At 33.0% G+C, this 41,379-nt stretch carries 36 protein-coding genes and 3 pseudogenes (1 of these 39 cut by a window edge); 30 read left to right on the top strand and 9 right to left on the bottom strand.

What is annotated here, in order from left to right; genetic code table 11:
- Nucleotides 1–786, top strand: partial view of an SH3 domain-containing protein gene (locus tag AC1Q8M_RS08585; RefSeq protein WP_001060761.1) — the 3' portion only. 42 nt of this gene lie to the left of the window's left edge; only the last 786 of its 828 coding nucleotides appear in the window; the start codon falls outside the window, past its left edge; the stop codon is at nucleotides 784–786.
- Nucleotides 787–797: 11 nt separating this feature from the next.
- On the opposite strand, the gene AC1Q8M_RS08590 is transcribed toward AC1Q8M_RS08585, so the two are convergent.
- On the bottom strand, nucleotides 798–2,558 hold the full coding sequence (locus AC1Q8M_RS08590; protein ID WP_098855374.1) for a peptidoglycan D,D-transpeptidase FtsI family protein: 1,761 nt from the start codon (nucleotides 2,556–2,558) through the stop codon (nucleotides 798–800).
- Between the two features lie 383 nt (nucleotides 2,559–2,941).
- Here AC1Q8M_RS08590 and AC1Q8M_RS08595 point away from each other — a divergent pair, with 383 nt between their 5' ends.
- From AC1Q8M_RS08595 to AC1Q8M_RS08635, 9 genes and pseudogenes are all read left to right on the top strand, one after another.
- On the top strand, nucleotides 2,942–5,074 hold the full coding sequence (locus AC1Q8M_RS08595) for a peptidoglycan D,D-transpeptidase FtsI family protein (protein ID WP_098855373.1): 2,133 nt from the start codon (nucleotides 2,942–2,944) through the stop codon (nucleotides 5,072–5,074).
- Between the two features lie 217 nt (nucleotides 5,075–5,291).
- Nucleotides 5,292–6,218 carry a class A beta-lactamase Bla1 gene (gene bla / locus AC1Q8M_RS08600; RefSeq protein WP_002152885.1) on the top strand — a complete coding sequence of 309 codons (927 nt, stop codon included), beginning with the start codon at nucleotides 5,292–5,294 and terminating at the stop codon, nucleotides 6,216–6,218.
- A 155-nt stretch (nucleotides 6,219–6,373) separates the two neighbouring features.
- Nucleotides 6,374–6,934: a GNAT family N-acetyltransferase gene (locus AC1Q8M_RS08605; RefSeq protein ID WP_098855372.1), complete on the top strand. Its 561-nt coding sequence runs from the start codon at nucleotides 6,374–6,376 to the stop codon at nucleotides 6,932–6,934.
- A gap of 18 nt (nucleotides 6,935–6,952) precedes the next feature.
- A pseudogene (locus AC1Q8M_RS08610) lies at nucleotides 6,953–7,054 on the top strand (DUF2179 domain-containing protein); the annotation flags it as partial.
- Nucleotides 7,055–7,450: 396 nt separating this feature from the next.
- A complete protein-coding gene (locus tag AC1Q8M_RS08615) occupies nucleotides 7,451–8,293 on the top strand; it encodes a metallophosphoesterase (RefSeq protein WP_098662224.1) in 843 nt (280 codons plus the stop codon).
- A gap of 214 nt (nucleotides 8,294–8,507) precedes the next feature.
- Nucleotides 8,508–8,759, top strand: coding sequence for a hypothetical protein (locus AC1Q8M_RS08620; protein ID WP_000548621.1), 252 nt, complete (start codon nucleotides 8,508–8,510; stop codon nucleotides 8,757–8,759).
- Nucleotides 8,760–8,947: 188 nt separating this feature from the next.
- Nucleotides 8,948–9,673 carry an ABC transporter ATP-binding protein gene (locus tag AC1Q8M_RS08625; RefSeq protein ID WP_001187075.1) on the top strand — a complete coding sequence of 242 codons (726 nt, stop codon included), beginning with the start codon at nucleotides 8,948–8,950 and terminating at the stop codon, nucleotides 9,671–9,673.
- Complete coding sequence (locus AC1Q8M_RS08630) at nucleotides 9,670–10,689, top strand: ABC transporter permease (RefSeq protein ID WP_097997831.1); 1,020 nt, start codon at nucleotides 9,670–9,672, stop codon at nucleotides 10,687–10,689. The genes AC1Q8M_RS08625 and AC1Q8M_RS08630 overlap by 4 nt, the downstream gene beginning before the upstream one ends.
- Before the next feature lie 24 nt (nucleotides 10,690–10,713).
- Nucleotides 10,714–11,367, top strand: coding sequence for a TetR/AcrR family transcriptional regulator (locus tag AC1Q8M_RS08635; RefSeq protein ID WP_098662225.1), 654 nt, complete (start codon nucleotides 10,714–10,716; stop codon nucleotides 11,365–11,367).
- Between the two features lie 121 nt (nucleotides 11,368–11,488).
- On the opposite strand, the gene AC1Q8M_RS08640 is transcribed toward AC1Q8M_RS08635, so the two are convergent.
- Nucleotides 11,489–11,788, bottom strand: a complete 300-nt coding sequence (locus AC1Q8M_RS08640; protein ID WP_098662226.1) for a WGxxGxxG family protein — start codon at nucleotides 11,786–11,788, stop codon at nucleotides 11,489–11,491.
- Between the two features lie 233 nt (nucleotides 11,789–12,021).
- Here AC1Q8M_RS08640 and AC1Q8M_RS08645 point away from each other — a divergent pair, with 233 nt between their 5' ends.
- The 8 genes from AC1Q8M_RS08645 (at nucleotide 12,022) to AC1Q8M_RS08680 (ending at nucleotide 21,207) form a co-directional block, all read left to right on the top strand.
- Nucleotides 12,022–12,990 (top strand): YbgA family protein, encoded by a 969-nt coding sequence (locus AC1Q8M_RS08645; protein WP_001248644.1) that lies wholly within the window; start codon nucleotides 12,022–12,024, stop codon nucleotides 12,988–12,990.
- Nucleotides 12,991–13,206: 216 nt separating this feature from the next.
- Complete coding sequence (locus AC1Q8M_RS08650) at nucleotides 13,207–14,352, top strand: acyl-CoA dehydrogenase (RefSeq protein WP_000397279.1); 1,146 nt, start codon at nucleotides 13,207–13,209, stop codon at nucleotides 14,350–14,352.
- Between the two features lie 15 nt (nucleotides 14,353–14,367).
- Complete coding sequence (locus tag AC1Q8M_RS08655) at nucleotides 14,368–15,705, top strand: acetyl-CoA carboxylase biotin carboxylase subunit (RefSeq protein WP_086422377.1); 1,338 nt, start codon at nucleotides 14,368–14,370, stop codon at nucleotides 15,703–15,705.
- Between the two features lie 26 nt (nucleotides 15,706–15,731).
- A complete protein-coding gene (locus AC1Q8M_RS08660; RefSeq protein ID WP_001987345.1) occupies nucleotides 15,732–15,947 on the top strand; it encodes an acetyl-CoA carboxylase biotin carboxyl carrier protein subunit in 216 nt (71 codons plus the stop codon).
- 21 nt (nucleotides 15,948–15,968) lie between these two features.
- Nucleotides 15,969–16,880 carry a hydroxymethylglutaryl-CoA lyase gene (gene mvaB, locus AC1Q8M_RS08665; protein ID WP_000775435.1) on the top strand — a complete coding sequence of 304 codons (912 nt, stop codon included), beginning with the start codon at nucleotides 15,969–15,971 and terminating at the stop codon, nucleotides 16,878–16,880.
- Nucleotides 16,881–16,884: 4 nt separating this feature from the next.
- A complete protein-coding gene (locus AC1Q8M_RS08670; RefSeq protein ID WP_000939814.1) occupies nucleotides 16,885–17,673 on the top strand; it encodes an enoyl-CoA hydratase in 789 nt (262 codons plus the stop codon).
- Between the two features lie 2 nt (nucleotides 17,674–17,675).
- Nucleotides 17,676–19,217 carry an acyl-CoA carboxylase subunit beta gene (locus AC1Q8M_RS08675; protein ID WP_000886744.1) on the top strand — a complete coding sequence of 514 codons (1,542 nt, stop codon included), beginning with the start codon at nucleotides 17,676–17,678 and terminating at the stop codon, nucleotides 19,215–19,217.
- Between the two features lie 49 nt (nucleotides 19,218–19,266).
- Nucleotides 19,267–21,207, top strand: a complete 1,941-nt coding sequence (locus AC1Q8M_RS08680) for an AMP-binding protein (protein ID WP_065228864.1) — start codon at nucleotides 19,267–19,269, stop codon at nucleotides 21,205–21,207.
- A gap of 276 nt (nucleotides 21,208–21,483) precedes the next feature.
- On the opposite strand, the gene AC1Q8M_RS08685 is transcribed toward AC1Q8M_RS08680, so the two are convergent.
- Nucleotides 21,484–21,921, bottom strand: a complete 438-nt coding sequence (locus AC1Q8M_RS08685) for a hypothetical protein (protein WP_218012775.1) — start codon at nucleotides 21,919–21,921, stop codon at nucleotides 21,484–21,486.
- A 562-nt stretch (nucleotides 21,922–22,483) separates the two neighbouring features.
- On the opposite strand from AC1Q8M_RS08685, the gene AC1Q8M_RS08690 reads away from it, so the two are divergent.
- Nucleotides 22,484–22,840 (top strand): hypothetical protein, encoded by a 357-nt coding sequence (locus AC1Q8M_RS08690; protein ID WP_000535577.1) that lies wholly within the window; start codon nucleotides 22,484–22,486, stop codon nucleotides 22,838–22,840.
- 105 nt (nucleotides 22,841–22,945) lie between these two features.
- A complete protein-coding gene (locus AC1Q8M_RS08695; RefSeq protein ID WP_000990089.1) occupies nucleotides 22,946–23,479 on the top strand; it encodes a GNAT family N-acetyltransferase in 534 nt (177 codons plus the stop codon).
- 270 nt (nucleotides 23,480–23,749) lie between these two features.
- Here the strand turns inward: AC1Q8M_RS08695 and AC1Q8M_RS08700 are convergent, their stop codons facing one another.
- Nucleotides 23,750–24,358 carry a hypothetical protein gene (locus AC1Q8M_RS08700; RefSeq protein ID WP_000136053.1) on the bottom strand — a complete coding sequence of 203 codons (609 nt, stop codon included), beginning with the start codon at nucleotides 24,356–24,358 and terminating at the stop codon, nucleotides 23,750–23,752.
- A 706-nt stretch (nucleotides 24,359–25,064) separates the two neighbouring features.
- Nucleotides 25,065–25,202 carry a DUF3956 domain-containing protein gene (locus AC1Q8M_RS08705; RefSeq protein WP_000376554.1) on the bottom strand — a complete coding sequence of 46 codons (138 nt, stop codon included), beginning with the start codon at nucleotides 25,200–25,202 and terminating at the stop codon, nucleotides 25,065–25,067.
- Between the two features lie 165 nt (nucleotides 25,203–25,367).
- Here AC1Q8M_RS08705 and AC1Q8M_RS08710 point away from each other — a divergent pair.
- Nucleotides 25,368–25,478 (top strand): annotated as a pseudogene (locus AC1Q8M_RS08710) (DinB family protein); the annotation flags it as partial.
- Nucleotides 25,479–25,539: 61 nt separating this feature from the next.
- Here the strand turns inward: AC1Q8M_RS08710 and AC1Q8M_RS08715 are convergent.
- The 3 genes from AC1Q8M_RS08715 to AC1Q8M_RS08725 all read right to left on the bottom strand — a co-directional run bounded on the left by AC1Q8M_RS08715 (nucleotide 25,540) and on the right by AC1Q8M_RS08725 (nucleotide 28,574).
- A complete protein-coding gene (locus tag AC1Q8M_RS08715) occupies nucleotides 25,540–26,556 on the bottom strand; it encodes a D-alanyl-D-alanine carboxypeptidase family protein (RefSeq protein ID WP_098366200.1) in 1,017 nt (338 codons plus the stop codon).
- Nucleotides 26,557–26,731: 175 nt separating this feature from the next.
- Nucleotides 26,732–27,889, bottom strand: coding sequence for a sensor histidine kinase (locus AC1Q8M_RS08720; RefSeq protein WP_098400626.1), 1,158 nt, complete (start codon nucleotides 27,887–27,889; stop codon nucleotides 26,732–26,734).
- Complete coding sequence (locus tag AC1Q8M_RS08725; RefSeq protein ID WP_098366213.1) at nucleotides 27,879–28,574, bottom strand: response regulator transcription factor; 696 nt, start codon at nucleotides 28,572–28,574, stop codon at nucleotides 27,879–27,881. Before AC1Q8M_RS08725 ends, AC1Q8M_RS08720 begins: the two co-directional genes overlap by 11 nt.
- A gap of 192 nt (nucleotides 28,575–28,766) precedes the next feature.
- Between AC1Q8M_RS08725 and yqeK the strand changes: the two genes are divergently transcribed.
- The 6 genes and pseudogenes from yqeK to AC1Q8M_RS08755 all read left to right on the top strand — a co-directional run bounded on the left by yqeK (nucleotide 28,767) and on the right by AC1Q8M_RS08755 (nucleotide 35,211).
- Entirely contained in the window at nucleotides 28,767–29,375 is a 609-nt protein-coding gene (gene yqeK, locus AC1Q8M_RS08730; RefSeq protein ID WP_097996858.1) for a bis(5'-nucleosyl)-tetraphosphatase (symmetrical) YqeK, read from the top strand.
- Between the two features lie 13 nt (nucleotides 29,376–29,388).
- Nucleotides 29,389–30,063, top strand: a pseudogene (locus tag AC1Q8M_RS08735) (DUF3885 domain-containing protein).
- Nucleotides 30,060–30,797 (top strand): 5'-methylthioadenosine/S-adenosylhomocysteine nucleosidase, encoded by a 738-nt coding sequence (mtnN, locus tag AC1Q8M_RS08740; protein WP_141533131.1) that lies wholly within the window; start codon nucleotides 30,060–30,062, stop codon nucleotides 30,795–30,797. Before AC1Q8M_RS08735 ends, mtnN begins: the two are co-directional and overlap by 4 nt.
- A gap of 143 nt (nucleotides 30,798–30,940) precedes the next feature.
- Nucleotides 30,941–31,789 carry a GNAT family N-acetyltransferase gene (locus tag AC1Q8M_RS08745; RefSeq protein ID WP_000617067.1) on the top strand — a complete coding sequence of 283 codons (849 nt, stop codon included), beginning with the start codon at nucleotides 30,941–30,943 and terminating at the stop codon, nucleotides 31,787–31,789.
- A gap of 191 nt (nucleotides 31,790–31,980) precedes the next feature.
- On the top strand, nucleotides 31,981–32,355 hold the full coding sequence (locus tag AC1Q8M_RS08750) for a hypothetical protein (RefSeq protein WP_001059026.1): 375 nt from the start codon (nucleotides 31,981–31,983) through the stop codon (nucleotides 32,353–32,355).
- Nucleotides 32,356–32,529: 174 nt separating this feature from the next.
- On the top strand, nucleotides 32,530–35,211 hold the full coding sequence (locus AC1Q8M_RS08755; protein WP_098361370.1) for a M4 family metallopeptidase: 2,682 nt from the start codon (nucleotides 32,530–32,532) through the stop codon (nucleotides 35,209–35,211).
- 332 nt (nucleotides 35,212–35,543) lie between these two features.
- On the opposite strand, the gene AC1Q8M_RS08760 is transcribed toward AC1Q8M_RS08755, so the two are convergent.
- Nucleotides 35,544–36,770, bottom strand: a complete 1,227-nt coding sequence (locus AC1Q8M_RS08760) for a helix-turn-helix domain-containing protein (protein ID WP_061660874.1) — start codon at nucleotides 36,768–36,770, stop codon at nucleotides 35,544–35,546.
- A gap of 592 nt (nucleotides 36,771–37,362) precedes the next feature.
- Between AC1Q8M_RS08760 and AC1Q8M_RS08765 the strand changes: the two genes are divergently transcribed.
- The 3 genes from AC1Q8M_RS08765 to AC1Q8M_RS08775 form a co-directional block, all read left to right on the top strand.
- Nucleotides 37,363–39,024, top strand: coding sequence for a SpaA isopeptide-forming pilin-related protein (locus AC1Q8M_RS08765; RefSeq protein ID WP_097822289.1), 1,662 nt, complete (start codon nucleotides 37,363–37,365; stop codon nucleotides 39,022–39,024).
- 87 nt (nucleotides 39,025–39,111) lie between these two features.
- Nucleotides 39,112–39,915 carry a class C sortase gene (locus tag AC1Q8M_RS08770; protein ID WP_003270597.1) on the top strand — a complete coding sequence of 268 codons (804 nt, stop codon included), beginning with the start codon at nucleotides 39,112–39,114 and terminating at the stop codon, nucleotides 39,913–39,915.
- 162 nt (nucleotides 39,916–40,077) lie between these two features.
- A partial coding sequence (locus AC1Q8M_RS08775; RefSeq protein ID WP_492334133.1) for a collagen-binding domain-containing protein occupies nucleotides 40,078–41,379 on the top strand: 1,302 nt, incomplete at its 3' end.

The following is a 41,379-nucleotide window of genomic DNA, read 5'->3' on the forward strand; positions in this document are numbered from 1 at the left end:
AAAGGGCCAATGGAGAATCGTAAAGATGAAGAAGAATTTATTTCTAAAATAAAGCAGTCTATATATGAAAATAATGAAGTGGATTTTGTAAAACATAAAAGACCATTTCGTAAAAAAGCATTACCTATTGTAGTTGTTTTGGTTTGTACAATGTTATTTTTCATTGTTCAACAACCTTGGCTTGATGATAATAAATCACCAGTACAAAGTAGTACTCAAATTAAGCCTAAAACAAAAGATGAGTCTGCTCAAGATCCATCATTAAAACAATTTATGAATGAACTATATCAAAGTACGAACTCAAAAAATGAAAATGACTTGTACAAAGCGTTAAATGATGAAGTTCTATTTAAAGGGAAGAGTTATAAGAAGGATGAACTGAAGTTTGATGAAGATATTTTTCATGAGTTGCAAGTCGCTCTTACAATGGGGGGAGAGTTTGCAAATGATACAAAAAAAGTATACAAAGTACCAAGTGGATTGACAGAAAGTAACCAACCAAAGCAAGCGCATTTTATATATGCAACGGTTACTGGAAATAAAACGAAAATTTTAGCTGAACCAAAACGAGAATCACAAGTGTTATATGAAGTATCTAATGAAATGGTAAAAGCTTGGATTCCAGAAAAAGTGCAAAATGATGGATATATAAAAATATCGACAATTAATGGCAATACTGGATACGTACAAAAAGAGTATGTTTTAACTGATATTAAGTATTCATTTATGTTCGAAAAAAATGATAATGGTGAATGGAAAATAATAAATATAGATTCTATTTGGTAAAAGAGGAAGGTTCACTTTAATGAACCTTCCTCTTTGTTTTTATTCTCTTTTTGAAGTGTATGCCAAGACTCTAAAATTTCTGATGTAACGAGAGCAGCGATGTTTTTTTCTGAATTACTACCAGGAATAACGACAGAAACGGCAATTTGTGGATCTTCGGTAGGAGCATATGCAATGAAAAGAGAATGATTTATCATTCTTTCTTGCTCATTCGGAAAACCTGTAATACCTGTTTTACCTGCGACGTCAAAGGGCAACTTTTTAATTTCCTCTATATTTTGACTCATTCCACCTTGCACGACACTCCAAAAGTTCATCGGGTAACGATTTGAACTTTCTAAAATTGGTTTAAACTTTTTTGTTTCCTTACCGTCCGGACTAATAATTGCACTTACAGTTTGAGGTTTATATTTATCACCTTTACTTGCCAAAGTTGCTGCATATTGAGCGAGTTGAAGAGGGGTATGCACTTCATTTCCTCCCCAAGAGGCGTTTAATAAAGCGGAGATTCCATTTTCAAACTTATTAGATGGATGGAATTCATATTGTCCGTCTTCTTCAAAGGGTAAATCAATCCCGGTTTTAGAACGTAGGCCGAATTGCATTAAATAATCTGTCCATATATGTGCCACTTTTTCTATATTCCCATTATTTTGGTTGAATAGGGGCAGAGCTACTTTTGCTGTCATAAATGTGTTAGATGAATTAATGATAGCCTGCCTCGGTGTAATCTCCCCTGTTGGTGTTCCAGGCGCATTCGTAATGTTATTTTGATTATCATACTGAAAAGTACCTTTATCTAAATAAGTATCTTCGGGTTGGAAAAGCTTTTCATTTAATCCAATTAAAATAGTAAGTGGTTTTATAGTAGAAGCCATATTTACATAAGATTCACCATACTTTAATTTTTGAATTGCTTTATTTTGCGAAAGAGATTTAATGTTTTCTTTTCTAGAAGATACATGTGTATTTAATATATTTGGATCAAAAACTACCGAGTTGGCCATAGTTAAAATTGCGCCAGTTTTCGCATCGCTCACTACAGCATAACCAGCTTTAGCATCAGGTGTTTTCTTAATTTGAGATTTTAATGCTTCTTCTGCCTTTTGCTGCAACTCAAAGTCTAAAGCTAGCCGTACATCTTTTCCTTTTTGTACTTTTTGAATGTTCCATAAGAACTTTTTATTATTCAATTTAAAAATAAGAGTTTTACCTGGTTTTCCTTTTAAATCATTTTCATATTGCAGCTCAATCCCGCTTTTTCCAACAGCCATATGCTTTGAATTAAGGTCATTTTCTACATACCCAATTACTTGTGAACCAATTTCATGTTTAGGATAATACCGAATCCATTCATCTTTAATTATTACATTATTGGGTTTGTTTTTGTTTATGAATGCAAGTTCATTCTCAGTTATATCAGAGTATAACGGTATATCATTCATAGTCTGTTTTTTACAAGATTGTTGTAATTGAGATTTTATGTTCTCTGTAGAAATATCATGTTGAAACTCGCTTGAAAATTGATTAAAAAAAGCTAATGTGTTTGATGTATCTTGTTTCGATAACTTTTCATCATTAGAAGTGCAATATAGAGACTTAACTTTCTTATTTGTAGCTAGTATTACACCATTTTGATCAAAAATCTTTCCTCTTTCAGCTGAAGAAGTTGCGATAGTAATTGAAATGAAGTTGATTTTTAATAAAATTAGTAAAATCAAACCTACAATAGAAAGAACCGCAAAAAATCTCCATCTTTTTGTATGTAACATATAACCCTCCCTTATGTAGCCTATTTCATCTTATATTTAATTATTTTTTTTGTAAATGTGGAACAACTTTATTGTTTAGGTTGTCTATTAAGTATTAAAGCATGAAGAAAGGAATAATTAGCATGAAAATTTACTAGCAAGTCTATATGTAAGTTTAATAAGAGTCATTATACAGTTTAGCACTTCTAATGCAAGCGGCAAAAAAATAGAGAGAAAACAAGAAGGGAGAGTTATTAATGCCGTAGCTAAACGAAAAGGAATGGTTGCTTACAAGGATTAAGCAAAAAATTGAGGCGATATTTATAACCGATTATCGGTATCTAATATATAAGGAATGCTTTTAGTATTTGTAGCAATTCCTGAAAGAATTAAATGGAGGATTTATGAAAGAACAAAAAGGCAACAAGCAGAAGACATATATATCTATTCGATTAAATATAATGTTCCTTTGCATATTTGTACTATTCTCAGCTATTATTATGCAGCTAGGAAAGGTACAAATCGTTGAGGGAGAGGCTTATAAGAACCAAGTGGAAAGTAGTCAAAATGCAATAACTAGTATTCCAGTTCCACGTGGACAAATTTTAGATCGAGAAGGGAAAACAGTTGTTAATAATAAATCTCTTCGCACAATTACGTATACAAGGGTGAAGGGAATTACGAGTGAAGATATTTTAAAAACAGCAAAAGACTTGGCGAAATTACTTGAAATGCCTGAACAAGATATAAATAAATTAACAGCTATCGATAAAAAAGATTTTTGGATGCAGTTGAATTCGAAACGTGCGGAGACAAAGATTACTAAGAAAGATATAGAAAAGTTTAAAGAAAAGGGTATAGAGGGAAAAGAGTTAGATAAAAAAATAGAAGACTTAAGACGAGGTCGTGTTACAGAGGTAGAATTAGCAGAATTAACAGCACAAGATTTAAAGGTGTTAGCTATTAAAAGTAAAATGAGTTCAGGTTATCAACTAACACCACAAATCATTAAAAAAGATGTAACAGATGAAGAGTATGCGCGGATAAGCGAAAATCTTGCGAATTTTCCAGGAGTAGATGCAACTGTTGATTGGGAACGTAATTATGTAAACGGTAATTTATTTCGTTCTGTATTAGGAAATATTACGAGTAGTGAAGAAGGATTACCGAAAGAAAATTTAGATTCTTATTTAGTACGTGGATATAACCGTAATGATCGTGTTGGAAAAAGTTATATTGAACAACGATATGAAGATGTATTACACGGCACAAAAGAAGAAGTGAAAAATATTACTGATAAATCAGGAAACATTGTTAGCACAGAAATAATCTCTAAAGGAAAAAGTGGTAATAGTTTAACATTAACGATTGATATGGAATTACAAAAGAAAGTGGAAGAAAGTATAGAGAAAAACTTGAGAGCTTTTAAGAGTTCAGAGCCACTGCTCGATCGAGCTTTTGTTGTCATGACGAATCCAAATAACGGACAAATTTTATCAATGGCAGGCAAAAAGATTGTAGAAAAAGAAGGGAAAATAGAAGTTGAGGATTTGGCATTAGGAAACATGACAACTTCGTATGAGCTAGGGTCAGCTGTAAAAGGTGCTACTTTATTAACTGGATATGAGACAGGTGCAATACATCCAGGAGATCAATTTTATGACGCGCCGATGAAATTTAAAGGTACACAAGCTAAGAAATCGTGGAATGTATCCGGATTTGGTAATATTAATGATTTACGGGCTTTACAAGTATCTTCGAATGTATACATGTTCCAGACAGCTTTAAAAATTGCGGGAGTTAATTACGTACCAAATGGCTCATTGGATATTAAACAAGGAGCATTTGATACGATGCGCTATTATTTCAAGCAATTTGGTTTAGGTGTCCCAACAGGTATTGATTTACCGAATGAAATAATTGGACAAACGAGAAAAGTAGATAGTCAACCTGGGTTTTTACTAGATTTTTCTATCGGTCAGTATGATACGTATACGCCGTTGCAATTAGCGCAATATATTTCAACGATTGCGAATGGTGGTTATAGAATGCAACCTCAAATTGTACAAGAAATACGAGAACAATCAATAAAAGAAGAGGTTGGCAAAGTTATACGTTCCATAGAGCCTGTCGTATTAAATCGAATTGATATGAAGAAAGAACATATTGATCGGATAAAAGAAGGGTTTAGATGGGTATTCCAAGAAGGTGATGGAACTGGCGTGAAATATTTCAAAAACGCGCCATATAAACCAGCAGGAAAGACAGGAACAGCCCAAACTGTATATGGTGGAGATGACCCGATTGGTAGAAATGCAAAAGGAGAACGTATGGAATGTTACAACTTAACGTTAGTTGGATATGCTCCATATGATAATCCAGAAGTAGCATTTTCCGTAGTAGTTCCATGGCTTCACGATGATAAAAATGGAATTAATTCTATAATCGGAAAGGAAGTATTAGATGTATACTTTGATTTAAAACAGCAACGTATACATGGTGAAGCTACTAGTACAGGTAGTTCTAAGCAAAATTAGAGTACTTTTCTCAGGGAAAGAACCTGTTCATATAAAGCCATTTATAAGTAAAAAAATGAAATATGAAATAGGAGATAGAGGCGTCGTAGCTACTATCTCTTATTTTGTTAATAACTCTCATACTAGCTATAATTTTTTTAGTTTATGGAACAAATTTGGTTCGGTGATTGTCTATTATGTGTACGTATAAAAAGGTGCTAAAAATTTGGAAGGAATGATGATTTTGAAAAATAAGAGGATGCTAAAAATAGGAATATGCGTTGGTATATTAGGTTTAAGTATTACAAGCCTAGAAGCTTTTACAGGAGGGGCACTGCAAGTTGAAGCGAAAGAAAAGACTGGACAAGTGAAACATAAAAATCAGGCGACGCATAAAGAGTTCTCTCAACTTGAGAAAAAATTTGATGCTCGAGTAGGTGTATATGCGATTGATACTGGTACAAATCAAACAATTTCTTATCGATCTAACGAAAGATTTGCCTTCGCATCAACCTACAAGGCTTTAGCAGCAGGAGTATTACTACAGCAAAACTCAATTGATACATTAAATGAAGTAATCACATTTACGAAAGAAGACTTAGTGGATTATTCACCTGTTACAGAGAAACATGTAGATACTGGAATGAAACTAGGAGAAATTGCTGAGGCTGCTGTTCGTTCAAGTGATAATACTGCAGGGAACATTTTATTTAATAAAATAGGCGGACCTAAAGGATATGAAAAAGCGCTTAGAAAGATGGGGGATCGGGTTACTATGTCTGATCGCTTTGAAACAGAATTAAACGAAGCTATTCCAGGAGACATTCGTGACACTAGTACAGCGAAAGCAATTGCTACGAATCTTAAAGCTTTTACGGTCGGAAATGCACTTCCAGCTGAAAAACGTAAAATTCTTACAGAGTGGATGAAAGGAAATGCTACAGGGGACAAACTTATTCGTGCAGGCGTACCAACTGACTGGGTAGTTGGAGATAAATCAGGTGCTGGCAGTTACGGAACAAGAAATGATATTGCTATCGTTTGGCCTCCGAATAGAGCACCAATTATCATCGCAATTTTATCTAGTAAAGATGAGAAAGAGGCTAGCTATGATAATCAACTCATTGCAGAGGCAACGGAAGTTATAGTTAAGGCTCTTAAGTAATAATCTTTCAATTCTTTATGTAATATAATTAAAAATAAGAACTTGGAAAGCGATTCTTTTTAATGTGAAAAGAATCGCTTTTTTATAAGCATGTAAACTATTTATACCTATGTATTATAAAGATATAATTAATGTAGAAAAGAGGGTGAATAGTTATGGAGAATGACAATCAAGTCTTTTGGAGAACAGATTGTCTTGTTTTGAGAAGGTTTAGTATGGATGACACTAACTACTTTCATTTTTATCGTTCTAATCCAGAAGTGGCTAAATTTCAGTCATGGGTTAATTATCAATATCATGAGGCTAAAACGTTTGTAAATGAACAAGTTAAAAATAATCCTAATCTACCAGGTACTTGGTTCCAGTTCGCAATTGCTTTGGCTGAAAATAACAAAATAATTGGAGATTGTGCACGTCACACACTTGTAAATGAACCTCGCATCGTAGAAATTGGATTTACTCTTTCTCCAGAATATCAGGGGAAAGGCTATGCAACTGAAGCTGTTTGTGCCTTACTGAATTACATATTTCATTCATTACGGAAACATAAAGTGATTGCATTTTCGGACGTTCGAAATAATAAGTCTATTTCTGTACTAGAACGAGTGGGGTTGAGGAGAGAAGGTCATTTATTACAGAATTACATGCTAAAAGGGCAGTGGATTGATGAATATCAATATTCAATATTGAAGTCTGAATGGAATGACGCTACATAATTTTAAAATTTAGAAACAATGAAGGAACTTATTCATGAAATTGATGAAAATGCCTTTGTCACTGTATATGATGTTGCGGAAGTACAAGGCGGAAACTTTAAAAAGCATGATATTCATTAAGGGTATTAACTAAGTTAAATGTTTTATACATAGTTGATTATTGAAAAAGATAAAAAACTCACCACATATAGAGAGACAACTGGTATGTACTATGATGTACAACGGCAAGATACATAGAACTAAAACTAAGATATTCATACGAACTCAAAAAGCTGAAATTCCTTAACTTGGGAATTTCGGCTTTAATGTTATATGATAGAGTTACGATTAGAACAGAACCGGGCATGTTTACTTCAACAGAGTGATATAAGTTCTTCAGTTCCTAAAATTAGAAACTTGTACTTGATTATCGTAGTTAAATCGATTTCACTTTAAAAGAGAACCGTTAGATAAAAAGAATAATCTATTGAAATGTTTTTGAGAATTGTAGTATTGATGAAGATTTTAGGAGGGAATATGAGCAAGAAGATTAAAAGAAGTATATTACTTATTGCTACATTAGTAGGTTGTAGTATCTTTTTATATTTACAGAACAATTTAATAAGTATAACTGAGGTTAAAATAACCTCTAGTAAAATACCATCCTCTTTTAAAGGGTATAAAATTCTACAAATTTCAGACTTACACAATGAAAAATTTGGCGATAATCAAGATGTGTTAATTCAAAAAATAAAAAGTATAGACCCAGATATTATTGCGATTACGGGTGATTTAATTGACAGTAAATCATACGATGCAGAAGTTAGTATGCAATTAATACGAGAAATTGTAAAGAAATATCCTGTATATTTTGTGACAGGAAACCATGAACAATGGTCTGGAAAGTATAACAATTTAGAAAAAGAGTTGAAGAAATATGATGTCAATGTTTTAAGGAATGAACATGTAGGCATTCGAAAGGGTGAGCAAGAAATAAACTTGCTCGGTATTGATGATCCAGAGTTTGTTACTGGAAACCGTGATGAAGGAAATATTATAATAGATGAAATTAAAAAAGCGAAAATTGAAATGCAGCCAGATAAATATAATGTATTATTATCCCATCGGCCTGAATTTATAAAGGAATATACGAATGAGAGGTTGGATTTGGTTTTATCGGGACATGCTCATGGAGGGCAAGTTAGATTGCCATTTATCGGAGGATTAGTTGCGCCAAATCAAGGTGTTTTACCTAAATATACAGCGGGTTTATATGTAGAACAAAATACATCAATGGTAGTGAGTAGAGGATTAGGAAATAGTATCATTCCGCAAAGGATTTTGAATAGGCCAGAAATTGTAGTCGTACAGCTAAATTAAGCTGTACGATTTTTTTATACAAAAATGAGTAAAGGGGCTTTCTGTATTTTGCAGGAGTAAACATTACAATTTTGTTAAAAATTTTCTACGTTACATAAAGTAACAAAATTTGACCCTCAGTGTTTGTTATAGTGTAAATAATCAAAAAACTTAAAATTTGTCGAGTGAAAATTGTGATAAGTAATTCATATAAAAAACTTAAAGGGGTGTACACATGCATAAAGAATATGAAATTGAAGAATACACGGCGATTGAGGAACAAATCCATTATTATTGTAAATGTTTATTAGTAAGTCATCCTGATCAAATAATAAAGTATTTAGAAAAAAGGTTAGAAAAATATGCAGAAACATTACAATATGCACATTTATATCCTGACACAGTTATTTTACCGTTACAGCAATTAGTTATCGAATATTCTTTAGACGTTGCTAGAATTCGGAAGTATATGAATTTAAAAACGTAAAGTGAAATTTATAGTTTAAATGAAACAGAGTCGACTTTAGGAAATGAAATTCTAATGTCGACTCTGTTTCATTTTTTAATATCGGTGATTGAACATACATACTAATCAACGAAGTTTGACATATAATTAAGCAAGAGTAAAATAAAAGTGAGTACTCACTCATTTTTATTGGAAAAGGAGGATGAAACGTGCAACAACCTTCAATTATTTTACGGACTGTATCAAAAAGTTTTGGAAAAAAAGAAGTGTTACACAATCTTTCATTGCAAGTTGAAAAAGCAGAGATTTTTGGTTTTGTTGGACCTTCTGGATCGGGGAAAACAACGCTCATTAAAATGATTGCAGGTATTAATGAGGCAACGAAAGGTGAAGTACTTGTTAATAATACTAATATGCCTAATTTAAATGAAATGAAACGAATTGGTTATATGGCCCAGGCGGATGCATTATATGAAGAATTGTCAGCATATGAAAATGCAGATTTTATAGCAACGATGTATGGATTAAAGGGAAAAAGTAAAAAGACAAGAATTGCAGAGGTTTTTGAACTTGTACAATTGTCACAGTATATGAAAAAGCAAGTACAACAATTTTCAGGTGGAATGAAAAAACGCTTATCATTAGCAATAGCACTCCTCCATGAACCAGAAATATTAATTTTAGATGAGCCTACAGTGGGGATAGATCCGCTTCTTAGGAAAACGATTTGGGAAAAATTTTATGATCTTAAAAAGAAAGGCACAACGATTATTGTAACGACGCACATTATGGATGAAGCTGAATTTTGTGAGCGTCTAGGATTAATTAGAGAAGGGAAACTAGTTGCGGTTGGAACAACTGAAGAATTGAAAAAACGCGTGTCATCTGGACGGATTGAAGATGTCTTTTTGTTGGAAGAGGTGGTGTCATCATGAGAGTTACTGGTGTAATCATTCGTATTATTCGCCAATTTTTTCGAGATAAGCGTTCGTTAGCGATGATGTTTGGGGCACCAATGTTATTACTTTGGCTATTATCGCTAGTGTTTACACAAAAAGACTATATACCGCAAATTGCTGTTGTTGATATGCCCGCTCAAATAGTAAAAGTGATGAGAAATCAAGAAGCGTCAATTTATGAATACAGTAAAGAAAACGCGATTTCTGAGTTAGAAAAACAAAAGGTAGATGCAATACTTCGAATAGAGAATGGAAAAATGAAACTTCTGTTGGAAGGTAGTGATTCGTCAAAAAATCGTGCTGTACTTCAAGTATTGCAAAAAAGCACAGAGAAGAATGATGTATCGATTATGAAACCTGAAGTAAATTTTTTACATGGCTCTAAAGACTTTACGATGTTTGATGGGCTTGGTCCTGTATTAATTGGTTTCTTTACATTTTTCTTTGTATTTATATTATCAGGTGTATCCTTCGTAAGAGAACGTTTAAGTGGTACGCTAGAAAGGTTATTATCCACCCCAATAAGAAGATGGGAAATAGTCGCAGGTTATATTATTGGTTTTGGAATCTTTGCCTTTATACAATCCATTATTATCGTAAGTTTTTCCGTTTATATTTTAGATTTATACGTAGCTGGCTCTATATGGCTAACGCTACTTATTACATGTATGCTCTCTTTAACTGCACTAACATTAGGTACGTTTTTATCGGCATACGCAAATAATGAATTTCAAATGATTCAATTTATACCGCTTGTTATTGTGCCACAAATCTTCTTTTCTGGATTGTTTCCAATGGAATCTATGAACAAGTGGCTACAAATGTTAGGGAAAGTATTTCCACTCACATACGGCGCTGACGCAATGAGACAAGTGATGATTCGGAATCAAGGGTTTACAGAGATTGCATTAGATCTTACTGTATTATTACTTTTTTCAATATTATTTGCAGTAGGAAATGTATTTGCTTTAAAGAAACATCGCAAAATATAATAATGACAAAAAGGAGCTTTATAAATGCAGAAGGATTGGCTGGAGGAATTAATAGCTGCAACTAATACGGATAAAAGAAATGAACGTCAAATGCGAATATTAGAGGCGGCTGTTGATATGTTTGGAAAAAAAGGATACGCTTCAACTTCAACAAGTGAAATTGCAAAACGGGCTGGTGTAGCGGAAGGAACAATCTTCCGCTACTATAAGACGAAAAAAGATTTATTACTAGCGGTCGTAATGCCAACTTTAACTAAGTTCGCTGCACCATTTTTCGTACAAACCTTTGCAAAAGAAATATTTAAATCGGAGTATGAATCATATGAAAGACTTTTAAGGGTTGTAATTCATAATAGGTTTAAATTTGCTCAAAAACACTTTCCTATGATAAAAATATTAATTCAAGAGGTGCCATTCCAACCAGAACTGAAAAATGAAATACAGCAATTAGTAGAAACAGAACTGTTTTCACATTTCAAAAAGTTGATTGTGAAATTTCAAGAAGAAGGGGAAATTATTGAGATACCACCATCTTCCGTACTACGTCTTACTTTATCAGCTGTATTAGGTTTATTATTAACACGATTTTTATTATTGCCTGAAGAAAAATGGAATGATGAAGCGGAAATTGAAAATACGATTCAATTTATATTGTATGGATTAACTCCACGATTTTAATCGTTGAAGTGTGAATTACATACATTACTTTTAAGTAAAAATAAATCGCCTTTAAAAAGGCGATTTATTTTCATTATATATTTTTGATAAATAAGTGCTTGTTTACTAAAAACATTCTAAATCAGCGTGTTTCTTTGTCTCTTCTTCTAAGACCTAATAATCCTGCTAGTCCTAATAAACCAAGCCAAGCCCAATTATTATTTTTATCACGATTATCATTTAAATCATTTGTTGTATTTACATTTCGAGTTCTTACATCATTATTAACTCTGTCTAAGTTATTGTCATTTACTCGAGTTGAAATATCAGTGTTATTAACTCTATTCATATTATTTCCATCGTATTCAGCATGCGTAGATGTACCTAAAAACATAATAGATAGTGTTAAAACACTCAAAATAGATGATAATTTCTTTTTCATAACAATCCCTCCTTTCTTAATCATTAATTTCTCCGAAGCATGTGTGTATTATTCATTTCACAATATCTAAACCCTCATTAATAGGGCGCACATTTATAGAAAATAGAGTTGAATGATTGTTAATGTATCATTGGATTTATATTTCTCATAAAAATAACTGAATCAAACTTTGCTTAAAATGTTAATCTTAGTACAATTTATATTATACGGACTAGTAATAAGGAGGTAATAAGATGCGACAATTTGCAAAACCTACAATCGTCGTAAGTAAATGTTTAGAATTTGATGCTTGTCGTTATAATGGAGAGATGATTCCAGATGTAACAATACGAAATTTGCAGCCATTTGTTACATTTATCCCTGTTTGTCCAGAAGTCGAGATTGGATTGGGGACTCCTCGTGAAACGATACGAATTGTAGAAGAAAATGGTGAGAATAGACTTGTGCAACCGTCGACACGAGAAGATGTAACTGAAAAAATGGAGCAGTTTTCAAATGACTTTTTACAAACGATATCGGATGTGGATGGTTTTATTTTAAAGAATCGTTCACCAAGTTGTGGTACGCGTGATGTGAAAATTTATTCTGGTTTTGAAAAAGCGCCAGCAAAGGGAAAAGGAGCTGGCTTATTTGGCGGAGCAGTAGTAAAAAATTTTTCGTATCTTCCTATTGAAGAGGAAGGTAGATTGTCGAATTTTATTATTAGAGAGCATTTCTTTACAAGGCTATTTACAATCGCATATTACAAAATGATTAAACACAATAAAAATATGAAAGAACTTGTATCGTTTCAGTCGGATAATAAATATTTATTTATGGCATATAATCAGGTGAAACAAAAGGAATTAGGTCGTATAATTGCAAATCAAAAAAATGAAAAGATTGAAGTGGTATTTGAAAACTATGAGAAGACTTTATATGAATTATTTATGCGTGCGCCCCGTTATACATCGAATGTAAATGTATGCGAGCACATTTTTGGATATTTTAAAACAAAGTTAAAAAAACAAGAAAAAGATCATTTTATAGAACTGTTACAAAAGTATGCAGAAAAGAAAATACCACTTAGTAGTTTACTTACAATTTTAAAATCATGGGCTATTCGATTTGATGAAAAGTATTTATTAAGACAAACATATTTCGAACCATATCCTGAAGCATTAGTAGAAATTTCTGATTCCGGAAAAGGTAGAGATTATTAAACAATAAATTACATAATTCGACACAAAACCTCCTATGTTGTTGTAGAACAATGTAGGAATTTTTTTGTGCATTAGTACAGAATCTGTTTTAAAATTAAGTTATGACAGAATTATAGCAATTGTCTAACTAATATTCTTGTCTTTTAAGTTGTTATGTTTGTAGTAGAAACTCGCACGCTGTCGAAACTCAATATTCGATAAGGGGTGTGTAGCGGAATGGAATTTACTCTAACTCGCGAAAAACAAATGATTAAAGAAATGGTACGTGACTTTGCTGAAAAGGAAATCGCACCGAAAGCTGTATATTATGACAAAACTGCAGAGTTTCCATATGAAACATTTCAAAAAATGGGCGAACTAGGATTACTAGGCATCCCATTCCCAGAAGAGTATGGAGGTTCAGGTGGCGATACAGTATCGTATGCTTTAGCAGTTGAAGAAATTGGTCGCGCTTGTGGTGGCACCGGTTTAAGCTATGCTGCAACAATTTCATTAGGTGCTTCTCCAATTTATTATTTCGGTACAGAAGAACAAAAACAAAAGTATTTAGTTCCAATGGCGTCAGGTAAAACATTAGGTGCCTTCGGATTAACGGAGCCGAATGCTGGATCAGATGCAGGTGGTACTCAAACGAAAGCGGTATTAGATGGTGATGAGTATGTAATCAGTGGTGAGAAGTGTTGGATTACAAACGCAGAGTATGCAAATACAATTATTGTAACCGCTGTCAACGGTATTGAAGAGAATGGTAGAAAACGTATTTCTGCATTTATCGTGCCTACTACGAGTGAAGGATTAACGATTTCAAGTCCTTACGATAAGATGGGTGTTCGCGCTTCTAATACTTGTGAAATTGTACTTGATGGTGTTCGTGTACCGAAAGAAAATATTCTTGGTGATGTAAATAAAGGCTTTAAACAATTTTTATATACACTTGATGGAGGGCGTATTTCAATCGCTGCATTGGCAGTTGGTATTGCGCAATCAGCCTTTGAACGTGCATTACAATATGCGAAAGAACGTCAACAATTTGGAAAGTCAATCTCTAATTTCCAAGCGATTCAATTTAAATTAGCTGATATGGCGACTGAAGTAGAGCTAGCACGCAATTTAGTACATAAAGCAGCTTGGTTAAAAGATAACGATAAACCTTTCGGCAAAGAAGCGGCAATGGCAAAACTATTTGCATCGGAAGCAGCAAGCCGTATTGCGAATCAAGCAGTACAGATTCATGGTGGATATGGTTATATGCGTGAATATGAAGTTGAACGACATATTCGTGATGCGAAACTATTAGAAATTGGTGAAGGAACTTCTGAAATTCAACGTCTCGTAATTGCTAGACATTTAGGATGTAGATAAAAGGGAGGAATCACTATGTTTCAAAAAATATTAATTGCGAATCGCGGGGAAATTGCTGTTCGTATTATGAAAACTTGTCAAAAACTTGGCATACGCACTGTTGCTATTTATTCTGAAGCAGATGAAAATGCCCTTCATGTGAAGATGGCAAATGAAGCTTACTTAGTAGGTGGACCGCGTGTTCAAGAAAGTTATTTAAACCTTGAAAAAATTATTGAAATAGCTAAGAAGACAAATGCAGAAGCGATTCATCCGGGTTATGGTTTATTATCAGAGAATCCGTCTTTTCCGGTTCGTTGCAAAGAAGAAGGAATCGTATTTATCGGTCCTTCAGCAGAAATCATTACGAAGATGGGAAGTAAAATCGAATCACGTATCGCAATGCAAGCAGCAGATGTCCCAGTAGTCCCAGGTATTACTACAAATATTGAAACTGCTGAAGAAGCAATTGAAATTGCAAAACAAATTGGTTATCCCTTAATGCTTAAGGCATCCGCAGGCGGCGGAGGCATTGGTATGCAGTTGATGGAAACTGAGCAAACGCTCACCAAAGCGTTTGAAAGTAATAAAACAAGAGCGCAAAACTTCTTTGGTAACGGAGAAATGTATTTAGAGCGATATATAGCAGATGCGCATCATATTGAAATTCAGCTTTTAGCAGATACACATGGTAACACAGTGTATTTATGGGAGCGTGAATGTTCGGTACAGCGCCGAAATCAAAAAGTAATCGAAGAAGCACCTTCACCATTTTTAGATGAAGGTACACGAAAGGCGATGGGAGAAGTTGCTGTACAAGCTGCCAAAGCACTTGGCTATACAAATGCAGGTACAGTTGAGTTTCTTGTAGATGATCAGAAGAACTTCTATTTCTTAGAGATGAATACGAGATTACAAGTAGAGCATCCAGTGACAGAAGAAATTACGGGATTAGACCTTGTAGAACAGCAACTCCTTATCGCAAGTGGAGAGAAACTATCATTTACTCAGGATGATGTAAAACGTAGTGGTCATGCCATTGAAGCTCGTATTTATGCAGAGGATCCGAAAACATTCTTCCCATCACCTGGGAAAATTACAGATTTAACATTACCGTCAAATGTACGGATTGATCACTTCTTAGAAAATCATGTAACGATTACACCTTTCTATGATCCAATGATTGCGAAAGTCATTGCACATGGCGAGACTCGTGAAGAAGCAATTTCGAAATTACATGATGCTCTAGAAGAATTAAAAGTAGAAGGTATTAAAACGAACACGCCAATGCTACTGCAAGTTTTGGAAGACGAAGTGTTCAAAGAGGGTATTTATACAACGGGGTTTGTAACGAAACAACTCGTTAAAAAATAAGATTTAACAATATTAAGGGGGAAAAAATGATGACGAAAGTATACGCATCGATGGCAGGAAACGTTTGGAAGATTGTTGTAGGAGTAGGAGATACAGTAGAGGAAGAGCAGGATGTCGTCATTTTGGAATCTATGAAAATGGAAATTCCAATCATTTCAGAAGAAGCTGGCACAGTTATGAAAATTAATGTGCAAGAAGGCGATTTTGTAAATGAAGGAGATGTATTATTAGAAATTGAATAGGGAGATATAGGGGGAAGCGAATTGAAACTACCTAATTTTGCTGTCATTAAAGAAGTCGGGCCACGTGATGGCTTACAAAATGAAAAAAAGATTGTTGGCACAAAAGATAAAGTAAAATGGATTCAACTACTTACAGAAGCAGGATTGTCGTATGTTGAAGTTTCCTCATTCGTTCACCCAAAATGGGTCCCTGCATTAGCAGATGCAAATGATGTATTTTCTGAGCTGAAAAGGGACCCAAATGTTACATATGCTGCGCTTGTTCCGAATCAAAATGGTTTGGAACGAGCTTTTTTGCAAAATGTAGATGAGGTGAATGTTTTTTTATCAGCAAGTGAATCTCATAATAAAAGTAATATTAATAAATCGATTAAAGAAGCATTAGTTGTAATTGAAGATATAACAAAACAGGCATTATTCGAAGGGAAAAAGGTAAGAGGCTATGTTTCTACTGTATTTGGATGTCCTTATGAAGGGGATATAAGTGTCACAGCAGTTGACGAATTATGTAATCAACTATTTTCATACGGCATTTATGAAGTTTCTCTTGGGGATACAATCGGTGTAGCGAATCCATTACAAGTAGAACAAGTATTAGAACATCTATTAAAGAAGTATGATGCTTCGCAGTTTGCAATGCATTTTCATAATACGTATGGAATGGCTCTAGCGAATGTAGTTAAATCATTAGAATACGGTATTAAAACGTTTGATAGTTCTTGTGGTGGACTCGGGGGCTGCCCTTATGCACCAGGAGCATCAGGTAATGTTGCTACTGATGACCTAGTACATATGCTCCATAAGTTAGGAGTCCAAACGAATATTGATGAAGAGAAGTTATTGAGAGCAAGTCAATTTATTCAAAGTAAATTAAATATCCAATTACCGAGTCATGTGTATAGAGCGCTTCAACATAAAACGATAAGTAGGTGAGAAGATGCTACAATTACAAAACATTTCAGTTGATTATGTAACACCTCACGTTGTAAAGATTTCGTTATATCGTGAAAGACAAGCAAACTCATTATCTTTAGCATTATTAGATGAATTACAAACTATATTAACTCAAATAAGTGAAGATTCAAACGTGCGTGTAGTTATTTTGACTGGTGCTGGTGAAAAAGCATTTTGTGCTGGTGCAGATTTAAAAGAGCGTGCCGATATGAACGAAGAACAAGTTCGCCATGCTGTTAGTATGATTCGCACTACTATGGAGATGGTTGAACAATTACCACAGCCAGTTATTGCTGCTATAAATGGAATTGCACTTGGTGGTGGTACGGAATTAAGTTTAGCTTGTGATTTTAGAATTGCTGCTGAATCTGCAAGTCTTGGTCTTACTGAAACGACACTTGCAATTATACCAGGAGCAGGTGGTACACAGCGCTTACCGAGATTAATTGGTGTTGGTAGAGCGAAAGAATTAATTTATACAGGTAGACGTATTTCAGCGCAAGAAGCAAAAGAATACGGTTTAGTAGAATTTGTTGTACCAGCTAATTTACTTGAAGAGAAAGCGATTGAAATAGCAGAGAAAATTGCTAGTAATGGACCGATTGCTGTTCGATTAGCAAAAGAGGCAATTTCAAATGGTATTCAAGTTGATTTACATACCGGATTACAAATGGAAAAACAAGCGTATGAAGGTGTAATCCATACGAAAGATCGAATAGAAGGATTACAGGCATTCAAAGAAAAACGCAAACCGATGTATAAGGGGGAGTAAATATGTTAGACCAAAAACAACAATCTAATTCATTTGAAGAACGAGTTGAAACAATTAAACAAGGCGGGGCACCGAAATATCATGAGCAAAATAAAGCAAAAGGAAAATTATTTGTTCGAGATCGTTTAGCGCTTCTATTTGATAATGGCGAATATGTAGAAGATGCATTATTTGCTAACTGTGAACAAACAGGCTTACCTGCGGATGGCGTTGTAACGGCAACGGGTAAAATACATGGTCGTACTGCGTGTGTAATGGCCAATGATTCTACTGTAAAAGCTGGATCATGGGGATCACGCACAGTTGAAAAGATTTTACGTATTCAAGAAACAGCTGAAAAACTACGTGTTCCGTTATTTTATTTAGTCGACTCTGCTGGAGCACGTATTACAGATCAAGTAGAAATGTTCCCAGGGCGCCGCGGTGCAGGAAGAATCTTCTATAATCAAGTGAAGTTATCAGGTAAAGTTCCTCAAGTATGCTTGTTATTTGGACCTTCTGCAGCTGGTGGTGCGTATATTCCAGCCTTTTGTGACGTTGTAATGATGGTAGAAGGAAATGCATCTATGTATTTAGGATCTCCTCGTATGGCTGAGATGGTTATCGGTGAGAAGGTAACTTTAGAAGAGATGGGCGGAGCTCGTATGCATTGCTCTGTATCAGGATGCGGAGATGTTTTATGTAAGACAGAAGAAGATGCGATTACACAAGCAAGGCAATACATTTCATATTTTCCAAATAACTACTTAGAAAAGACTCCATTGGTTACACCCCAAGAACCGAAACAATTCGATAAAACGTTAGAACAAATCATTCCAGAAAATCAAAATGCTCCTTTCAATATGAAAGATCTCATTAATAGAGTTATTGATGAAGGTTCATTCTATGAAGTAAAAAAATTATTTGCTCAAGAGCTAATTACAGGCTTAGCACGTATTGATGGTAAGCCAGTTGGTATTATTGCAAATCAGCCGCGTATGAAGGGCGGCGTATTATTCCATGATTCAGCTGATAAAGCTGCTAAGTTTATTAATTTATGCGACGCATATCATATTCCATTATTATTCCTTGCGGATGTACCAGGATTTATGATCGGTACAAAAGTAGAGCGTGCTGGTATTATTCGCCACGGTGCAAAAATGATTTCTGCAATGAGTGAAGCAACTGTACCGAAGATTTCTATCGTTGTTCGTAAAGCATATGGTGCTGGTTTATATGCGATGGCAGGTCCAGCATTTGAACCAGATTGCTGCCTGGCATTACCGACAGCCTCTATTGCGGTAATGGGTCCAGAAGCTGCGGTCAATGCTGTATATGCAAATAAAATTGCAGCTTTACCAGAAGAAGAGCGTGCTAGCTTCATTGCTGAAAAACGTGAAGAGTATAAGAAAGATATTGATATTTATCATTTAGCATCAGAGATGGTGATTGATGGTATTGTTCATCCAAACAATTTACGTGAAGAGTTAAAAGGACGTTTCGAAATGTATATGAGTAAATATCAAGTATTCACGGATCGTAAACATCCTGTATATCCAGTTTAAAAGCCCTATTTAGGGCTTTCTTGCTCAAAAAGTTAAGGAGGGGAAAACATTGAAACAAGCAGTTTGGTTTCCAACAGAAGAGTACAAGGAAAAAACACGTTTATATAGTTGGATGAAATCATTGGGATATGAAGACTATGAAACTTTTTATAATAAATCTATTGAGGAAACAGCTTGGCTTTGGGGAGAGGCAGAAAAAGCAGTTGGCTATCAATGGATGAAACCTTATACAGAAGTGTTAGATTTAGAAAATGGTACACCGTTTGCACAGTGGTATAATGGCGGAACATGTAACGTTGTAGAATCAGCTTTATCCCGCTGGCTTGCGGATGAAGAGACAAGAATACAGCCAGCACTTCAGTACGAAGGAGAAAATGGAACTTCAAAATCATTTACATATGAAGAGCTTGATAACTGGGTAAGCCGTGTTGCCAATGGTTTGAAACACGCGGGTATTGAAAAAGGTGACCGTGTAACAATTTATATGCCGATGATTCCAGAAACAGTTGTTGCGATGCTAGCTGTAATGAAAATTGGAGCAATTATTTCACCAATATTCTCAGGCTTTGCGTCTGATGCAGTTATGACACGTGTGCAAGCGGCAGGTTCAAAAATGATTATTACCGCAGATGGATTTTCACGCCGCGGTAAAATTGTTTCTTTAAAAGATGAAGTAGATAAAGCTTGTGAACATTGCCCAACTGTTGAAAAAGTTGTTATCGTTCGTCATGCAGGAAATGATTTTATACCACATAACTATGACTTTTCGTGGAATACGCTAGAAAAAGAAAAACCATTCATACATGCCGAGGAAATGCAAAGTGATGATCCATTAATGCTCATTTATACATCAGGAACGACTGGTAAGCCGAAAGGAACAGTACACACGCATGCAGGATTTCCTTTGAAAGCAGCTTTTGATGCAGGATTTGGAATGAATATTAAACAAGGTGATCGTGTATTATGGGTAACTGATATGGGCTGGATGATGGGGCCGTTTCTATTATTCGGTTCACTCATTAATGGAGCAACGATGGTTATGTACGAAGGTGTTCCAGACTTCCCAGAAGCAGACCGGTTATGGGAGACAGTTGATAAATATGAAATTACTCATCTAGGTATTTCGCCAACGTTAATCCGAGCATTAATGGCAAAAGGTGATGAGTATGTCAATAAACATTCTTTAAAGAGTTTGGAAGTATTCGCATCAACAGGAGAACCTTGGAATCCTGATCCATGGATGTGGCTGTTTGAAACAGTTGGAAAAGGAAATGTTCCAATCTGTAACTACTCAGGTGGAACTGAAATCTCTGGTGGGATTTTCGGCAATGTTCTTATTAAGCCAATCGCACCGATTAGTTTTAACGCATCTTTACCAGGAATGGCAGCTGTCGTACTGGATGATCAAGGTAAACCAATTCGAGATGAAGTCGGAGAATTATGCTTAGAGAAACCTTGGGTAGGTATGACGAAAAGCTTCTGGGAAGATGATGAACGTTACGTGAACACATATTGGTCACGTTTTGAAAATAAATGGGTCCACGGTGACTGGGTCATTTACGATGGTGAACAATATATCATCACAGGGCGTTCAGACGATACGTTAAATATTGCAGGTAAACGTATTGGACCTGCTGAATATGAATCTATTCTTGTGAAACATAACGATGTAATCGAAGCTGCTGCAATTGGTGTACCTGACGAAGTAAAAGGTGAAGTTTGTCATTGTTTTGTAGTGTTAAGAGACCATGTAACATTCACAGGGGAATTAAAGAAAGAATTAATGAGTTTAGTAAACTCTCATATTGGAAAAGCGTTGTGTCCTAAAGACATCCACGTTGTAGAAGATTTACCGAAAACACGTAATTCTAAAGTAATGCGCCGTGTTATTAAAGCAGCTTACTTAGGAAAAGAATTAGGTGATTTGTCTTCACTTGTAAATCCTGAAGTAGTTCCGTTTATTCAGGGGTTACAGTCTAGTAAATTATAAAATTAGAAAGGATCTCTATATAAATAGAGATCCTTTTTTATGTTTATAAAAAGAGAAGAAGTGAAGTTGATGAAGAAGAAAAATTCTACTATTGGTGTTAAGTATGTTTTTTGTTTTAATCAAAATACGATATTATGGAATGTCTATTCAATGGAGAAATACTAATTTACAACAACAAGGTGATGACAAAGCGCGACTGCTTATATGCCGGTTTAAACCTTTATATATTACATCCTAGTATTTATCTCGCTATTTGCCGGGCAGTAATGCCCCCACCTAAAAATTCAGCGAAAGCAAGGAAGTAGGTGAGGGATCAACTTTCCGGAAAAGCCTGATTGATTCCAAAAGACATATTTTTTTCTTTACGTTGACATTAAAAACATTACCAATTTTTTCTTTTACAATGGCAACAAATAAAGAAACATTTACAACGACACTTATTTCGTTTAGAACTCCAATCATCATCATGATGACACTTTTCTTTAGATTTCCACCAATCATCATTACAATGTTTTTCCTGAGAACTCCAATCGTCATCACAATGACACTTTTCTTTAGATTTCCACCAATCATCATTACAATGCTTTTTCTGAGAACTCCAATCATCATCACAATGATGCTTTTCTTTAGATTTCCACCAATCATCACAACAATGCTTTTTCTGAGAACTCCAGCAATCATTTTTCCAGGACATTTATTTCTACCTCCTTTCAATAGTGTTCATATTATTCTATGTTTTAATAAAAAAATGGCTTGTTTATTAACCTACTATTTTATCTTTATATGATAGAGTGTCTTCTACTCGATATAGAATTCATACAAACTATGCTAATTTTTAAGAGAAAGTGGAGAGAACTACTACTAGTTATGGTATTTTTCAATAAACATTTATTGAAGAAAATGTTCTGATTACAAATAATATCTTATTTTTGAGTACGCTTTTTAAATGTATATTTCACAATGAAAAATGGGAAATCCACAAATAAAGTCTATGTATATGTGAGTTAATGGGAAAATCTAGTGTGTTTTTAAGGGGCGTCTTATTAAAAGAAAAAGATTTGTTTTAGAAAGTGGTGTCTAAACATTAAATGGAGTAGGACTAAATTCACGGCCGCTCATTAAACAAGATTTTAATTAGGAGAAGTCTGTTTTTATAATGAATAATGAAAAGAAGGTTTGGTACAATTGTTTGTTTTTTTCTTTTTATGTGTTTGCCTCGTACCCTTTTAAGCTAGTGGACATACTTTACTAATAGAAAGGATTAGGGGGTGAGGTATTGGGTTCTCGATTTAATAATTGTAAAAAGAAGTGTACATGTAAACAAGATGATTGTTGGGAAGTATTCGAAGAGTGTAAAAAAGAACAGCATGAGAAATGTGATAATTCTTGTGTACAAGGAATTAGAGATGAACTTAAGAAATTAATTAATCGAACAGTTCAAATTAATACAGAGGGACGTACTTATGTAGGTACTGTTTCGTCTGTAAGTTGTGATGTAGTTAGGCTTGCGGCTATTCCTGGATCGGTTGGAGTAATTATTTCCATTTGTAAAATTGAAGCAATTTTCCCACCTGTTACAACGGTTACTGCTGACTTTGATTTTAATGGTATTGATGTAGCAAACAAGGCATAATTATGCTGCTTTTTTGTAAAGCCATTCACATGAATGGCTTTATTTTAATTTCATATAAAAGGAGAATATATTCTTTATATAGAAATAAGTTTGAGGTTATAAAGTATGATGTACGAAAGGAGCATGGAAGTGATTAAACTAAAAACCTTTAAAAAATCTGATTTTAAACAATTAATAAATTGGATTAATTCCGAAGAATTTCTAATACAATGGTCAGGAAATGCATTCACATTCCCTTTAGACGAACAGCAATTAGAGAAGTATATAGAAAGTGCAAATACACTCGCTTTCAAAGTGGTAGATGAAGAGACTTCAGACGTTATTGGTCATATTTCGCTTGGGCAAATAGATAATATTAATAAGTCCGCTAGAATTGGAAAAGTATTAGTTGGTAATACGAAGATGAGGGGACGTTCTATAGGAAAACATATGATGAAAGCAGTACTTCATATTGCTTTTGACGAATTAAAACTACATAGAGTAACTCTTGGTGTGTATGATTTTAATATATCGGCCATTTCATGTTACGAAAAAATAGGGTTTGTAAAAGAAGGCTTATTAAGAGAGTCAAAAAGAGTAGGAGAAACGTATTGGAATTTATGGGAAATGAGTATGTTAGAATATGAATGGAAGAAGTAGCAACGATAGTAATTTATAATTATATTATGTTAACAAAAGGGGCTTGGTGGGTATAGTGAATAATAAAACAAAAATAATTTCAATTGCAGCTGTTTCGGGGGAGAGCTAGTATGTTAAAACTGACAAAGAAACCATTTTTGAAAAAGGCCCACCTGCATTGTTTCTGAGGAATAAGAGGGTGAGCCCTAATTAAACGAAACTGAATGAATCTGTAAAAATTGTAACTAAAGTATGCATCAACAAGGTATTAAAAGGGATGAATAGTAACCTTTATAGATTATTCCATATATAGCAAAACTGGTTAGCTTCTGATTTAAGCGCTACTAAATGATTATTATTAATAGAGTTATTCGTATACATTCTGTTCTTTTGGATGTTAAGTACCGTATAATTCACATCGTTTCGTTCATTTGAAAATGTTGATTCATTTAATAGTGTAAGTGTCGAGTTAATGTTGTACTTATCAATTCGCTCTTTTTTTCCTTTGAAAAACAGTTTGATAAGATGTGGCTCATTATTAATGAATAAGCCAAGTTCAGGTGATGAACGGACGATTAAATCATCTGATTTCCAATGTGATTTACCTGGATCAAACCAAGAGATGTCTTTATTTTTAATGAATTTTTTGTATTGCTTTATGACATCAATGTAGTTTTGTTTTTTTTTCTGATCAACCGTTTGTACTAATGTTTCGAAATATTCAAAAGATAGTTTGTTTTGATGAAATTTAATAACAGTTTCTCGTAATTGTTTCCAGTAATCAAAAGCTGGTTGATATTCAGGTTGGGATTTTAGATTTTTTATAAAGGTTGTTTTAGCTGTACTACCTTTCAGTGTGAAGTCTAAAAATTGTGTAAGCCCTACTTTAATTTCTGTCATATTATATCCCCTTCCAAACATTATTCATTTAATAATAGACGAAAAATCCGACATTTTTAAAGAAATGAGCTAGATGCTAGAAAATCCAATATCCATGCACAATAGATACGGGAAAGCCAATCCGTAAGTATAAATGATGGACCATTCAATTGAAGATAAATTAGGTAATAGGATTTTACCAGGTGATAGGTTATTAATATAATCAGATAGTGAGCTGATTTTAAAAGATAACAATATAGATTATTTAGCTTGGATTTGAGAAAAAAAGTACATGGAAATAAAGAGGGATATAGGGAAATGGGCCCTCATCAAAAAATATAAGTTGGTATCAGTATACCGTAGAGAATGAGTGTATAGAACATACAAGTAAAAGTATTGGCAAGCACACTTAAAATAAGCCGTATAAAAAGTTAATCATTGTGTGCATATAGCGTCAGCGAAATAAATAGTGTGAAGGAGAGCTATCTTAACAAGTGTTTCATGTAACGTTCATATACTTTAATTTTATTATTAATCAAACTTGAATATTATAGAAACGGATAATGAGGTATGGGTGGTGCTCTTTTTTATTGAATAAAATGGGTTGATTTTTCGGATTTTCATTACAATATAACAAATAAAATTTAAATTTTATTTGTTGTTAAGAAAAGGTGAGAAGAAAATAAAAAAAGAGGGCTAATGCCCTCTTTTCTTATTAATTTGGTAATTAATCACAGATTGGTATCCCAAGCACTCTTAGAGCTAATGCTACTTGAAGGGAAATCTCTAATCTAGCAATTTCAATACCAGCTACTGAAAGAACTAAAAAAGGTTGTCCGTTTACAAATACAACGCAACTATCCATAGTTAAACCTCCTTTCTAGTAATCTACTATAGTATATGAATAGAACTTTAAAGTGTAATAGTTCAATTGTTGGATTTAATAGAATTAATAGATTAACCCATTTAAACTAAACAAACGAATACAACGAAAGGAAACAGAGATGGATGTATGCCTCAAAAAACATAGGTTTTAAGACATGTAATCGTACATGAAATCCATCATATTGGTCAGCTATCTATATGGGCGAGGGAGTTAAACTTGCAACCAGTTTCAGCAAATTTGATTGGACGAGGATGATAGAATTAAAAACCGACTTGCATCTCAAGCGCAAGTCGGTTTTTATATATAAGAAGATTTCTTAATTGAAATCCTCGGATTTTTTCTGACGTATATGTAAAAACATTAAGGTGGTAATGATTAAGAAAATCATTATAGTTTGTATAATTAAGTTTTTAAACTGAAGCAATATTGTCCAAGATGTAAGGGTGTCTTTAAAAGCTTGGAGTGCAGAGTACGAGGAAGGATCAAAACCATACTGTAGCAACTTTTTTGTTTCAATAAATGAGATGTTTTCTTCATCTGCATCTAATATTACTGAAATTAGTCTAGTATCTCCTAGTTTTGCTGTACTGACAAAACTATAATTACCGTTAGTTGAAAAACTAGTTTGTAAGCCATCAACACCTTGAAGTTTAATGTTTTCATTAAGGGAATATATCATTTTATTCGTATTGAAAACCTGGGAATCTTTGAAGGTAAATTGGTAAGAGGTTAGTTTCGTAATATTCAATACATCTGGAAAATCTTTTACTAATCGTGCAGCTAGTTTAGCTGCGTCTATTGCTGTTGTAGTTGATTGTTTATTTGTATCATGATTAATTCCAGTAGAGTTTAGAAATGGAGATGGTTGTAATAACTGTAGTTCTTTTGCTTTTTTATTCATTAATATTGTAAAGTTATCTTCATTTCCAGCAATGTGTTCTGCTAGAGCGAGTGCAGAACGATTATTCCCTGCCAGTAGCAATGCATGAAGTAAATCACGAACCGTTGTTTTATCATTCGATGTTACTTGTATAGGGCTTGTTTCTACTCGGAAAACTTCGTTACTTATTTGTACGAAGTCATCTAACTGTATTTTTCTATCATTTAGTTGTTCCAATACGATATATTCCGTCATTAATTTAGATAAAGTAGCTGATTGTACTGGGGTGTCTTCATTTTTTTTATAAACAATTTCACCTGAATTAGCATTTATTAAAATAGCTGATTTAGCTTGAATAATCGGACCATTTACATAAAGATAAAAATATAAAACGATAAGTGCAGTAATGAAAAAAGATAATAATAAAATAGCGAATTTTTTTAAGAATTGCATAAGTGATCCTCCTATTATGACATCAATAATAGTATTGTAAAAAGGAATGCTTAATTAGGAAGAAAGAAAAGGTAAAGAATTTCTAAAGAATTATAAAGGATTATTAAATTTAGGGAAATAATAGAAAAAGTTCAATTTCTTATATGATAAGAAATTGAACTTTTTCTTTGTAATATTAACATTTGTATGGAAGTAGTTTTACAGTGAATGTTGTTTTTTCGTCATCACTATATACTTCAATTGTTCCTTTATGCAACTCGACTATACTTTTTGCAATTGCTAATCCAAGTCCAGATCCACCAGTGTTTGTAGAGCGAGATTTCTCAACGCGGTAAAAACGTTCAAAAATATGAGGTAAATCCGTACTAGGAATAGGTTGTCCGTAATTTGTTATATCAATTGTAATCATATTATTGCTTTCATAAGCAGTAAGGTCAATATAGCGACCTTCGCTTCCATAAGCGATAGCGTTTATAATAAGATTTTCAAACACACGCACTAATTTGTCACCATCAGCTAATACCATAAGCTTTTGAGACGGGAAAGAAGGCCGACATTCTATATTAGCTTCTTGAACCTGTATGCGGAATTGAACAGTTAATTGTCCAAGTAACTCTACAATATCAATAGGAACAGAATACAAGCTTAATTCTTTATTTTGAACACGTGTATATTCGAACAAGTCATTCATTAATGCATTAAGACGAGTTACTTTATCGTAAATGACTTGAATATAGTATCGCAATTCCACTTCATCTCTATAATTATCATGATGGATTAAATTTACGTATCCAACTATAGAAGTAAGGGGGGTGCGTAAGTCATGTGATACATTTGTAATAAGTTCACTTTTTGCTTGTTCCGCTTGTCTTTCTTCATCAATGGAGACTTTTAATTGTTCAACAATTTCATTGACCCCGATTGCTAATTCTTCTAGATAATTATGATTTACAATAGAAACTTTATGATTGAAGTTTCCATTTGCAATATAACGAATTTCTTCTATCATTTTTTTTATACAAGTTTCATAATAAAGTTTTTTCTCGTGACGATAAAAAATGTAAAGATAGGATGAAAAAATAGAAAATAAAAACAAATAAGATACAATCATGATCCATAAAGACTCTTTAATCCCTTTATACTTTTCATAACCAAAAATTCGAATGAATTCTTTACCGAGTTCAGTTAGAGTAAGTGAACTCTCAATTACACTCGTAACGAGGCGATAAATAATTAGTTCAGTAATAGGAGTGAGTGTGATAGCTAATAAAAGCCAAAAAATAAGTTTCCATTTAGGAATATCTTTTAATATATCAAATGCTTCATTTCTCAATTTTATAGCCAACTCCCCAAACAGTATGAATCAATTTTTCTCCATTCATTACTGTTTCAAGTTTATCTCGTAAGTTGCTAATATGGACCATTACCGTCTTATTTGAACCATAACCATCTTCATTCCAAACGCGTTCGAAAATTTCTTCTGAACTAAATACTCTTCCTGTATTACTCGCAAGTAAATATAAAATATCGAATTCAATAGAGGTTAGTTTAATATACTCTCCATTTACTTTAACTGTATGATTATGTTTGTGTATTTCAACAGAGCGAATACGAATAATACCATCTTCATTCTTTTGCGAAGTAGCATTTTGGAAAGCGGATCTTCGTAATAAAGCTTTCACTCTAGCTACTAATTCTAATGGATTGAATGGTTTGATCATATAATCATCGGCACCTGTCATAAGGCCTAATATTTTATCCATATCTTCTGCTTTTGCACTAAGCATTAGAATTGGTACAGTATTATTTTCACGTACTTCCTGACAAACTTCTAATCCGTTTCGTTTTGGCATCATAATATCCAAAATCATAAGGTCAACTTCATATGTAGAAACCTTTTGCAATGCTTCATCGCCATCATAAGCTTTATAAATGTTATAGCCTTCATTTCGCAAATAAACAGCAAGTAATTCAACAATTTCTTTATCATCATCAATAATTAATATGTTTTTATTCATTGTGTAGTTCCTTTCCTTACAAATCATCAACATTACTATAATATCAAACATTTATGTACTTGTAGCGATGATTTTGTATAAAATTTCATGTAACGTATTAAAAAGGAGTAAAAAGATTAATATCGAATATAAAATAAAAAGGATATTTAGATTCTACATTATAATGTAAGTTAGTTATAAGGGGGATTTTCTATGTTATATAGTGATATATATTCATTTACTCCAACTGGAAAAATAGAAAATGATATTAAAGCCTTTCTACTAAAATATAATAAAGAGTTTACATATAAACATTCAATTCGTGTGGCAAATGAGGCAAAAAAGATTGCAGAAAAGTTTCACGTAGATAAAGAAAAAGCAGCAATTGCAGGATATTTACATGATATTAGTGGCATTTTTCCGAACGAGGAGAGGATTGCAGTTGCTGAAGAGTTTGGGGTAGAGATAGTGGAAGCAGAAAAAAAGTTTCCTATGATTATTCATCAAAAATTATCGAGAGTAATCGCAAAAGAAATATTTAAAGTAGAAAATGAAGAAATTTTAAATGCAATTTGTTGCCATACAACGTTGCGTAAACATGCAACGAAGATGGATTTAGTATTATTTGTTGCAGATAAAATAGAATGGGATCAAAACGGGACACCACCATATTTAATAGAAATAAAAAAAGGATTGGAAAAATCTTTGGAAAAAGCAGCTTTTGTATATATTTCATATTTGTGGGAAAGGAAAGATACATTGAAAGTTATACATCCGTGGCTAGAAGAAGCATACTGGGATTTAAAAGGAATTTTACAGTAGAAAGGACAAGGAAATGCAATTAAAAGAATATATGAATCAAACATTTCCAGGAGTTACATTAGGACCCTACTTATATTCTCAGTGGGGAAATCATTTACATTTTGATTTCGGAAAAGATAAATATCAAATTGTAGAAGGAACCGACGATTTAAATATGGAATACTTTTCTCAACTATATACATATAATAAATTCTTATTTGAAGACATATTTTCAAAAGAAGATGTAGTGTTTGTAGTGACAAATGTTTATAGATTTAAAAAGGAAAACATAAAAACTCCACAGAAAATAAATGTATACAATAAATATATTAAGAAAAGAGATTTAAGATTTCATATAAGATAAGAAACGTTACCGTTTCTATTTGAAGATGAAGAAGCAGATTTATATTGTACATATCATTTTTCTTTAAAATGTCTTGCGGAAGATATTAAGTATGAATTGCTTATACAAGCTGCTAATCACGAGGATTTCTCTGCTCTGTATCCTCGATTTGGACGAAAAAAAGAAATTTCTTATCCAGATGTATTTCTCATAAATGCAACGAAAGATATTGTCATGTTTATGTGTGATGATAGAGGATGTAAAGTAATTGCGAAGAATAAAGAAATAATACGAGATTTATATAAGAAATACAAAGAATGGATTCCAGATTATGAACGAGAAAGTATAGATAACTTATTTAAATGACAATAGGGGAAGTGAAGCGTGTAATGAAACGTATTGCAATAGTATCTGCATGGGAACCAGAACTGACGTATTTGCATCAACATTATCCGAGTGAACGTGTTGAAAAAAGAGCAGCTTGGGAATTTCATTTTCATACTATTAATGAGCTGGAAATTATATCAGTTGTTACTGGTGTTGGTAAAGTAAGCTGCGCTAGTTGTGTACAATTGTTAATTAGTGAGTTTCAGCCAGATGAGTTGTTTATGACAGGAATATGCGGAAGTTTATCAAACAAGGTGAAAAACGGTCATATTGTAGTGGCACTAAACGCAATACAACACGATGTTACTGCAGCTGGCTCAGGGGAAGATGTTTTTAATTTATATAACGGTAGAACAGCACCTATTGAAACAACAAAATCACTTGTAAAAAGAATAAAAAAAATACGATCATATGATCCAATACATTTCGGTACATTTTTATCCGGAGATCAACGTATTCGTAGTTCAGAAATGAGATATTTACTCCATACCGTATATGGAGCATTGGCAGTTGATCAAGAAGTAGCAGCTTTCGCCTATGTATGCCAAATAAATAAAAAACCATTTCTATGTTTAAAAGCTGCTTCAGATCAAGCAAATGATAAAACGAAAGAAGAACAAAAAATCTTTAAAATGCTAGCATGCGAAAGAGCATGTGAGCATTTAATTGCTTTTTTGCGTGTTTATGAGATTAATGTAGTAAATAATAGATAGTTTGTTATAAAACAAATTAATAGTGGGTTATATGTAGGGAAATGTCCGTTCATTTCAAATTAAGAGCTGAAATTTATAATAGATGGAATATATTATATGGGTACATGTTGCGGTTAATACAAGCAATTGGAGGGCAATTTTATATGATTCAATATAAAAGATGTAGTGAAGTAAATATTGATTTAGTATATGAAGCTTTTAAAGATGGATTTTCCGATTATATTATTAAGATGGAAGTTTCAAAAGGTGATTTTATACACCGTTTTTTGGGACCAGAAGGTAATTTGCTAGAACATTCTTTTCTTGCTTTAGACGGTGACAAATCAGTTGGCGTAATATTAGGTGGTATAAAGGATTATGAAAGTATAAAGACTATGCGCTGTGGAACATTAGCGGTTCATCCTAATTACCGAGGTATTGGTGTGAGTCAAAAATTATTTGAACTGCATAAAGAAGAGGCGATTCAACATGGATGTAAGCAACTTTTTCTCGAAGTCATTGTAGGAAACGACCGAGCGATTCATTTTTATAATAAGTTGGGCTATGAAAAAGTGTACGATCTTTCTTATTATAATTTAAATGATTTGACTAAAATAATGAATAAAGATTGTAAGGATATTGAAGTAAAACAATTAGAATTTCCAACTTTTAAAGATGAAATTCAGAAATGGTTAAACTTCCATATAAATTGGCAAAATGATGTTGATTATATCGAAAAAACAAATAATGTATTTTATGGTGCATATGTCACTAATGACTTAAAAGGCTCTCTATGTGTAAATGAAGAAGGTAAAATTAGTTTTATTTTCGTAGATAAAGATTATAGAAATATTGGTGTTGGGATGAAATTATTAGAAGTAGCAAGAGAAGAATTACATTTATCAAGTTTATCAATTGGGTTTCCTAACAATAATTTACTGGAGGGTTTTTTAAAGAAATGTAGATTTGAAAAGAATTCTTTAGCACAATATGAAATGTATTTATTACTCTAAGAGCGGAAAGATTTATTCTTTTCGCTTTTTATTTTGCTGTTATGTTGGTAAATGCTCCGTAACTATAATTTATAATGCGAGGGATTTTGTTTATCCTTAAGTTATTTTTTAAATTGTCAATTTCATACTAATAATTTTCTTTGTATAATATTCTAATTTTATGTAGAATAGATACGATGGGAGGGGATGAAATGAATAATGGATTAAAGTTTAAGATTTTTGAATTGCATTGTCTCGTTCAAAAGACTTATTCTGATATTAAAATGGCATGTGATATTGCTATTTATCAAGAAAACACTTCTAAATATTTAATTTCATTAGGATTTTTAAATAAATCATATATGACTTATATAGAAGCAAAAAGATTCTATCGCGAAAATGAAGAGCTTGTAAGTGTAGAATTTGATAATTTCTTTGATATGTATGATAAATTAGAAAACGAATTAAAACAAGTTATTTCAACTGAAGATAAAAATCCTTCATCGCTACATAGCAGACTTGATCAGTTTCAGCAGAAAGTTGAAAATATAAATGACCTAATAAAAGTATTGCAAAATGCTCGTTAATGAATGCTTTTTTCTTTTTGTATAGAAATTATGTATTAAAAACATTTTAGGGATATTACATATTGAAGAGGTGGCTTTTGTAGATTACAAAAGTCATCTTTTTATGTTAGGAATAGATTGTATACATTTTAGCAGTTTCATATAAATAATAGAAACTTATACGAGGTAAATATCATGGGAAATAAAAAAGAAATAGCTATAGTAGCATTAACAACAGGATTCGTTTTAACAAGTGTAACACCATATGGAGTAGGTCATGCAGAGGAACCTGGTCAAATGCAAGTTGAAATTCAAGAGGATTCGTTCCGTACAGGTGATCTGACACAACCATCAAAAAAGGAACCAGAGAATGTAGTGAAAGATGCACTTAAGGAAAATACGGAGCATGCTTTGTCTCCAAAACAAGTTAGTGCAGAAACAGGAGTAGATTACAAGGTTCTTCAAAAACGTGGTTCTTATGATGGAACTACACTTGTGCGCATGCAACAAATATATGAAGGAAAAGAAGTATATGGCCACCAGTTGACTGCTCACGTAGATAAAAAAGGTATTATTAAAAGCATTTCAGGAGCTAGTGCACAAAATTTAACACAAGAAGATTTAAAGAAACCTATTAATTTATCAAAAGAAGAAGCAAAACAATATATTTATAAAAAGTACGGAAACGATACTAAATTTATTTCTGAGCCAGAAGTTAAGGCAGTTATTTTTGTTGATGAAAATCATGGGCAGGCTAGCAATGCATATCAAGTTACATTTGCTGCTACAACACCAAATTATGTATCTGGAACTTATTTAGTGAATGCTCATAATGGTGAAATGTTAAAAGATATGGTACAAGAATCAAGTTTGAAAATAAGTGAAGAGTATGTTGAATCCGTTAAGGAAAATAAAACTAGCAATTTTACATCATTAACTGGAACAGGAAAAGATGATTTAGGCGTAACTCGTACATTTGGTATTTCTAAACAGACCAGTGGGAATTATGCGCTTGCTGATTACACAAGAGGACAAGGAATTGAGACATATGATGTAAATTATAGAGATATTACAAATGAAGAAAGTTATTATCCCGGTATACTAGCAACTAGTGTTTCAACAACATTTAATGATCCAAAGGCGGTAAGCGCTCATTTCTTAGCAACAAAGGTATACGATTTTTATAAAGAAAAATATAAGCGTAATAGTTTTGATAATAAAGGAAAAAAAGTAGTTTCAGTTGTACATGCATGGGATTCTGGAGGAACAAATGATCCTGAAAATTGGGAGAATGCATTTAGTACTAATATTAATAACATTAGTATGCTTTTATATGGAGATCCTATGGTAAAAGCATTCGATATAGCGGGTCATGAATTTACACATGCAGTTACATCAAGCGAATCTAACCTTGAATTTTCAGGAGAATCTGGGGCAATTAACGAGGCATTATCTGATATTATGGGAACGGCTATAGAGAAATACATAAATAATGGGGAATTTAACTGGACAATAGGAGAACAAACTGGATCGACTTTTCGTAATATGAAAAATCCAACTGCAATTAATTTTTCAGAAGGACTACCGTATCCTGATGATTATAGTAAATATAATGATTTAAATGGAGAGGATTATGGAGGCGTTCATTTTAACTCAAGTATTATTAATAAAGTTGCGTATTTAATTGCACAAGGTGGTACTCATAACGGTGTAAATGTAAATGGTATTGGTGAAGATAAAATGTTTGATATTTTCTATTATGCAAATACTGATGAATTAAACATGACTTCTGATTTCTCTGAATTGAGATTGGCATGCCTTACAGTTGCAACTAATAAATATGGAACGAACTCAATTGAAGTTCAAGCAATCCAAAATGCTTTTGATGCGGCAAAAATTACAGGAACAGTGAAAGAAAACGAAAAAACAATAGAAAACCAAGCTCCAGAGTTAACTGTACCGATTACCATTACACTACGTGTAGGAGATACGTTTGATCCAATGAGAAATGTAAAAGCTGTTGATAAGGAAGATGGTGATTTAACAAATAAAGTAAAGCATAAAGGCGATGTAGATACTTCAAAATCAGGTACATACATTATGGAATACATGGTTGTTGATTCTCAAGGGCGGAATGCAACGGCAACACAGACTGTAATTGTAGAGAAAAATGGAGAAACATCAGATTTAGAACCTAAATTAACAGTGCCTGTTGGAGCGACAATTCATGTAGGAGATTCATTTGTTTCAATGGCAGAAGTATTAGCTATCGATAAAGAAGACGGTGATCTCACTTCTAAAATCAAAGTTGATGGTGAAGTAGATACATCTAAAGCCGGTACTTACATATTAACGTACACGGTTACAGATTCTAAAGGTCATGAAGTAACGGCGAAGCAAACTGTAACGGTCAAAGTTAGAGAAGAAGTTAAAAATGATAAACCAATACTAAAAGTACCTGCTACAACTTCAATTACTGAGGGTGATCAATTTGATCCGTTGGTAGGAGTATCAGCTACTGACAAAGAAGACGGTGACCTTACTTCTAAAGTAGCGTATGAAGGAACTATAGATACAACTAAAGCTGGTACTTATGAAATAATATATAGTGTAAGAGATTCCGTGGGTAATGAGGTAAATACAATACAAAAAGTATTAGTGAAAGATAAAGAAACTAGCAAACCTAATGGTCTTGCTAATAAGACAAATAACAATAATATCTCAAATAACAGTAATACCGATAAAAAAGAATATACATATAAGGAGCTGCCAAAGACGGGTGTAAGTACAACTAACAGTGCAGCAATCGGCATATTGATGATTATTGCAGGTACAGTACTCACTTTGATTCGCAAATTTAGAAAGATACAAAAATAATAGTAGGGATTATTCGTTTGAAGAAAAGAGTTGAGTATTCAAAAGAAATAAAGTAGAAAGTAAATAAAACGAAATATGGATTTTTTACTTATTAAGATTTTAATAGTTAAGCGGTACATTTGGCTTTTATAAAAATTTGCAGTTGGATACTATTCTGTCTACAGAACTATATTACATATAAAACACGTTACTATTCTCATTAAAATAAAAGAATAGTAACGTGTTTTTTGATTTGAAAATAGCATAAATCCTATAGCTTATGAATATAGGAGTACTTCTAATTTGCCATTGATAAGTTACTGAAAACACTTTGTTTTAATGGAAGTGTCACTCTAAATGACAACATGAGATTTTCGGTATTTACCAGGTGTTTCATTGGTGAATTTTTTAAAAATTTTAGTGAAATAACTTTGATCGCTAAAATTAAGCGAAGCGCATATGTCTGATAAGGGATAGGTGGTGAAAGTTAATAATTTCTTTGCTTCTTCGATTCGTTCACGTTGAATGTACTCAATTAATGAAATACCGACTTCTTTTTTAAATAATATAGATAAATAATCTGAATTCACATTTGCAAATTTAGCAAGTTGTTTAACAGATATTGGATTGTAAATGTTTTTAAAAATGTAGTTTTTGCAAATAGCGATAGTCTGTGAATGTTGCTGTGTTTTTTGTGCCTTTACACGGTCTGCAAAGGTACAAAAAGCATTTTTTAACAAATCCCAAACAGATTCTTTGTCTTTTAAATCTTCTGTTCTTTGAATATGTAAATCATAAATTTTGTAAGCAATCCCAGATGGAAGTCCCCCTTTTATCGCATACCTAGTAGCGAGCGTGATGGATGAAATACAAATGTTTTTATGACGTCTTAATTGATGGAATGAAGATAAAGATGAAAGAGTCTCTTGTTGGAATTCGTAATAATATTTGAGTACGGTTTCTTTATCCCCGTTTTCTATAGAACCAAGTAATTGCTGCTCTATATATAAATTATGATAAATGGATTCGTCTTTTTGCATTGAAATATATACATCTTCGTTTAAGATTCTGCTATGACTTATATGAAGTGAGTCACTGTTATTTGAAAAGGTGCTTACATCTGAATTTTTTTTATAGAAAATGTTATAGAACAATATTGCTATATTTACAAAGAAATTTTGATCTTTGACTGACAATGAAAAATAATGGTCTCTTGTTCTTTTATAATTTGGAATGAAATTAAGGTTACTATCCGTTTTACTTGTAGAAAAATTTACATGTGCCAAGGGCCCAATAATAACAGTACCGTTCACCATATAATCGCTCTTTATGTGAATTAAAATGAAGTGCCCTAGATGTTCGTGAGTTCTGAAGATGGGGAAATTATATGTATCATTTCTCTGAAAAAGCACATGTAAATGCTCTATTTTTGATGTATACAACGAATGTGAATCACTTTTTGATGTGAATTCTAAAAGAATATTTTTGTTACAATCTAAAAAACAAACTGGAATTTCAAAAGATTGGAAAAACATATTGCAAATGTACTCTATCTCAACTAGATTGAGCTTTTTAGTCATATTCTTCCTCCTTACAGTTATGCGTAATAGTTAAATAAACATATATTCCTTTTTTCATAAGTAGAAACGGAAAACCTTTATTAATAAAAAATATAAATAAAAGTTATAAACTTCTAAGAATAATACCATAATTTAACATGAATAGCACATATTATTTGAATATACAGGTAATAGTTTTGGACAGTAGCGTAAAATATGAATCGTCACACTTATTTGTTGGTTATTACTTATATGTATTAAAAAATGATTAAGATTGGATTTTAAATAGGGATAGGAAGTGAGAAATTAATAGATTGACAGTAAGTGACTAGTCGAAATTAGTAGTGAAAGCTATTATGTAACAAATGTAATGATTCTTGAAATAGGGATATAAGTGTAATTTAGGGGAGAAAATTACATATATCATGTGGAGAGACAACGTAATAATAGAAGATAAGAAAAGTGAATAAGTGATTGTAAACAATGGATTGTTGGACGACTATGTTTTATGTTATTCGTTTAAATCTGATACTTGGCACACTATTGCTTTTAAGAAGGTAATAGTAATAAAGAGATTTTTAAAATGATAGAAGTAGTAAAGGGGATAAGAGAAATGAAAAGAATATTTAGTGTGCTTTTAGTGTTTTTCTTAACATTTTCTACATGGTCTAGTGTATTAGTAAAGGCGGATTCACCATCTAAAGGTACTTTAACGATTCATAAGTATGAACAAGAAAAAGATGGAGCGCAGGGACTAGAAGGTGACGGTTCTGCAAATCAAGAGGTGTCAAAAGATGCGAAACCATTAAAAGGTGTAACGTTTGAAGTAAAAAGGGTTGCTTCTTTTGAAAAAATTTCAAACGATGGGAAAATCGTAAAAGAAGACGTGAAACCTGTAATGGGAGCCACTCCAAATCAAGTAGTAACAGATGATAACGGACAAGCTGTATTAAAAGATCTTCCGCTAGGACGTTATGAGGTGAAAGAAGTGGCAGGACCTCCACATGTGAATCTAAATCCCAATACGTATACAGTGGATATTCCATTAACGAATAAAGAGGGTAAGGTGCTAAACTATGATGTTCACATGTATCCAAAAAATGAGATTAAACGTGGTGCAGTGGATTTAATAAAAACTGGTGTAAATGAAAAAGCATTAGCAGGTGCAGTATTCTCTTTATTTAAAAAAGACGGTACAGAAGTGAAAAAAGAGTTAGTAACAGATGCTAATGGTCATATTCGCGTGCAAGGATTGGTGTATGGAGAATACTATTTCCAAGAAACAAAAGCTCCGAAAGGCTATGTAATAGATCCAACTAAACGTGAGTTTTTTGTTAAGAACTCCGGAACAATTAATGAAGATGGAACTATTACTTCTGGTACAGTAGTTAAATTAGAAGTGAAAAACTATGAAGAACCAACAATTGATAAAAAGATTAACGGAAAATTGGAAGCGTTACCAATCAATCCGTTAACTAATTATAATTATGATATTAAAACATTAATTCCAGAAGACATTAAGGAATACAAAAAATATGTGGTAACAGATACTTTGGATAATCGTTTAGTGATTCAAGGAAAGCCAATCGTGAAAATTGATGGAGCAGAAGTAAATGCAAGCATTGTAGAGGTAGCTATAGAAGGTCAAAAGATAACAGCTACAGTAAAAGATTTCACAAAATTAGATGGTAAAAAAGAATTTCATTTGCAAATTAAATCTCAAGTAAAAGAAGGAGTACCATCTGGTTCGGAAATTTTAAATACAGCAAAAATACATTTTACAAATAAAAATGATGTAATTGGAGAAAAGGAATCTAAACCTGTAGTTGTTGTTCCAACAACTGGAATAATTGAGTTAACAAAAATTGATGGTGCTAATAAGAATAAATTAAAAGGTGCAGAGTTTGTACTTAAAGATAAAAATGGAAAAATAGTTGTTGTAGCAGGAAAAGAAGTAACAGGTGTATCAGATGAAAATGGTGTTATTAAATGGTCTAACATTCCATATGGAGACTATCAAATTTTCGAAACGAAAGCTCCAACATATACAAAAGAAGATGGTACAAAAGCTTCTTATCAATTATTAAAAGATCCCATTGATGTAAAGATTAGCGAAAATAATCAAACGGTTAAATTAACGATTGAAAATAATAAAAGTGGATGGGTTCTTCCGGTAACGGGTGGCATAGGAACGACTCTTTTTACTGTAATAGGTCTTACGTTAATGGTTACAGCGGCATTTGTTTTCTTTAGAAAAAAGTCTGCTAATAATTAAGATTTTAGGAACATGTAACTATGGGAAAAGGGGAGAAGCAAAATGCTTCCCTCTTTTCGATATTTAAGCATATACAGAGGTGGAAATATGAAACGAAATCTTGTTTTGGGAGGTATTTTTTTATTTGGATTAGGTGTTTTTTTATATCCTACTATTAGTAATTGGTTGGCGACTCGTGCACATTATTCTGAGATTAGCTCTTACGATAAGAATATCAAAGCATTACAAAAGAAAGAAGTCGAACGTAGGGAAAAAGAAGCAGCCGAATATAATAAACAAGTTCACACTTCCACGAAAACATTTACTGATCCATTTTCTGAAAAAAAAAGTAATCATCAAGCATATGCTGATGCGTTAAATTTAGGAGATGTAATGGGGTATATTGAAATATCGAAAATTAATATAAAACTGCCAATCTATCAAGGGACATCTGAGGAAGTATTGAGCCGCGGGATAGGTCATTTAGATTTTTCTTCGCTCCCGATAGGTGGAGAAAATACGCACACTATTTTAACAGGGCATCGTGGTTTACCATCAGCAAAATTATTTACAGATTTAGATAAGTTGAGTGAAGGAGATCTTTTTTATATTCATTCTTTAGACAAAGTTCTTGCTTATAAAGTAGATCAAATTAAAGTAGTGTTACCACACGAAACGGACGATCTACAAATTGTAGAAAATAAAGATTATACAACTTTAATTACGTGTACGCCTTATGGAGTAAACACCAATAGGTTGCTAGTTCGAGGTGTGCGTGTGGAGTTAAACGAGAAAGAAAAACAAAAAGTGAGTACAGAGATATTTATATTTAATAAGTGGACTGTAATAGTTCCAATCCTATTGTTATGTGTGTTTCTAGTCGTAATTTATAAGAAAAGGTTAACTCGATAGAATGTATTTATTTATCCTGCATTAATGGGAAGTGGGACCGGAAATTCAGAGATAAGTAAAGAAAGTATATAAAGTATATAAAAGATGAAGTAAATCCTCATTGGTGAATATGTCATTTTATTCGACTATAGAAAAAATACGGTAAAGGTGGGAACAAAGGAATTGAGGCTACGATTAAAGCTGGTAAGTATTCATTTTATTGTTTTGTTAATGTTAAGTGTAAGTTTTGTCATATATGTACCAAAAGAAGTATATGGATCCACGACAAACTTAGAAGGTCTAGGTGATATATCGCGTTATAATGCAGTTGTCTTTGGTAACCATAAAGCAATAGGTGGCGACATTGAAGGAGCAACTGCAGTTCAAGGTGATATGGATGCATCGGGGTATACAATTGTAGGTGCTGCAGCGGGAACATCTAATATAGTAGGTGAAAAATGGGTTGATGAGGGATATCCGTCCTTGTTGTTGTCTGGAAAATTTAAGAAATCAAGAGAAGAATCTTTTATCATTCAAAACGGAATAGTAGTAATGACAAAAGAGAGTGATCCAGATCGCATCATACAATCCTCTTATGATCGTATCGTTTATAAAGAAAAACTAGAAATTGACGCGAAATTTAATGAATTTCGCAATATAGTGAACCAAGTCAGTAAAAATGCAGGTCAATATAAAACAAATACCCCAATTCCAAATATGAGTCATGGAATCGGAAAAGATATAAACAATCCTAATATTTATGTTTCATCAGAATTGACAGGGAAAATTAATTTAGATATAAGAGATGTATTTTTACCAAATGCTAAGGACAAAGATTTTATTGTTATGTATTCGGATGCAACAGAGGTTACATTTAGAAATGGGTCTATTCTATATGACACGAACAATATTGGAAGGGCTACAGATATAGTTCCTACATCACAACCATATTCTCCTAATTCCCCGTTTACTGAGCTATATGGGAAAGTGATTTGGGTTTTTCCAAATGCGAAAAAAATTATAACAGAGGGATATGGTGTCGTTGGTAGTGTGTTTGCCCCCAATGCTGTATTAGAAACAAAAGGCGGTTCGATTAATGGACAAGCATTTGTCGGTGCGGTACAACAAACTGGTGGATTTGAATTTCACAATTTCAAATTTAACTGGCAACATTGGAACAAGCCTAGTACTGGAAAAGTAAAAATAAAAAAAGTGGATAGTAATAATGATAATAAAAAATTGGTCGGAGCAAAGTTTCATATAGAAGATTCAAATAAAAAAGTAGTTGGAGAACTAGTAACAAATGAAGAAGGAGAAGCGATATCAAAAGACTTACCAAAAGGAAACTATACCCTTGTAGAAATAGAAGCGCCAAAAGACTATGCATTATTAAAAGATAAAATAGCTGTAAAAATAGAAAAAGATGCAGTAGTAGAAATTAAAATAGGAAATAAGAAATTGCCAGATCCAATGGGAAAAATGAAG

The organism is Bacillus sp. GW823-FHT06A10, from assembly GCF_058795375.1.

What these genes read in the sequence shown, in the direction of transcription:
- AC1Q8M_RS08590 (WP_098855374.1), bottom strand. Translation starts at nt 2,558, where the DNA reads ATGTTACATACAAAAAGATGGAGATTTTTTGCGGTTCTTTCTATTGTA.
- AC1Q8M_RS08595 (WP_098855373.1), top strand. Translation starts at nt 2,942, where the DNA reads ATGAAAGAACAAAAAGGCAACAAGCAGAAGACATATATATCTATTCGA.
- bla (WP_002152885.1), top strand. Translation starts at nt 5,292, where the DNA reads ATGATTTTGAAAAATAAGAGGATGCTAAAAATAGGAATATGCGTTGGT.
- AC1Q8M_RS08605 (WP_098855372.1), top strand. Translation starts at nt 6,374, where the DNA reads ATGGAGAATGACAATCAAGTCTTTTGGAGAACAGATTGTCTTGTTTTG.
- AC1Q8M_RS08615 (WP_098662224.1), top strand. Translation starts at nt 7,451, where the DNA reads ATGAGCAAGAAGATTAAAAGAAGTATATTACTTATTGCTACATTAGTA.
- AC1Q8M_RS08620 (WP_000548621.1), top strand. Translation starts at nt 8,508, where the DNA reads ATGCATAAAGAATATGAAATTGAAGAATACACGGCGATTGAGGAACAA.
- AC1Q8M_RS08630 (WP_097997831.1), top strand. Translation starts at nt 9,670, where the DNA reads ATGAGAGTTACTGGTGTAATCATTCGTATTATTCGCCAATTTTTTCGA.
- AC1Q8M_RS08635 (WP_098662225.1), top strand. Translation starts at nt 10,714, where the DNA reads ATGCAGAAGGATTGGCTGGAGGAATTAATAGCTGCAACTAATACGGAT.
- AC1Q8M_RS08640 (WP_098662226.1), bottom strand. Translation starts at nt 11,788, where the DNA reads ATGAAAAAGAAATTATCATCTATTTTGAGTGTTTTAACACTATCTATT.
- AC1Q8M_RS08645 (WP_001248644.1), top strand. Translation starts at nt 12,022, where the DNA reads ATGCGACAATTTGCAAAACCTACAATCGTCGTAAGTAAATGTTTAGAA.
- AC1Q8M_RS08650 (WP_000397279.1), top strand. Translation starts at nt 13,207, where the DNA reads ATGGAATTTACTCTAACTCGCGAAAAACAAATGATTAAAGAAATGGTA.
- AC1Q8M_RS08655 (WP_086422377.1), top strand. Translation starts at nt 14,368, where the DNA reads ATGTTTCAAAAAATATTAATTGCGAATCGCGGGGAAATTGCTGTTCGT.
- AC1Q8M_RS08660 (WP_001987345.1), top strand. Translation starts at nt 15,732, where the DNA reads ATGATGACGAAAGTATACGCATCGATGGCAGGAAACGTTTGGAAGATT.
- AC1Q8M_RS08670 (WP_000939814.1), top strand. Translation starts at nt 16,885, where the DNA reads ATGCTACAATTACAAAACATTTCAGTTGATTATGTAACACCTCACGTT.
- AC1Q8M_RS08675 (WP_000886744.1), top strand. Translation starts at nt 17,676, where the DNA reads ATGTTAGACCAAAAACAACAATCTAATTCATTTGAAGAACGAGTTGAA.
- AC1Q8M_RS08695 (WP_000990089.1), top strand. Translation starts at nt 22,946, where the DNA reads ATGATGTACGAAAGGAGCATGGAAGTGATTAAACTAAAAACCTTTAAA.
- AC1Q8M_RS08700 (WP_000136053.1), bottom strand. Translation starts at nt 24,358, where the DNA reads ATGACAGAAATTAAAGTAGGGCTTACACAATTTTTAGACTTCACACTG.
- AC1Q8M_RS08705 (WP_000376554.1), bottom strand. Translation starts at nt 25,202, where the DNA reads ATGGATAGTTGCGTTGTATTTGTAAACGGACAACCTTTTTTAGTTCTT.
- AC1Q8M_RS08715 (WP_098366200.1), bottom strand. Translation starts at nt 26,556, where the DNA reads ATGCAATTCTTAAAAAAATTCGCTATTTTATTATTATCTTTTTTCATT.
- AC1Q8M_RS08725 (WP_098366213.1), bottom strand. Translation starts at nt 28,574, where the DNA reads ATGAATAAAAACATATTAATTATTGATGATGATAAAGAAATTGTTGAA.
- yqeK (WP_097996858.1), top strand. Translation starts at nt 28,767, where the DNA reads ATGTTATATAGTGATATATATTCATTTACTCCAACTGGAAAAATAGAA.
- mtnN (WP_141533131.1), top strand. Translation starts at nt 30,060, where the DNA reads ATGACAATAGGGGAAGTGAAGCGTGTAATGAAACGTATTGCAATAGTA.
- AC1Q8M_RS08745 (WP_000617067.1), top strand. Translation starts at nt 30,941, where the DNA reads ATGATTCAATATAAAAGATGTAGTGAAGTAAATATTGATTTAGTATAT.
- AC1Q8M_RS08750 (WP_001059026.1), top strand. Translation starts at nt 31,981, where the DNA reads ATGAATAATGGATTAAAGTTTAAGATTTTTGAATTGCATTGTCTCGTT.
- AC1Q8M_RS08755 (WP_098361370.1), top strand. Translation starts at nt 32,530, where the DNA reads ATGGGAAATAAAAAAGAAATAGCTATAGTAGCATTAACAACAGGATTC.
- AC1Q8M_RS08760 (WP_061660874.1), bottom strand. Translation starts at nt 36,770, where the DNA reads ATGACTAAAAAGCTCAATCTAGTTGAGATAGAGTACATTTGCAATATG.
- AC1Q8M_RS08765 (WP_097822289.1), top strand. Translation starts at nt 37,363, where the DNA reads ATGAAAAGAATATTTAGTGTGCTTTTAGTGTTTTTCTTAACATTTTCT.
- AC1Q8M_RS08770 (WP_003270597.1), top strand. Translation starts at nt 39,112, where the DNA reads ATGAAACGAAATCTTGTTTTGGGAGGTATTTTTTTATTTGGATTAGGT.